The organism is Pseudomonas brassicacearum (assembly GCF_918698105.1).
Lineage (GTDB): Bacteria > Pseudomonadota > Gammaproteobacteria > Pseudomonadales > Pseudomonadaceae > Aquipseudomonas > Aquipseudomonas brassicacearum_F.
Genome location: NZ_CAKKMI010000006.1, coordinates 1 through 56980, shown reverse-complemented (window position 1 = coordinate 56980; position 56980 = coordinate 1). Strand labels below are relative to the sequence as shown.

Genomic DNA, 56980 nt, shown 5'->3' with positions numbered 1-56980 from the left:
ACATGCACGGTCAGATCGGTCGGTGCCGAGCGCCAGCCGTACCAGAGTCCGGCACAGACCAGAGCAAGGATCACTACCGCCAGACGCAGGCTGAAGATATGGGCCTGTTGGGCATCCACCTTGTTCCGAAATCGGCTCATGGCTGCCACCGGGACAGGGCAGGGCGCAGTCGACGCGAACGGCGAACCGTCCAGGCGCCGGAATGCAGAATCAAACTTCCTCGCTTCAGGCGCCAACGGCTGACCAGTATCCATTCGAGTTTGCGGTACAACCAGGTCTCGGGACGGGCCCGTTTGGCCCGACGCAGTAGTGTGCCACCAGCCAATAACACCACCGCCATGCTTACGATCATGCTGGTCGGTGCTACGGCAATGGAGGCGGTAGCGATCGCTAGCGGAACGCCCAGTAGCAGGCCGACAAGTGCGCCGACACCGAGCGCCACCCACATCTCATCATTGGTCAAACCGCGCAGTACGGTAGGATCGCGATTGAGTCGCTCCGGCAGAAAGACCACGGTGCCGTCGGCAAGAAGTTCGATTGTGTCGTTCATGCCGACCTCACAGAATCGCGGCAGCCTTGGTCAGGAACCAGATGATGATCACCACCAGTAGGGCGCCGATACCAACCACGGCACCGAGGTCTTTCCAAGTCTTTCGCTGGTTCTGTACGTCGGCATAGACGGTCAGGGAGTGCCAGGCCACGCCTAGAAAAGCGAGCAAAGCGATCAGCAGGCCGAGCAGGATGCCGCCGTCGTAGGCGTAGTTTTTGATCGTCTCGATCAACCCAGAACCTTCGCCACGCGAAGGGGCTTCCATGGTCGGGAGTTCGGCAAAAGCCAAGCTTGGACCGAGCACCAGCAGCAGTCCGATCAAGCGTTGGCTGGCACGATCACTTAGGTTGTTTTTCAGGGGGACAAGGCACTTGAGCATGACGGCGATCTCCTGGTTTAGGAAAGGGTGAAGAACATCAGAACCAACAGCGCGAGCAACACGCGTGCAGTGCTGCCACCGAAGGCGCCGAAGCGCACACTGCCTGTCGCCCATCCCCGGTAAGCCGTCCAGATCACCCAGGCACACCACAGCAAAGCCAGAACGAGGACCATGGACAGCCACAGTGTCGAACTGCTCTGCGGTGAGAAACCGGATGCGTTTTGGAACGCTGAGTTCTGAGCGTCAGTCATCCTCATGGCGACGGCTTCGCGGACGGAGTGTCGAGGCGGTAATCACCTACCAATTCAATGGGGTCGCGGGGCTGAGCGCGCGAAGGGGACAGGTAGTCCTGTACTCCATGGCGGATGCGCTGGATGTCCTGAGTCAGCCGGGGATAGTCGAAACGATAGCGTTCGTCTGGTTCAGACCTGTTGGTTGTCTCGGCTCGTGCCGCTAGTCGTTCTATAGTGTCGAGTTGCTGCTGGACTAGGCTGAGCTGTTCCTGCTCATGAGCAGATGCGGCATAACTGCTGCCATCGACGATAGCAAGCGAGAACAGTAACAAGCAGCGAAAGGGGGTAGTTGGCATGATGCTGGCCCATATGGATCTGGGAACAGAATCAAGTCAGAGGTCGAATTGTTCATTAAGAAACTTGAGGTGTGATGAATCGTTTTTCTGAGGAAGGACTGGGGATATTTACTTCACAGCTGATGTGGACCTTCGATCGTCGGCGGCGAGTGTGTTGGCTGCCATCGGAGACGTTAAGACGGTGCAGAACTACTCTTGGGCGTGGCTGTATCGACCACTGCAGGCCGCTTCTAGATGGTGATTTGAGATTCCGGCGCGCTTTCGCACTTGAGATGGCATAGTGATGTCGGTGATCCTATTTATTTGTCTGCATTGATATGGCAAATCTGGAGTATATGGATGGCGCTTTTTTCACAGGATCAGCTTGAGGCAATTGCAGGAGCGTTAGGCGACACCAGCGCAGGACTTACCGGATCTGAAATTTAGTTTCTTCTAGCCACTGCTAAAATGATAGATCCGGGACCGATCACAAAACGCACGCGCATCTACAACGCTTTTGCCGATAGCCAAAATACCAAAAGGAATCGTACCCACGTTTTGGAGTTCATTCGCCAAGCGATGAAGCCTGCCCGCTATAGCCGCGATCCTGAGCGCTATGAGCCGATGCGTGCCCTGCTTAACCTGGTCCTAGCATTTTCAGGGCTTTTCGTCGATCAAGGAGGTAACCTCTCCAAGCCGAAACTGCACAGACGTTGCCTGAAGCTAGACGTCGGGCCATGGAACTGAGGGCAGATCTGGAAGGACGTGGCGTTCATCCAGACGTCCTCAGATTTTGCCGAGCAGAGTTATTGGCTGATAACTATTTCCATGCAGTCCAAGAAGCAGTCAAGAGTGTCGCCGATAAGATGAGGTCGCGCGCAGGCGTAAGAGATGATGGAGCAACCTTGGTCGATCGTGTCCTCGCGGGGCATCCCCCGCTTTTGTCCATAAATGCGCTCAAGACCGTGAGTGAGCGCAGCGAGCAAAGCGGGTTCGCCAACTTAATACGCGGGACATTCGGGATGTTTCGCAACCCCACCGCTCATGAAGCAAGAATTTCGTGGGAAATGTCGAAAGAAGATGCAGAAGATATCTTAACAATCGTTTCGCTGATTCATCGGAGGCTTGATAAAGCTCGCACTCTTTGACGGGGCAGGTACCTCCAAGCCTCGCCTTGAACGACGGGCTGACCTGCTCGATGCCCTGGCCTATGGCAATATCAAGCTCAAGACTCGCGGCGACATGCACGGTTTAGTGTTTTATTTGGGCAGCAAGTTGACGGAATCAAAGGAAAAAGGCATGAAAAATGTTCTGCTGGTCGGTTGCACCTACGGAGGGGACCCGATTCCTGACACGACGATTGATGTGCTGGGGTTATGCCGAGCAAGCATCGACAAGAGCCGTTCGGCCTACGCGCTATACGAATATGACGTGATCATAATCAACCCTCAGAGCTACTCACATTTTATGTTTGGAGTAGCTACGCCCCATTCGGAGTCGAATAGCGAGCTGTGGGACCTCAAGGCGGAGGATAACCGGTTCGACCTGGATACTGCTTACGACCAATATGATCGCACTCAGGAGTTGTCTGCCGCATTGGAACAAGGTACTCGTGTTATTTGGCTGATGGCCCGAGAAAAACATATTAAATTCTTTGGCCGGCGTAGTATTTACTCGGGCTATGCCAACGATGTAGCTAAAATGGTTGCTGACTCTAGTATTCTTTACGAGAAGAAGTCTCGGAGGCTTACAACCACAGACGAGGTTGGAGAGTTTCTACCTTATTTCGACAGGTTGAAAAGTGACGGATGGGGCATTTGCCTTGATACACATGGCTCCCACATTGATTCGTTCGCTAACACACCTGAAGGCTACACTTTAGGCGGGAAGGTGGTAGTCGGTTCGTCTCAAGCTTGGATGTTGACCCCACCCACAAGTCAAGAAGCTACGGATGTGTTGGTACGTTGCGCGCTCGGCCTCGACCCTACGTCCGTTCCGCGTAGCGCTTATCATGGGGTTTTTCTAAGTCATACCAGCGCGGACAAGCCCTTCGTGCGCAACTTGAAAGCACGGTTAGAGGCTCAAGGGGTTAGGGATGTTTGGCTGGATGAGGCCGAGATCCTGGTTGGAGATTCTTTAACCAAAAAAATTGACGAAGGCTTAAGAAAGACCAAATACATCTGTGTTGTGCTGTCTGCCAAATCGGTCAAGTCACCGTGGGTCGAGAGAGAGCTGGAGATAGCCATCCATCGAGAAATTTCGACTGGAGAGGTCGTAGTGCTTCCGCTTTTGTACGAACAGTGTGATCTCCCATTATTTCTAGTGGGAAAACTGTATGCCGATTTCACTTCTCCCGACTCTTACGATGAGGGCGTAGGAAAATTGTTGCGACGCCTTAAAGTTTCATAGTTGACGGCCAACCATGGAAGGTCGTCACGGGTAGTAACTGACTGTCGATGGAAATCTTGCAGCACCATAAACCCGCTAAGTGCTGGCTTGCACCAGTAGAGGCGCACCCGGGTTGGCCTTGGCGTTATGGAGGAACGACGGAAAGGAACCCCACCCATGAGCGCCGTGGATTCATGTGAACCGGCGCCGGAACTGTGATCGAACCGCTAGCAGTCACCCTGGATGCGTTCAACCTGGCGATCTCAATGCTTTCCGTCAGGCGGTGCATGCTGAGCAGTAAGCCTGAGGGTTGAGCGGGAATTCAGCCAGCGGAACACTGCGAGGCGCAGTGTAGCAAGGCCCTAAGGGCGGTGGTCGCCCTGGCTGAGTCTCTGAGCGAGCTGGCTGGCGCTGAGTCGCCAGTCCGATACTGCAACCTTGCGGCAAGTGCACACGATCAAATCAAACGACTGCTCAAAGACGCGGATCGCCTGAACTTCTGGTGGGCGCATTATTGGTATATGGGGGAGCGCACATCAGATGGACTATGGAGATTCTTGGATGCTGAAAAGTATCGGTAACGCCTGCACAGGGGCAAGTCTGCGTGAAGCTTTAAATGAGCTACAGGTAGGTCAGCCGGTTTTTCGCGGTGAAATGGACGATGCTGAGACCTGGGAAGGTTGAGTGTCATCACTACCAAATCAATCGCGGAAAAAGCTTAACTAGTACTAGAGATGCTTTTTGAACGTCGTCGCTGTGATCGCTACCGTTGTCCCAAGTATTACTGCGCAAGGCAATAGAATAGCCATAGGATTGAGCGTAAAGGGCAGGGACAGGTAAATGATCCAGGGTACGAACAGTAGCGGTACCACTGCACGTTTAGCACGATGATAGACAAAGCTGCTTTCTCGCCCTGCTCCAAATTTCCGTAGGTCGCGGCGCATCAAGCCATCGACAAAACCGGTGAACGAGGCCAACAAAAACAGTGGTGTGGCCAGGACGAGAATGGTCAGGCGCACCACAAAGGTAAAGGTCACATACACCGCCGCCAGCACGAAGTCCTCAATGCTCACGTAGAGCTGATTGGCCCAACTCCAGAAGCCGTTACTCTGGCTCGACGCGCGTGCCTGCTGGGCAAAATCCGCAAAGCCACTCTTGACCAGCAACCACTGATTGAGGATGTCCAGCCACCGGATAATCGTCTTTTCAGGTTGTCGAAGAATGAGTGAAGCTTTGAAGTGCTCGCTGAGCCATCCCAATTCGCTATTCAACATGGCTTGGCTGTGCCGCCAACCCTGATCGCCCCAGAACAGCAGCAAACCGGCGAACTCGATAAGGATTGAAAACAGCAACGAGGCGATCAGCATACCGATAATGCGTAAGACCAAGCCAATCGCCGAGACGATCAATCCCGGACGCTGGATCGGTTGTGGCGGCGTGTTCTGTACGGAAGTCGCCATCCTTTACTCCATTGTGCACCGTTAAGTTGATGCTGCCACGGCGCTCGCCGAATACGCGTTTGCTGAATCGAAACCTGTGGTGGGTCGGGCTAACCCACCTGATCCAGATCGAAGTTTGTTGTAGGGCCGCCACCGCTTGCGCTCCACCATTGCCCTGCCTGTTCGTTATAGGTGGCCCGCATCCGCTGGGTAAGCTCCTGCAGGTCCTTGGGCATCGCCTCGTCGTTGGAGGGTTTTGGCAACGGCATGCGGACTTTCCAGAGCTGGCCACCGGCCTGGAAGGAGAACATTTGCCCCTTCGGCAAACTGACGATATGCGCTGGCTCGATCAGCGGCACACTAGTGCTGCTGACGCGGTCCTGAGAGGAGGAAGTGAAGTCCGTATTGGCTTCAGGATCGGAGGTGTCGGTGGCACCCGATACCAGGGTTCTGGTCAGCACGTTGACCTTGGGCAACTGCTGGGTGAGCAGCTCCGCAGTGGCGGTCTCGCGTACGCGGAGCATCTGCAAGGTGTTGAAGTTGCCAATCACCTGGCCGGCCTTGGCGCGGTTTCCGATTCGCGCTTCGATATCGCTGAGTGTCTGGGTGTAGGCGGTTACCTGGATGCCGGCGCCACCGCCCTTGTTGATCAGCGGGATGAACTCATCGCCCATCAATTCGTTGAACTCATCAGCGTGCAGGTTGATCGGCAGCTTGCCAGCGTTGCTACCCGATGGCGGCAGGCCATGGTCAATGCCATGTTTGTAGATGTGTCCCGCCACCGAGACCAAGTCGGCGAACATGGAATTGCCCACAGCGGCGGCCACCTCGGCATCGGTCAGCGCATCGAGGCCGACATAAACGATGCCGCGCTTTCGGATGATCTGCATCCAGTCGAAGATCGGCCTCGGGTCATCTAAATCGGTGTAGTTGGGGGCCAGTAATTGGGCGGTCTTGCCGGTGGTGAGTTTCTCCAGCAGCGGCAGTAGCGAGGCAACGATTTTGTCGAAGTAAGTACGGTCGTAGCGTACCGCCGAACGCAGCCCGTCCATTACGGGATCAAATACCCGCTTCACCGCCAGGTACTGCTCGATGGCCACCACGCGCTTTTCGCGTCCGATCATATGCCGGGGGATGTTCTTCTCGGTGAGTTTGCCTTCGAGCTGGACGATCACCTCCCACGCCTTAGGGTCGGTCTTGGCGAAAAACTGCTGGGCGTACTCGATGAACAGCGCGTCGATGTTGACCACATGTCGCTGGATTTGCAGGTAGTCCGGACGTCGGCCCAACTCGATCAGGGCGCGGGCGATGATGTTGACGAAACGCCAGGCGAACTCGCGAAACGCCGCCGAGTTACCTTCACCACTGAGCTGCCCGGCGATGCGCGACGCTACTTCCGAGATGCGCCCGAAACGTCCCACGGCGTTGTAGCGGGCGGAGATCTCCGGCCAACCCAGATGGAACACATAAAACTCTTTCTCCCGACCGGCACGTTTGGCTTCGACGTACATGCGCTTGAGCAAATCGGCATCGCCCTTCGGATCGAAGACAATGACGACCTCGTGTTCGATACGATGAATGTCCTGGGTGATGTACACCTCCGCGAGCCGGGTTTTGCCGACACGGGTAGTACCAAGCACCAGCGTGTGACCCACCCGTTCGCCCAGCGGAAGGCCGACGTCTGTTTCATTTGGCTCGACCCCATGCAGCAGTGGCGAGCCTCCTACCGGAGGTAAAGGGCGCAACGGATTAAAGGCGCTGTCCCAGGCCGTGACGCGGGCCAGTGTCGAGAGCGGAAACGGTGCATGTTCTAGGCGACGTTCGAGCCCACGTGCCAGACGGTAACGGGTCGGTTGGTCGACGTAGTGAGCGACGGCCGGATCCTGGGCCTCGACCAAGCGCTGGGTGTGCAAGCGGGTCCAGCGAAAGCCGCGACCCATGAACAGACGTTTGCGGCTCACCGGAATCTGCCGGCTGGTCAGTTCGTAGCGAGGCAGCCGGCGGATATTGCGCCGATAGCGCAACACCTCCCAAGCTTGTCGGAGGCGGATCAAACCGAACAGGGCATAGGCCAGAGCCGCAATCAGACCGATATCGGGTGATAGGGCCACGGCCCAGGGCGAATACACGCATAACACCGCCGCGGCGACGCAGATCGCCACGGTATACAGCTCGACTGCGGGCCGGAGTTTGGACTCCACCGCATGCTCGGCCATGACCCAGACTCACTGTTCCAGTGAGGTGGCTGAGATTAAGACAGGGTAGTGCTCAATTTTCAGGCGAGAGGCGATGTCGTTGCCGTTGACCGGCAGGATGGTGATGCCCGGCGCGGCTGCTCGAATTCGGGCCAGGGCTTCAGTATCGGTCACTTCGACGGCGAGGCCGGCCGCCCCCATTTCTTGCAGTTCAGTCGCACGCTGATGCAGCCAAGCCAACGATTGGGGATCCTCCCCGATAAGGAAAAATGGCTGCAACCCCGGCATGTCCAGGGTGCGAGTTGTGATTTGGCCTGGGCTCAAGTGAGAGCTGCGCACGGGCAGTATCCAGGTTTCATCGGCAAATGCAGATAGGTCTGCATGTATGGCCCGAGCAGGCTGGGTCTTGTTGTTTATTGGCGGCCTGGAAGCTTCAAACTGGGGGCGGGTGAAACCGCCAGGCTGAACTTCTGCAAACGACAGTCCCGGCTGGGCGAGCGCAGCCAAGAGCACGGCGAAGTAATACGCACTGGGAATTCGCTTCATGGTGGTGTGCCCTGTTTAAAGGAAACCTGCAGTCGTTCGAGTTGTTGAGAAAAGCCGGCGCGGTAGCGCGCGGCCGGCGTTCCTCCTGCCGGGCGGTGATATCGGCCAGCAGCTGACACCCAATCACCGGTGACGGCGTGATGCTCTTGCAGCAGCGCGGCAGTTACGGCCAGATTGCGGTAGGGTTCGAGGGCTTCGCAGGGACTGGAAAAATGCTGTCCGTGATAACCCAGGTTGATTTGCCCAAGCCCGGCATCGACGCGCTTGGCGTCATACCGAGCAAGCGCCTGAAGCAAGGCGTGACAGGCGGTCTGACGATTGGCGAAACGGTAAGGGCTACCGGCAATATTCAGCGTCCAGGGCCAGGGCAGCAGTCGACCACGGAGGCGGGCGCCACTCTCCTGCAGGGCAATCGCGAACAACACCGTGGAAGGGACGTTGGCGTCATGCGCTGCCAGTTGATAAGCCGGAGGCGGGAGTTCGTCTGCCCGGACGGCGTGCACCGTCAGCAGGAGCGCAATAGCAATCAATCGAGACGTTGCCATTGTCCGTTCACCTGCTGAAATGTGACGGGTAACGGTCTCGGGGCTCCCAGGCTGAACCAGCGCCCGCGATCATGGTTCAGGGTGATTTGCCGGTGTTGAACCTTGCTCGCATCAATGCCTGCTTGCCGCGCCCAGCCACGGACATGTTCATCCTCACCTTGGCTGCCCACCAGGTAGATATCGAACGCTGTATCACTGCTTTGCAGACGCTGCGCTTCAGCGGTGCACGCAGGGCAATGGTCTTCGACAAACAGAGCACGGCGCGGCTCTACCGGTGAGCTAGCGGCGGGCGGGGATGCCATACCCTGAATCGGCAACAGCCCCGGAAACAGCTTGGCCCAAGCTGCGGTGTAGGCGTTTTGGTAAGCCAGCTCGCGCTCGGCACGTTTGGCTTCCAGCGCTACCTGCAATTCGGCATAGCGCTGACGCTCTTGGTCGTTCTCTGCTTCGACGCCGAGTGCAGTCAGCGGATCGAGATTCGGGCTCCAGTAACCACGCGGGCCGGCTTGGATCTGTATGAAGCGTGTCCACTCCTGCTCCGTCAGACCCCAGCTTGTCGCCTGTTCTGAGTGCGAACGCTCCAGCGGAGCAGACTGCGTGTCCTGGGTTCGTGACGGTGTCGTGCCGGGGTCGCCCAGCGCAGCGCCCGTGCTCAGCAATGAAACGAAACAGACGATGGGGCTCAGCAGCGCTCTGTTCATGATCGCTTCTCAAGGGAGTTGCACGGTTTGGTCTGGCTGAGCGGTCACCGCGAAGATGGCCGCGCTCTGCTCCAGCACCTTTAGCTGCCATGTGCCGAGCTGTTCGCCGTTGCGCAGCAACTGGATATCCTTGAGCGAGCGACTATCAGGAGGAGCTACTGCCAGAAAGCGCTCGCCACCGCGTGACTCGACACCGAGTACTGAGAAAGGCGGCGAGAGCAGGGCAGGCTTGGGCTGAGCAGTTTTTTTCGGCTTGGCCGAGGAAGGCATCGGTGGTGGGAGTGGTGGCTGGCTCTTGAGTTCCAGAAGTTGCTGCTCGACGTGCTCGAGTCGTGCGCGTAGCGCGATCATGTCGGCTTCGGTGGCACGGGCTGCCAGACCGTCACGTAGCTCCTGTAACTCTTGCGCCCATTGATCCAACATCGGATCGAGGGTATTTGCCTGTTGCTCACCGGTATCGACCATCTGCTTGAGATCTTTCAGTGCGTACTGCAGCTTCTCCTGTGCATCCATGAGGGTGCTTGAATCACGTTGCAGGGTATCCAGGGTCTGTAGGCGTTGGGCGTTCGCATTTTCCAGCTCGGTCACGCGTTGATACTGGTTATACAAACCACCACTCAGCCCGGAGACCGCCAGGCAAAGTGAGCCGACAATGAGGGTTTGAAATGTCGAGGCTTTCATGGGCGTGCCTCCGGCTGATGGGCCGCGCTGGGTGCGAGCCGCACGACGGCAGCATCATTTTTTAGCCGTTCGAAGCAGACCGAACGGCTAACCTCATCGATCGTGAGTTGCCAGGCGGGGCCAGCCAGTACTTGTAGCGCGTTGCGTAGTGAGATCGGGCCGAGCCGGTAATGGGCGGCAGGCAGAGGCCGGGTAAACAGTATCTTTACTGGTTCGGCAGCAGGGCAGAGCGAATAACCTGAGCGCTGCAGCACGTAGTGCATCGCTTCCTGTACCGAAGGATTCAGGTTGGACGGAATGCTCACGTCAACGATTTGAGCGAGAAGATTACGTTGTTCCGTGGTGGGCTCGGTGCTGACCAGCGTATAGCGGCCATAGCGGAGCTCTGTCGGATGACTCTCTTCGGCTGTACTCCTCGAAAGCTGGGCCCGATTGGAACCGTCGGCATTCTCTGGACTAGTCGGCAATGGGGTGGGGATCTGCGCCGTGCAGGCGCTCAATAAACCCAGCAGGCAGACAGGCGTGAAAAAACGCTCCATGGACAAAACCTCATGTCAGATTCAGTGCAGAACCTGACATGAGGTGAAGGAGCGATTCAGTGAGTAAGTTGATTCAAGGCGGGTCGTGTTAACGCTGAACGCGTTGCTATTCAAAAATCGCGAGCCCATCCAAGACGGCGGCGTCGGGGTCGAAGATCAACAATCGCACATCGGCCAGTGCAGCCAGATACAGCAGGTTGACCAGGGCTTCCGGTGTGCCAGCGTCGAGCTGCTCCTGCCTCAGCGATGCGTAAGGACGGCCCTCGATCTTCATCAGGTTCTCGTCGGTCCAGGGCGTGCCGATCAGCTTACACCCGAGGCCATTGCAGTCTCTCAGGGCGAAGGGTTCAAACAGCAGTCCGGTTGCTCCAGCGTTGAAACTGCCAGCCCGGTGTTCCAAGTAGCGCAATGCATCTTCAGTGAGGTGTGCGGTACTGATCTCCCAGGCTCGACTGTAGTGTCCTGTGTCGAAGCTCAAACGATGGACCAAGGCTTGGGCTTCTTCCAGGGAGTACAGGTCACCGACGTGATGTCGCTCATCGTGCATTTCGCCAGTCACGGCATAGACTACTTGCCGCACCAGCCCGGTGGACTGGAAACATTCTTCCAATTCATCCGGAATGGATTGGCCTTCGCTGATCAAGGCGGCGTCGTCATTGAACATGCAGGGAAACAGTTCTAACGCATCGTCGAGTAGATGAGCTTGTGAGTCGTGTATGGAGCGAAAGCAGGGAGGGCAGTCGTTTGCGTAGGTGATCAGTAGCAGCCGTTCGATAGATAGATTGTCATAGCCGCGAACGAATGGGTTTGAGGCCCCCAGCATGTCTGGGGTTTCGGTAGTGGAGTTCATGAGTATTCTCCAGGATGAAAAATGAACAAGGCGCCCGAAGGCGCCTGTAAGGGTTAAAGCCAACCGTATTCGGCAAGAGAAAGTGGGCGACCTTCACCTACGATGAAGTGATCCAGTACGTGAACCTCGATCAAGGCCAAGGCCTCCTTCAACCGTGCGGTCAAGACGCGGTCTGCCTGGCTGGGTTCCGTACAACCCGAGGGGTGGTTGTGGACAAAAATGGCGGCTGCTGCGTTATGTTCGAGGGAGCGCTTGACGACCTGGCGGGGATAAACACTGGCGCCATCGATGCTGCCGTGAAAGAGGATCTCGAACGCCAGAACGCGATGGCGGGCATCGAGAAAAATCACACCGAAAACTTCATGCTCTTGTTGCGCAAGATGAAGTTTCAGATATGAGGCCACGGCGTCAGGTGACGTCAGGTTGGGGCCGCGGGTGAACAGCCGACGATCCAGAATGTGCAGAGCTTCGTCGATTAGCTGGTTTTCCTGGGCGATACGATCAGCCTCGACATCCGAGGTTTCAATCAGGGTGAGTTGGGTGCTCATGGCGTACCTCCGAAGGGACCAATCCGGGGGTACACACCCGAGGGGAGCGGTGTCCCCGAGGTAGATATAGAGTCACGGGCATTGCCCGATGACGCGCTGTTTACAGCTGAGTGAATCGGTGGCGTTGCCCGTGCAGGTGTGAATCACAACCGTCGCAGGGCAATGGGGAGAAGGTTCTTATTCCACGGCCAGTTTCGGGATCGAAGTCGGCACTGATGGGCATAAGCCGAACCAGTCCACGATGGAGACCGGCGATGCGTTCCTCGACCTCATCCGTCGTGTAATAGAGCGATAACGTGCTGCAGTCCTCGTAAGCCGCAGCGAACAGGCAATCGTCGCAAAGCCAGAAGGATTCCATGATGGTTCTCCTGTGCTGATTGAAAAAAAGGCGCTCGATTGAGCGCCTTGAGGTAAACGATCGTGGATCGTTCAGGCGGACTGAACAGTACGTTTGGCAACACGGCGAGCCGTGCGGGAAGTGGGGGCAGATTCAGGTTCAATCCTGGACTCTGTTGGGTTGTCGGTATCCTCAGCTTCGGCATCAGCCGATGGTGGGGATGGCTCACTGTTTGGCGCTTGCTCAGCAGGTGCTGTTGCCTCCTGCCTGGCAGGCGCTTTGTACTCGAGTGTACCGTTGACCTTGATCCAGTCGATGAACAGCAGACGGCCTTTAAGGCTGGCGCCCGGTTGGCCTTGTTTATCGCCTTTCTCATAGAGAAATGGGTCAATCCACAGGTCGCCGATACGGAACGACAGCAAGACCTTTTTCTCGGCTTTGACGGCGTCCATATAGAGGCGAATCAAACGTTCAGCTTCGCCTCCCGCGACTTTGCAGTCGAAACGGGTGTATTCCACTGCATCAGTGGCACCATGCAGAGCGGCGATATCGCAGGCCATGAACGGCTGGCCGCGGCGGACTTGTACTTCACGGACACGGTTGAGGTAGCCGATACCGACGGTGTGCAGATTGAAGTAAGTGGTTGCTTCTTGGGATTGGTTGGCGTGGGCCATGGTGGTTCTCCTGTTTCAAGGGAAAACGGCGACGCACAGCCCCTGACGGGGAAGTGAGTCCCCGTCAGGATGGGTTAGGTGAAGGCGAACGATGAACGACTCGTCACCGGCAAGCCGATGACCATCAGATCGATGCGCCTGGAGAATAGGGGGGCAGCAGAGGAGAAATCCGCAGCATATCTGCGGACCTAGGGTAGTGGGCATTCATCACCGCTGAAGCGGTAATCGTGCGAGCCTCCGAATGCTGATCGCACTTGGGTAAACCACCACAAGCGTGGCGTAGCCTTGAAGGTTCAAGCTACCTGGGCTGGGCTGTCAACGACAGCGAACCACACCCTTTATATAAGCCTGTCACAGGGGAGCGTCAAGGCGCCGCAACCCGATTTTTTATGGCCGGAATTCAGTGGCAATCACTGGACGGACGAAAGTGAAGAGTAGGCCTGGCGGGGTGCCAGGCGAGGAACAGAAAAGCCACCTTAGGCGTTCTGACGCAGTCGACAAGCTCCTCGCAAAACTTGATTTAACTGCGCCATGATTCGCCAACCGACCCTTGTCGTGGCCTGGGTCGGAACATGCTGGCACGCATCCGCGCACAAAGGGTGCCCAGTATTTCCCCGGCGGGCTCCGGGACTGAATGCGATCGCCGTAGCGGATGACCGCTGATGCCTGGCAGAGGCAACAGTGGTCATCCGCCACATTGATCCGGTCGAGCACAAAGCGGGAATGAAATTCCGCAGAAGAGAAGGCTCCGAACTCAGGGAGTCCGACCGAGCTACCCGGAGCGAATCGGTCTTGGGTCGCCGTAGCGATGATCCTGAGGCACTACAGCAGAGTGGGTGTGACGACGTCAAGCCAGTGGGCGAGGAGGTTATTTGCTACTGAGATGAGCGGCCAGCTGTTCGACGGTCGTCAGGATAAAGGCACGGTCGCTTTCTTGAAGGCCGCTCAGCAGGCCCGCGATCATCTGGCCCTGGTCGTTGGGGCGACTGCTCGACTCCGTCAGCAGTTCATCCATCCGGCAGTCGAAGATGTCCGCCAGTTGCATCAGCTTGACCACGGAAAGCTCCACCACACCCCGCTCAAGGCGCGAAATGGCTTCGCTGCCGATCCCCAGGCGTTCAGCCACCTCTTCCTGGGTCAGATTACGCTGAGTGCGGTGCTTCGCGATCATGCGCCCAATTTGGGCTTGGGTTGGATGTTTATGTGCCAAGTGATGAGCTCTCCAATTCAACCCGAATGGTTGAGCAAAGACCCATTGACATGAACATCCTTAACGGTTGAGTATCAACTTATTAGGTTGTTATATTGACTGAAATAGCTGTTTGTCGCGACGTGACATCTACTCCTCCAGGAATTAGAGGCCGAAGTGACCAGCGAGACTGAGCGGTCTGATAGGGCCAAAGGGAGGAAGGTTGAGCATGGATGAGCAGCGCGAGAACGTCATGGACCTGATCTGGGATCGAACACTGGAGCTGTTCATCAAGATCCATGATTGCCCTGATAACCCCGCACACTTCGACAGCCTTGTTCATTGGCTTAACGAAGATCCTGCTCACCTGAAAGCGTTCAACGAACTGGGGCAGATATGGATAGCGACAGGCATCGCCTTGGCCCGTGAAATCGGACGACCTCTAGACGACTTGGAGAAGGACCAACCGCCGTTGATGATGCACTGACCCGCACATCGCTCCCAAGATTCATGTGATCACCCATGGCGCGTCATGGGTGTCGCGTACCTTTGCTGATCGGCACGGTGCCTTTGCAGTCCGGGTAGTGGGAGCAGGACCAGAACGGTCCTGATTGCCCCTTTCGCCTGAGCATTGAGGCGCTGCAATGGGGGCAGACCGGCCCGGCTTCGACCGGTCCCGACAAAGTGAGCGCTCCGCAGTTTGCGATCAGCTGCGTAATCCAGTTTGCCTGCTTGGCAACGAATGCATCCAAGGTCAGACGTCCTGCTTCGATTTCATCCAGAGCTTGCTCCCAGATTGCTGTCATACCCGGATCCGCGACTGCAGCGGGTACCGCTTCGATCAGGGTATGGGCCGCTGCGGAGGCCGTTAAGGCACGTTTTTTCTTCAGCAAGTAACCGCGATCAATCAACCCTTTGATAATGCCGGCTCGCGTGGCTTCTGTGCCGATACCGGTGGTGTCCCGAAGTTTCTGCTTCAGGCGTGGGTCGTTGACCAGCTTGGCGACGTTTTTCATCGCCTTAATCAGATCGCCCTCGGTGAGCGGTTTGGGCGCAGCGGTGCGCATGGACTTGAGTTCGACGTCGTCCACTGCGCACTGGCTACCCTGTTGTAGGGCGGGCAACACCTGGGTCTTTTGACCGGCTTCATCGTCTTCGGGGTTGTCGGAGAGTAAGCCTTTCCAGCCCAAAAACAGGATCTGTTTGCCAACAGCGGTTAACCGTTCTTCGCCACACTCCAGTTCGACCTGGGTTCGATCAAACTCGTGATGCGGCAGAAATTGCGCGAGGTAGTGGCTACGAATTAGCTCGTAGACTTGGCGCTCTTGTTCAGACATCCGCCCAAGGTTCGCCGGCTCGGTGGTGGGGATGATGGCGTGGTGCGCGGTGATCTTGGCATCGTTCCATGCTCGTGAGCGCAATGATTGATCGACGCTTGCGAGCGCTGGGCGCAATGCGGGATCCATTCTGAACAGGGCATCGAATACTGCGGCTACCTCGTTGAACATACTCTCTGGCAAATAACGGCAATCGCTGCGCGGATAGCTGGTGGCTTTGTGGGTTTCATACAAGGCTTGGGCGATGTTCAGGGTTTCCTGAGCGCCGAGTCCCAACTTGCGTGAACAGACTTCTTGCAGTGTGCTCAGGTCGAAGGGCAGGGGTGGCGCTTCGCGCAAATGCTCAGTCTGCAGCAAGACTACGGTGGCGGTCTTGCTGCCAGAAAGCGCTTGGACGGCTTGACTGGCGAGTGCCTGCTGCAGGCAGCGACCGGCTTCGTCACGTCTTGAGCTTGGCGGTATCCACGACGCGATGAAGGGTTGCCCCATTGAAGACAGGTGCACATCCACCACCCAGTACGGCACAGAGACGAAGCTGGCAATCGCGCGGTCTCGTTCAACCACCAAGCGCAAAGTGGGTGTTTGGACGCGTCCAACCGACAGCACGCCGTCATAGCCCGCCCGCCGTCCTAAGAGGGTAAACAAACGACTGAGGTTCATACCAATCAGCCAATCGGCGCGGCTGCGGGCGAGGGCTGAGTGATAGAGCGGAAAGGTCTCCTGACTAGACTTCAGCGAGGACAGTGCTTTGCGAATCGACGCCTCGTTGAGTGCGGATAACCAGAGGCGCTCAACAGAACCACGGTAGTTGCAGAGCTGCAGTAACTCGCGGGCAATCATTTCACCTTCGCGATCGGCGTCGGTGGCGATGACGACGGTGGTAGCTTCGCTGAGCAGCTGTTTGATGATTTTGAACTGCGCGACAGTCTTGGGTTTGACCTCAACCCTCCACTGCGCGGGAATGATCGGTAGATGATCCAACGACCAGGTTTTGTACTGATCGCCATAGGCTTCAGGGGGGGCTGTTTCCAGCAGGTGACCGATACACCAGGTGACGGTTGTCTCGCGTCCGATCAAGCAACCATCGCCACGTCGGCTGGCTCCGAGAACCTTGGCGATATCACGACCTTGGGAGGGTTTCTCGCAGAGAAAGAGACGCATAGAACTGCTCCGGGTTGAGTTCGGAGCAGCGTTGTTGGAAACAGCAGTGGCGAGCTATGAGAAACCTGAATGGCAGGTTCCTCATATTAGTCGGTGAGGGCAGTCTTGATTGGGGGCGAGGCTACTACCTTGTAGTCACGTGGACGACAGTGCTTCACGAGCAGCGAGTAATGACAGGCCAGGAACTTCGCGCAAAGGCGCAATTTTTATGCCTCAAGTCAATCATGCCGATGGTGGCTGCCCTCTGCGCTTTTTGGACTTCGACGCAGGCGAGCTGGCCTGGTCTGTAGCCTGCCCAACGGGAGCCGCAGATGAGGCTGATTCACTTGAGCGCTCCCGCATGACCACGTTCTGCACGCGATGAGGCAGGATGCCGACACGACGTGCCTCGATCTTGAAGGTGACCCGCGCATTGTCTTCACTGTCCTCCCACTCGTCGCGCACGGTGCGGCCTTCGACCAACACGCGCATACCTTTCTGGTACAGCATGCTCCAGTGTTCAGCCTCGCGGTGCCAGAGCTCGACCGGCGCCCAATAGCCGCCTCGATCCTCATAGTTGCCATCGCGTGGCACGGGGTTGTCGAAGTACACATTCAGGCGCAGCAAACGCCGTGGCTCGTCATTGCCTGACGGGAAAACCTGGAACTCTGGCGCACTACCGATGTTGCCTTCGCCGACGAAAAAAGTACTCATCGTGATATCTCCGCTGCTGGTGTGAACTGGCGCAGCAGCCGTTCGGCGCTCGCCATTTTGATCGCGCAGATTGAAGCCTGGCGGTAGAGCGAATGCACCACGCTCATCTGCAAATTCAGTGCGATACGCTCGCATTCGAAACGGTGCAATTCCTCACGTACGGCTTGGGGCAAGGCCTTGTTGGAGACTTGGCGTTCCCAGACCGCAACGCCCATACGGGCGAAGTCGCGGGTGCGCCATCGCAAAAAGGTGCTACCCGCACTGGTGTTCTGCAGCACCAGTCGAATATCCAGCAACGAGTAAGGCGGTTGTCCGGCCTGCTGCGCCACAGCCTCCATCAGGCGACATAACTGCGCCTCGATTTCCCTCGCCAACTGCGCCAGGTATTCCAGCTCCCCCTTACCCTTAAAAGGTTTTAAAAGGCCTTTTAGGGAGGTAGCGTGTTCAAGCTGTCGATAGGCATCCGGTGTGAGTGTTTCGAGGGACATTGGTTGAGTCGGGATCAGGGGCTTCATACTTCGTCCTCAGGCTCATCCACTGTCGCAGCCGGCTCTACCGCGTCCTCTGCCAACGCATCAGCGTCATCCACCGCCACAGCACCACGACGAATGATTGACGGCGCGAACTGGGAGCGGCGATGCCCCTCAAGGATGTCCGTAGGGGGCAAACCCATTCTCTCGATTGCCGCCAGAGCACGAGCGTTGTTCGCCGCCATGTCATCACGGGTGACGCCAGCATGCCGATAGCGCTGGGCCTGGCCGAACAGGCTACGCAGCAAATGGGCACCGTCGTCGATCCAGGCTTCCATGTCCCGGCGACCGATCAAGGCGGTGTGATGGGCCAACAGGGTATGTCGCACCAAGGTGTCGTAGTCAGTCAGCAGGTAAACGGCGAGGAAGCCCAGCTGGCTGCCGATGTACAAGGGTAAAGTGACGGGATGGATGTTGAGGTTGTCGCCCATGTCGATCTGCGTCGGCAGCTCTTGTCTGATCCGGTCCAACTGGTGGGTCAGTTCCAGCATCCCATCCTTGGCCTGCATCAATTTTTCTTCGAGCTGCACGATCGCCCAATCGGCATAGGGGTCGTCCTGCGCTGCGGCCTGTTTGATCAGGTTGGTGACGCTGATGTAGCCGGCCATACCCATGATCGAGTGGACGCCTTCGCGTGCGGTTCGACCTTGCCAGATTCGGGCGGCGTGGTGGGTGTGCAGTGTCAGGGTGATGCTGCTGCGCAGTGAGCCAAGGTTGAGCTGATAGTGATCGGCCATGGTGTCGTCCTCGCATAGGCTTGGACGGGAACGTTGCGGCAGACGAAGGTAAAGGACATCCGAAAAGCTGAATGCGGTGTGTTCGATTTGGTTCGAGACGGTTGATTTTCGAGACGCTCGTCAGTGATGCCAGTGGCATCAAATCTACTGACGTCCAGGGCGTTTGCTACGCAGCTGGCGTAGTTCATCCAGGCACGCTTGGGCGAGGGCAGAGGCGGGTTCGCCCTTTTTCCTAAGTTGGCGCGGGGGAGCGGGTGGCGGTTCTGCAATGGGTAACGATTCAGCCTGACCTGCCCAAGGGTGGAAATCGCCTTTCAGCGCCCGCTGGATCAGGCCCATTAGATACGCCGCGGGTTTGCGGACGCGTCCTGCCGCACAGCGTGCGCCCGCTTCGTTGAGCACCGCCTGCCGATCTGCTGGTTTCAGCTTGTTCAGCGTTACGGTGACGGCTTGCCGCTCGCTCGGACTCAGGTGCAGCGGATCAGGCCAGTGCAGGTTATCTACCGCCGGGGTCGCGCGCGGTACCGTACAAATACTTTCTTTTGATACAGTACAGGCGGCATTCGGATTCCGAACGCTGCCGGAAACATGGGCGTTCAGACCCGGTTCGGATTCCGAACTAGGCCCCGCACGATTCCGAACGCGGTGGGCGCCACCCAGTTCGGAATCGTGTAACGCTTCATCGGTTGCGAGATCCAATCCTTGCTGCGTCCAATGGTCGCCCCAACTGTCGAGCCGGGTGGGGAGTCGACCCAAATCGATATCGGTGTCCTGACGAATTTCTTCCAAAACATGCCGAGCGACAATTCGCACCGCCTTGGTTGCATGATCGAGGGCGTGTCCGGCGAGCTCCAGGTAATCCTGGTCCAGCTCCATGGCTTCGGCGGGGGTTAACGGTTCATCGTGCAGGACGTACAGAGAACCTTGTAGGCGCCCGCTGAGCTGATCGCGGCCACGACTTACCAAGCTTAGCCAGCGAGTCAGCCTGAGCATCGTCAAGACGCGAGCGATGGTTTCGCGGGAGGCTGACGCACCGTAGGGCACGCTCGACAAGTAAGGTTGCAGATCTTCATAGCGCGGCGTGACCACGCCCTGGCCTTGCAGCATGAGTCGAAACACCTGCCAGGCATTCCGTTCCAATGGCGTTAACCGACTATCCAGCAGCAAGCGACGCGGCACGACTTCGTGAGATTGGCCACTGAACAAAAAGCCCGCCTGCATGGCCTGGTTGGAATGATGTTCAGTGGTAGGGCGTGCGGGCCAACGTTCACTCAGCTGCCGGGTGCATTGCTGCAGGACAAGCTGCCAGCGACTGGAAGGGGCAGTGCTCATGTTCCGTTGCTGTAATGGTCGATCTGCTGCCAAACGATGGTCAAGCTGATCTGTTGCTCTTCCGCCAACATCATCATGGCGTCGAGCTGATCCTCAGCACCGTCCTCAGCGCGTAGTTGGCACCAACGCTGCCAGAGCGCATGTTCCTGTGCCTCGCTCAAGTTCTGGGGGCGGCCCTTACGGGTTTCTATCTTGAGCAGACGTCGGCGCAGGGCGGTTTCCGAATGCGCCAAACCGAAGTACTGGTACATGATGGTACTGCTGGCACCGAGCTTGAGCGCTCGGTTGATCAGGCGCTCGTTCTGTTCGTCACGTTCGGCCTGGTCGATCAACCGATGCAATACCGGCGAATCAATCTTGACCTCAACCCAGGGGACGGTGGCATGGGCCAGGCGTGACAGTGTGGTCGGCGGTAGTGATTGCAACAGGTAGATGTCCTCTTCACCCAGTCCGAGGGCCTTGCAGCGTTGCAGATTACCCAGGCGCAACTCGTGAAGGACCTGGGTCAGCATGGCCTGGTTGAGCACATTGAAGGACAGGTTCATGGCAACTCCCTTGGTGAGCCGTCTTCATGGGTAAGCGTTAAGTCGATCAGGCGCCGGGCTAAGCGAATGAGGCGATACAGTTTAATTAACAGACCATCGGGCAGTCGCTCCAGTCCTACGTCCACGGCGGGACGATCTGTCAGCGGGAGTTGATAGACCCCCAGCAGCAACTGGCCGAACAGGGCTGAGGGCAGTTGCTTGCGATCCTCCCAACTTACGTCGTCTTGAGCGCGCAATAAGGCCAGGAGCATCAGGTGAACGCCGGTCGCACGAGGCGCTGCAAGATCAGGTTGCTCGATGCTGAGGGCGAAGCCCAGGCCATGTTTCTGGTCGATGATGCTCTCGGGATGTCCGGCGTAGGCCGCCATTTCCCGAGCCAGGCCGGCAATGGCTGAACGCAGTTGTTCGGGGGTATCCAGTGTTGGTGCGATGATCCAGATGTCGTCGATCGGGCAGGTTTCGACGATCTGTGATGGTTCGGTGGCAGTGGCGCGATCAATCTGTTCGCGGATCTGCTGGACGCGTGACGGAGGGCTGGGTGCTGGTACCAGGGTCGTTTCGGGCAGCGTGAGCTGCTCCTCTCGCTCTGTTTCGGTCTGCGTCCAGGTTTCAGCTGATTTGGAATGCGGCTCGGTGGGGTGAGGCTCGGCCGCGGGCTCATCGACGCTCGGCAGAGAGTTGTTCTCCGGAGGCGTGACGACCATGTCGGGCGTCTGGATAACCCGTTGGGTATCGCCCAGCTCCAGGGCCAACATGCGGTAGGACTGTCCGAGTAAGCGACTCATGCGTTCGAGCAGTTCATCCTGGATTTGCTCAAGGTCGAAGGACTCTGGGTCGGCATCGAATTGCCCTAGGGTGTCGAGCCAAAACTCGGGAAAAGCGATGGCGTCGGTTGGATAACGATTCCAGGTTCGTTCAGCCTGGCTACGCAGACCAATTAAGCGTTCAATTTTTGGTTTTCCCAACCCGGCATACAGGGTTTGTGGAATGGCGGGCAGTAAATGTTCAAGGGTGTCCAGCATCCGGCTAATGTGCGACTGCGAAATCGGATAGCCTCCAGCGGCAAGACGTCGTGCCAGCTCACGTTGCGAGAGTGTTACGCCATCTGATTCAAGCATGGTCTTGAGTTTGGCCACTGCCTGAGCACGCTCGATGAAGGTGAGTTGACCGTGCAGATCGCTTTCGGCCAGATGGCCGAGTAAGGCACTGATTTCATCGGTCCAGGGTCGGAACAGGCAATGGATGCGGAAGAAACGCTCGTCGCGGGTTTCCTGCCACAGCTCGCCGAGAATCGCCAAGCGCGTATTGCCGCCGTTGCGGATGATGAAGTGGGTTTCACCCGGGCGGCGGGTAATCGGCGGCGGTTGGTCCAGCCCGCGTTCACGGATGGAGGCCTTTATGTCGTCATAAAACGGATTACGGATGAAGCGCGGGTTGTGTTCGTAGGGCCGTAACTGCTCCAGAGTGATCAGCATAGGCGTATCAGTGAGTGGATCGGACAGCCGCTCCATTTCTGGACCGCGAGGGAAATGGTCTTGGTGCAGTTTTTCGGTGATTTCCTCCTGAGTGAGCTTCTTCATTGGAGCAACCTCAGTTAACGCCGGGTGCGCAAATGGTCACCGACCTCGAACTTGACGATTGCGGCAGTGCCCGAGCCTTCGAAATAACGAGACAGTTTCGCGAGGAACCAACCCATGGCTGAGCGCCCGCTTTGTAGACGAAAGACCACTGTGCAGTATTCCTCGCTAGGTGGGCGGCAGAGGTGGATGGATGGTTGAGCAATAGTAGGAAGCTGGTCCGACATCAAAAGACTCCTTGCCAAACGCAGTTGGCCTCAGCGTTGGTCAGACGAAAATTTTGTTAAGAGAACTACAGCTTGGCGATTCACTTCATCGAACCTCCGCGCACTTGCTTAAAGTAGCTATCGCTGTGCGCCATTCCGGGAACAATTCGATGGCCATCGCTTGCATGGTTTCCAGTGCCGATGGCGAGCGTCGATTACGGGACCGGCGCGTCTCGATCCGGTGGACTGGCAGACCGAGGGAGGCAGCATTGAGATACGCCACTGCGTCTGGAACTACGGTGTCTAGTACCGAGATACTGGTAGCCCCGGCGAAGGTCTCGCGCAGGCCACGGATGATCATACGTGTGTCTACTCGGATGCTATTTATCTGGTTCAGCAGCAGTCGCAACGGTGGCAGCGTAATACCCAGGTGACGAAATGGTTCGAGTTCACTGAATAGCCTCAAAGTGCCGCGGCGTAGTTCGCGGGCAGCGAGCATTTCCGGTGTGATGGGAGAGAGGGCGATATCGCAGGCGAGGATGGCCATCTCCAACAGCACGCTACGTGCGCCTTGGGTGTCGATCAACAACAGGTCGTAACGGGGACGGAAATGGTCGAGCAGATTACGCAGCCGCAATCGCCCGTCAGGGGCGTGCAGCAGCAAAGTGCTTAGCCGACCTTGATCGTCGTTGGAGAGGATCAGGTCGAGACCGACGACCACCGTTGTGGAAATTATCCGCGCAGGATCTGTCTGGTTGAGCGCAATGAGTTCGTACGCACCGGCGATGGCCTCGTGGTTCAAGGCGTAATAGCTGGAGAGGGTCGGTTGGCTATCCAGATCGAGCAGCAGGACGCGTAAGCCCGCATCCGCCAGCAGACCGCCGAGATTGGCCGCTACTGTGGTTTTGCCTACCCCACCTTTGGTGGACACCACCGAGACTACACGCATGGCATCAGGCCTGCTGCGCCAAACGCTCAGTGATCCACTGTTCGATCTCCAGCGAGTCCCAGCCGACGGCGCGCAGCCCAATGCGTTTGGCTTGAGGGAATTTACCTTCCTTCATCAAGTTGTAGATGTGCGCGCGCTTGAAGCCGGTTTTTCGTTCCACTTCATCACGGCGCATAATGTAGCGCTCAGCATTTGGGCGGCTGGCGGGCTCGGTAGCTGATAACTGATCTCTCATGACGAATACTCCGTAGCACATATCGGCTTGGCGAGGATGTGTGTGGCATTCAAAATCATGACGCGGAAAAAAACACCGCATAATGCGATATTCGTGGCCGCGATTTTCGGTACTAGTCTGAACAGTCGTTACTGCGTTTGGCTGCGGCGAATTTCTCCTCAAGTGTACGCTGAGTAAAGCCTGGCCTGCCGCGGTTGTTCGCCATAAGGACACTAATGATTGATGCTTGGCTGGTGAAGCTTGAGTAAGGGACGCCGCTGGGTGTCTTGCCAAGTAGCAGCCTGATAAACGCTTCGATTAGCTGCAAATACGCTCGTTCAGATCGCTGATTAGGTTTGCTAGCATTGCGCATACGGACGAGTAACTTGGCATTTTCCTGTCGCAGATCATTTCGATCTTCGGTAAGCTCAAGAATAGTTTTTTGGGCGCGTTCGCGCTCCGCTTTGTACATCCCGAGTTCCACCAACAACGTCTTGTAAATATCTAGGGTATGAGGTGAGATGGCCTGTCTTTCGCACTGATCAAACAGGAAGTCGGGTTTCTCCATTGGGTGGTACTGGGTAAACCAGTGTTTTAAGTGCGCATGCCGAATGGTCAGAAAGGGAGGGTCCACAATTTCACTTGTATTCACGGTAACTCCCATGTACCCATATGGCAACTCTTTATGACGAATCGCATCCCATAGCAGTCCCATTCTGTGACGAAGACACGGCCACTGTTTCAGTTTTCCTTCAAATAGGACCGAATACTCAGTCTCTTGTAAAATTCTGGTTTCAAACGGCATCAGCTGGCAGCAGCGAATAGCAATTTCAAGGGGGCGATAAAAAAGTTTTGCGTGAGGGTGGTTGCGATAATCTTCCATAAAGAGTTCCTGTCCGTCGATCAAGGTCGGGACTGAGTATCGGGGACCCAGCACCCATATCATCATTCCTTCGTCGGTAGAGCTGGATGTGATTCTTTAATGGCAATGTTTATCTATTGCTCGCCGTTTGTCGAAGATTCTGGGGCGAATGACCCTCCGTAACGAAATCTTTCATGTTATCGAAAAGCGGCTTGCCTGCCAGTTCTCACGTCCTCGAAGCTTTAATTGGCCGAAGCACCAAAAATGAATTGATCATAACCTCTTTTTCATGGTCTATTCAGACTAAGACTCCCTCTTTTTTACCTCTAGGATCACGCCCGAAAAATATCGTTATCCAACTGGCGTAAGCAGCTCAGTTCTGAGGGAGCAGCATGGTCCAAAAATAAGTCACCTACCGAGAGTTAGTCCAGCCGAATCACGTCTGCTGACGCCCTTGACGCGGCCGGGTTGTCTTAAATCGAGCGAGGCGAGTATTGCTCGCACGGGCCTTTACCAAGAGCAAATCACTGCCATGGGCCACAAAGTGACGACTCGCGGCGAAAAAAATCTGCTCTTTCGCAATTCTTGTAGGTCCTAAATGGACCTGTGTGGTCGCGGTCGAGAGTTTGCCCGACCGAGAGAGCTTACACCCTCTCTCGGACGGCTCGTCATTGCTCTACCAATTCAAAGGATATTCCGTTATTAAGCGCACCTCATCCAATGATGTGCCGAAGTCATTGCGATACGTTGCCTGGCGAATCTTGAAACTCAGTTTTTTTGCCGGACCACTTTGTACAACATAAGCGAGCTGCACGTTTCGTTCCCATTCGGTGGCGTCGGTGACTCCGGAGGGTAGAGTGATGTTATCGCCATGTACATAGCGAACCATAAAGGCAAGACCCGGTATCCCAAGAGATGCGAAATTATAATCGTAGCGTGCCTGCCAAGATACTTCGTCTTCTCTTACGAAATCACCAAATTGGATGTAGTTGGCCAGATAGTTGCTGTCACCGCCATCAACGCCGTATGAGTAGGCGCCCTTGCCGTGAACTTGCTGGTTCGCTACAGCAAAGGTATGCGGCCCATACAGATAGGTTGCTTTCAAACTGAACGCACGATTATCCAACTCGCCTCCACGTTGTTGACCGCTGCTTTTGAGGTCATAACCTCGAAAGTCAAATGTTAGCGTCTGTCCTGTATTGACAGGCAACGTCCAACTGGCACCCACATAGGTTTTGTCCCAGTAGTCTTCAACATGTGACCCGTAAAGCGATGCGCTAAGCGACGGGGTGAACTTATAAGTGGCGCCGAGGAAGTCAGCCTTAGTCAAAGGCGATGAGTCGTGAGAGGTCCGCTCCTTGAGCGTCATGGAGGTGATATGTCCGGCCTCAATGGTCAGATTGGCAATCTCCTGGCTATTCAAATAGAAGCCGCGTGCGGTTTCGGGAAGCAAGCGCGAATCGCTGTTGGTGAAGACGGGAGTGTTTAAAATCTGATCACCATACTTCAATACGGTCTGCGACATTTTTATTTTGATTGCTCCCCCAGCCTTAGAGTAATCATCCTGCGCATGGTCGACACCGGCCTGACGGTTGCCGCTGCTCGGTAATAGCCCGGTATTAATGCGATCAGAGCTGCTGTCCAGTTTCATCCCGTACATGCCGATTAGGTCCAGACCGAAACCCAAGGTGCCGGAGGTGAAGCCCGAGTTGAAAGTGCCGATAAAGCCCTGTGCCCATTCCTCACGGTAGTTCTGAGGGGCGTTAGCCTGGTGATAATCACGGTTGAAATAAAAGTTACGACTCAGCAACTGGGTCTTGCTGTCCTTGAAAAATGGCGATTCGGTCAAATCCTCTGCGCAACTCCACTGGGAGGTGGTGGCGGCGAGTACCGCTGTGCACAACGCTGGTAATTTGTTCATGGTGGGTTATGTCCGTAGTGGTAAGGGCAGTCTTCAATCGATTGCTTTCTGGTTATGGGTACAGCTTTTTTTGGCCGCAGAAGTCCTCACGGCGGTACTAGCGCCGCAGCGGGGACTTTGCGTCAAAGGGTCAGGCGTGCAGCGAGATCAGCAACTAGCCAGTGGTGGGTACAGCGGCTGCGGCGAATCGGGAGATGTCGAACTCGTTTATCGGCGTGCTGCTGGCTCCGGTGGCAATGAGTTCGGCCATGACGTCGCCCACTCCCGGACCCAACTGAAAACCGTGGCCGCAGAAACCGAAGGCGTAAAACAATCCATCGACCTGGCTGCTGGCACTTATGATGGGCCGGTCATCGGCGGTATAGCCTTCGACCCCGCTCCAAGTTCGGATCACATTGACATTCGACAAGCTGGGGGCAAGGCGGCGTAAACGACCCAGTTGCTCCACAACGGCCTTCGGATCAGGTGGTGACAGAAGCGCGGAGGCGTCCAGATGAGTGTGATAGCCGCCTCCGAATACGATGTTTCCGCGCGTCACTTGACGGAAATAGACGATTTCGCTTTTGATTTCAGAAAAAACCCCAACCACTTCCTTAAATCGATAGGGCAGGGGCTCGGTCACAGCCATATGGGGCCCCCGTAGTTCGATAGGTACCGTTTCCCCGAACTGCGAAGACAAGCGGCTGCCCCAGCCGCCTGCTGTAATCAGTACCTTGGCGGCATTGAAGGTTTCACCTGCGCAGCTCGTCAACGTGAAATGATCACCGTTTTTTTCGACTCGGTTGATTTCGACTTGCTCGCGCAGCACCGCGCCCTCACGGACTGCCGCACGGGCAAACGACGGCGCTGCAAGCCTGGGATTGGCGTGCCCGTCATACGGGGCATGGGACGCGGCGAGTACATCAGGACCAAGATAGGGAAAGCGCTGACGCATTTCTTGACCCTGATAGATCGTCAGCCCAAGTTCGCTCAGTTGTGGATTACTGTTGTACGTACGCAGCAATTCGAGTTCCGACTCTCTGTAGCACGCACGCACATGGCCGGTAGGAATGAACTCCAGGTCCTCGCCGATCAGCTCGGGCAAGCGCCCCCAAAGCGCTCTGGACCGATTGGCCAACGGGATCTGGGACAGAATGCGGCCCTGACGGCGCACATTGCCAAAATTAGTACCGCTGGCGTGCTGGCCCACCAGGCCACGCTCAAGCATGAGGACTTTAAGACCACGTCGTCCCAGAAAGAAGGCGCTCGTCGCGCCCATGAGACCAGCGCCTACAATGATTACGTCGGGGTGCCGGCTATTCATTTAACGGACTCCTTGGATGCCTCAGTCGCTGGACTGACTTGCAATGGTCGAACGGGAGCCTGGCCTCGCAAGCGGCCGACTGTTTCTACCGGTACGTGGGCGGCGCTGGCAATGATCTGGGCTCCAGCCTCCGCACAATAACGGCCTTGGCAACGGCCCATGCCGACACGGCTGAACGCCTTAGCGCGATTAGCTTCGCAGGCATGTCTTTCCCGTACCACGGCACGTAAATCGCCGGCGGTTATACATTCACAGCGGCAAACAATCGCCTCGTTCGGCAACTGCGCCGCGTGGTCTGCGGGCCACGGAAACGCTTGAGCCAGGCCCATGCGGAAGCGGTCAAGAGCCTTGAGCAAGGTGCGCTGCTGGAGTACAAATTCCGCATCGATCGCAAATCCAAGGTCTGACAGCACTGAGGTCGCCATCAATCGCCCCGCGGCTTCAGCCGCATCGGCTCCACGGACACGTGCGCAGTCGCCGGCGGCATAGACGTTGGGGCGGGAAGTGCGGTAATCATCGTCAAGCTGCATGACCCATTGGCCTGTCTCGCGCTCGAAACCGAAGGCGCATTTGGCCAGGTCGGCTAACTGGGTCTCAGGCCGCAAGTGATAGCCAACTCCGACGGCGTCGCAAGCCAAACGCTGGTATCGGCCTGCACGATCAAACCAGGAAACCGCGCAAACGCCCGACGCCTGGTCGCCTTGAATTTCGTCCGGGCGTATGCCGGTATGGATAGGGACCCGGGCCCTCCATAAGCGCCACATCAATTGCAAACCGGTAAGCATTACCATGGGGCGTGCAAGCATCATCGGCAATGCCTTGAGGCGTTGAGATAGCGCTGAGGTGTCAAGCACCGCGGCCACTTTGGCGCCCGCCTTGACGTACTGCGCAGCGACCAGATACAGCAACGGCCCTGTGCCCATGAAGACTACGCAATGGCCGATGGATACAGCTTGAGCCTTGAGTGCGATCTGCGCTCCACCGAGACTGAATGTTCCTGCGTGATGCCAACCTTTGACCGGCAACAATCTGTCCGTGGCCCCGGTGCAAAGAATCAGCCGATCAAATTCGACTTCGCGGTGTTCGCCCTTGCATGAGGCATACAAGGTTTTCCCGGAGATTCCCCAGACGCAGGTTTCCGGCCAGTAATCGATATGATCAAGCAGACTGTCGAAACATTCATGCAAGGCCTTGGCTTTGCTTGCTTCGGTGCCATAGAGTTGACTGTATCCACGGGTGAATCCCGAAGGCTGGCGTCGATAGATCTGTCCGCCGTCTCGGTTGTTTTCGTCGATGACCAGAGGACGGATCCCGTAGCTCACCAGCACTTGGGCACAACGGGTACCGGCGGGGCCCGCACCTACGATGACTACACGAGGTTCCATGCCGCCTCCGGGGAGCGAGTGATTATCGACAATCCTTCCCGAACAATGGTGCTACATGCACGTAGTCGCTCGCCGTCAGTAGTCCAAATCCAACAATCCTGGCATGCACCCATCAGGCAGAAGCCTGCTCTGCTACCCTTATCGAATTCAGACTCCCGCAAGCTATTGGTATGGGAAAGAATCGCAACCATGAGGGTATCGCCCTGCAAAACTTCCACGTGTTGACCATCTATCTGGATACTGATCTGCGGCCGCGCATGCTCGGCCAAACGCTTGAATCTGCCGGTCATACGGTCTCTCCTTGACTTACCCACGGTTGATGATGCTGCAGACGCGCAAGGTCCTCGGCGCTGCGATGGCAAAGAACAAGATTGCCCTGGGGAAAGCGCTTGAGTGGCGGTGCGATGGTGTCACAGACGCCCTTGATATGGGCTGGGCAGCGGTTGCGGAAGGTACACAGAACCGCTGGGTCGCTACCAGGGGGTAGGGGAACTGTATTCCAAACCGGAACAGGCTGATCGTCGAGCCAGTGACGCCGCATTTGAGGTACCGAACGCGTCAGCAGATCGGTGTAGGGATGCAAGGGGCCACGGCTCAATGTCTGGCGACTGCCTACTTCGACTTGGTGACCTGCATAGAGTACGACGACTTCATCACAAAGTTCTTTGACCGTCGAGATATCATGACTGATGAACAGGTACGACAAACCTAGTTCGCGACGCAATTCGATCAACAGCGCAACGATAGCGGCACCGACCACTGTATCGAGCGCTGACGTCACCTCATCGCAAAGGATTACCGACGGTTCGGCAGCCAGCGCCCTAGCTAAGTTAACGCGCTGTTTTTGACCTCCGGATAACTCACTGGGGTAGCGGCTTATTACGCTAGCTGGAAGTTGCACCAGATCGAGCAACTCCATAACGCGCTTCTGTTGCTGTACGCGGCTCATACGACGGTAGATTTGCAGCGGACGACTAAGAATTTGCGCGATACTTTGAGAAGGATTCAAAGCGGTGTCGGCGTTCTGATGAACCAGTTGGATTTGACGAAACTGCTCGGGAGTACGTTTGGACAGAATGCCTGGCAACCGTTGGCCGTCAAATATCAACTCCCCTCGCGCAGCGGGAAGAAGCCCGGCGATAGAGCGTGCCAGGGTCGACTTGCCTGAGCCGGACTCGCCAATGATGCCGATGGATTGCCCACGGTGGAGATCGATATTGATGTCATACAACACTTTGATAGCGGGCAGGCCTTGTGAGTCCTTGTCGCCATAGCCGGCAGTCAGTCCGGATACCTGCAACAGGGCGTTCTGCATCGGCTTTACAAAGAGTGATTGTGTGACGTTCGGAGGCTGGGCGGCTTGCATCAGCTCGCGCGTGTAGATGTCGGTGGGAGCCAGAAGCACCTGGTCGATAGTGCTCGCTTCTCGCACACTGCCGGATTTGAGCACCAGAATCTGGTCGGCCATCTGCGCCACGACAGCCAGGTCGTGGGAAACATAAACTGCGCTGATGCCGCGCTCGCGCATGACTTTTTTGAAGGTGCGCAATACTTCAATCTGGGTCGTTACATCCAGCGCCGTGGTGGGCTCGTCAAGGATAATCAGCACCGGGTCGGTGATTAACGCCATTGCCGCCATCACGCGCTGGAGCTGCCCACCGGATACTTGGTGGGGATAGCGTTCACCAATGGTTTTTGGGTTGGGCAGCGCTAGTGCTTCGAACAGTTCAATGGCCCGCTCGCGCGCCTGAGCGCGGTTCATCAAGCCGTGTATCAGTGCCGCCTCAATGACCTGTTCCATCAACCGTTTGGATGGGTTGAATGCCGCTGCCGCGCACTGCGCAATGTAAGCGACAGTGCGGCCACGCAGCTTATGCAGTTGTGCGTTGTTGAGAGAGAGGACCTGAATGTCGTCTACCCGCACCGTTCCGCCGCTCAGGCGACAACCCTCGCGAGCGTAGCCCAGCAAGGACAGGGCGATGGTGGTCTTGCCGGAGCCAGACTCACCGATCAACGCCATGACTTCGCCCTTGCGTAGCGTGAAGCTTACTCCTCTGACGATTTCGGTTTCGCTACCATCTACACCGTCAGCGGTCACTCGCAGGTCGATCACTTCTACCAGATCGGTCATGTCAGAATCCTCCCCGGTGCCGCGCCGACAAACTGTCGATGAGCAAATTGACGCCGATGGTCAACGTACCAAGGCTGATAGCCGGCCAGAGCACAGCAGGTACGCCCTGGCTCAGCCCCGAAATATTCTCCCTGACAAGGGAGCCAAGGTCTGCGGCCGGTAGTTGTACGCCAAGCCCTAGAAAGCTCATACCACTTAGCAGCAGCACGGAAAATACGAACCGCATGCCGAAGTCGCTCAGGATTGGCCCCATCATGTTGGGCAGCATTTCCCTGGCGGCGATGTAAAAACGGCTCTCGCCGCGACTGCGCGCAACCAGCACGTACTCCATCTGTGCAATGTTTAACGCCAGGCTCCGGCAGATTCGAAAGCAACCGGGACTATAGGCGAGCACGGCCATGATGATTAGCAGCGGTACCGAGGAGCCGAACACCGATACCAATACCAGCGCAAGCATCTTGCTGGGCATTGATATCAACGCATCCATAATCCGGCTAACAGCTTCATCCACCCAGGTATTGGAAAGCACTGCCAACAGTCCTAACGTCACTCCGGTCAAGCAGGCCAGTACGGTAGAAATGAGTGCCAGGCCGACTGAATAACGAGCACCGTCCAGGATGCGGCTGAGCATATCGCGACCCAGGAAGTCGGTGCCCAGCATGTGTGTCCCGCTGTAACTGGCGAAAATATCCTGGGACACCATATCGCTGGGATCGAAAGGCGCCAGAAAATTGCCGAACGCCGCGACGAACAACCAGAACAGCACCAGAAAGGCGCCGATCATTGCGCTCACGGGGCGCCGTACGGATTTTTTCTTGGGCTGGCGCAGGGTATCCTCGGCGGGACGCTGCGAAGTAGCATTGTCTTGGCTCATAGGCTTCTCAATTTCGGATTGGTGATAACACCGAGCACGTCAGCGATGATCAAAAGCAGCAGATAGGCGCTGCAGAACATCATTGCGCACGCCTGTATCAGCGGCATATCGCGGTTGGCGACTCCGTCTACCATCAATTGCGCGAGCCCCGGATAGTTGAATATGGTCTCGATGATCACTGCTCCGCCTACCAAGTACGACAAACTGACAGCGATTGCATTGGCGATTGGACCGACCGTGTTCGGCAGAGCATGGCTAAGCACCACTCGCACCGGTCCAACGCCCTTCAATCGGGCCATTTCGATGTAGGGCTTGCTCATCTGATCGACCAGTGCGGCCCGAGTTAGCCGCGCCATCTGCGCGGTAATTACACAGCACAGGGTGGCTACCGGTAACGTGTATGCACGGATGAATTCCAGCGGACTATCAATGTCCTGAATAAATACCAAAGCTGGCACCCACTGAAGCTTAACTGCGAAGATCAGCACCGCCAGGGTTGCAATTAGAAACTCAGGTATCGCCACGGTGGTCATGGTCGCGGCGTTAAGACTGCGGTCGAGCGCGCTACCTCGGAACATTGCGGAGGTGATGCCGATCACCAATGCCAGTGGCACAGAGATGGCGGCCGTGACAGCCGCAAGAGTTGCGGAGCTACCCAGCCGGGCGCCAATCAGGTCAGTGATTGGTGCATGGCTGGCCAACGACATTCCCAAGTCGCCCTGTAGCAACCCATAAAGCCACGCAAAATAGCGAACCACTGCGGGGCGCTCCAAGCCCATTTCTTTGCGCAACGCTTCCAATTGATCTGGGGTGGCGAATTGTCCCAACGACTGCTGAGCGGCATCACCTGGCAAGAACGCAGTGACGAAAAAGACCATCAGTGACACGACGATCAGTGTCAGTACGATACCGCTCGCGCGTCGCGCGATATACAAAAAGGTCTTGAGGCTCATGGCCTTCTGCTCCCGGAAAAGTCTAACGCCCGCACATCAGGCCTCTAGCCACACATACTCTGCGAATTGATAGCCCATAAGACCGCCCACGGGGATCGAATCGAAACCTTGGAGCTTTTTCGAGACTCCATCCAACGTGCTAACGAACATCGGTAAGCCGATACCGCTATGCTGATGGATCAGAGTCTGCATGTCGGCATACATTTGCTTGCGTTTGATGTCGTCGGTTTCCGCGCGTGCGAGCACTAGCAACTGATCGAATTGCTCGTTTTTCCAACCTGATTCATTCCAGGCTGCATCTGATTTGAAAAACTGTGTCAGCTGGATATTTGCAGTTGGGCGTGAATTGATGGCCCCGAAGCCAAAGGGGTCCTTCATCCAGTGCGCATCCCAATAACCATCTGCGGAAACACGGTTGACCGTAATATTGAGTCCGGCTAGTTTCGCTGACTGTTGTAGTACCACGGCCATTTCATTAGCGCCTTCTGGTGCGGCGGATGTCACCAGAGGCAAGCGCGCACCACTTAGCCCCGCCTTGGCAAGCAGGAACTTGGCTTTTTCCGGATCGTATGGGCGTTGCGGCAGATCGGCGAAATGATAGGGAGTGCCAGGCATTATCGGCTGGTCATTACCTATCACACCGTAGCCTAGGAAGACCGCTTTTTTGATCTGCTCACGGTCAAGAAGGAGCTTGATCGCCTCAACGACATTGGGGTCGTTGAAGGGCGGCTGCGGTAAGCGCATGACTAGATCAGTATAAGTACCTGTGTTGGTTGTCTTTATCACCGCATTAGCACTTTGCTGTACACGGCTGGCTGAGCGGGGGTTGACTGACGCGATCAGGTGCACGTCGCCGGCCAGTAATGCATTGACTCGCGATGGCTCATCGGTAATGCCAATCAGTTCGATTTCGTCGAGGTAGGGTTTGCCGGGTTTCCAATAATTCTCATTGCGCACCGCCTGCGTGCGCACGCCAGGCAGAAATTGCGCACACTTGAAGGGTCCTGTGCCGTTGGCGGTCGTGAAAGCGGTGGTGCCGTCGGCGATGATCAGAAAATGCGATATCGCCAGGACTGCCGGTAACTCCGTGTTTGGATAGGTGAGGGTGATCTGGACTTCGTTATCGCTGATCGCTTTAACATCGGCAAATTGTTCTGCCAACGATTTGACTTTAGATCCTATCAGCGGCTCCTTGTGACGCATCAACGAATAAACTACGTCGGCCGCAGAGAAGCTCTTGCCGTTGTGAAAGGTCACTCCTTTGCGCAGCTTGATCGTCCAGGTCTTCGCATCGTTAGTTTCAAATGTTTCGGCCAGCCCCATTTGCGGGGTAAGCTTGCTATCGAAGAATGTCAGGCCGTTGTAGAAAAGATTATGTCGGGTGTAGTCCGAAGAGAACGCGCCACGGGCCGGGTCAAGAGTATCGGCCGCAGATGAGGCCGAGGCAGCGACGCGAATTTTGCCTCCTCGCTTGGGAGTAGCATGTTTGCCCGTCGGGGCGTCGGCGGCCCATATGGAACCACTGGTGCCGAGCAAGGCCCCAACACCGGTGGCCATCAGACCAGCGCCACCAAGCAGACGCAGCGAGTCTCGCCGTGACATACCTCGATTCAAGGCTTCGAACACCGTCGTGCTTTGTTGAGCACTGATCAGTGGGCTGCCTAGTTCTTTATCACTCATGCCAACGTCCTCTTATTATATGGAACTACTATGGATGCGCTTTGGATGTGCGTGCGGGTGTTTGGGCTTGTCTCAGTATCCGTGTGGGCGGGCGATTCACGCCCATCTGTCCTGGAGTTTGTAATACGCTCCCACCAACGGTAGGAACCAGGGTTTGCCGAAGTGGCCCGGAATGGCTGGCCAGTCCAACGCACGCCATGGGTTGCTTTCGACCTTGCCCTCTAGCACATCGGCCATGATCTGCCCCATGTGTACGGACATTTGCACGCCATGCCCGCTATACCCCATGGCATAGAACAAGCCGTCATGCTCACCGGCTCGCGGCAGCCGGTCAGCCGTCATGTCAACGATACCGCCCCAGCAGTAGTCGATACCGACTGTATTAAGGGCGGGGAACATCCCCGCCAATGCCGATTCGAGGATCTTGCCGCTCTTGATATCGGAGCGAGGAGTCGACATCGCGAAGCGCGCCCTACCACCGAACACAAGACGGTTGTCAACCGTAGTACGAAAGTAATTGCCGACGATGCGACTGGTTACATAAGTTCGGCGTTTAGGCAGTAATTGGTCGAGCAACTCATCGGGTAACGGCTTGGTGGCAATGACAAAGCTGCCCACAGGTGCAATACGTCGACGAAACCACTGAAAAGGACCTTTCATCGAGCCCCCGGTGGCTACCAGCACTTGGCGTGCCTCTATTACCCCTCGCGTGCTAGTTAGGAGGTGATTACCGTTAGGTAGGCGCTCAATTCCGGTGACCGCGGCCTGCTCGAATACTCGGGCTCCGTTACGCACGGCGGCTTCGCCGAGGCCAACGCCGAATTTGCCCATGTGCATCTGCGCGCCGTTGGCCTGTAGCATGCCACCAAAAAAACCGTCGGCATCCACTTCGTCACGGATCTTGTGAGCAGATATCATGCACACCTCGGGATCCACATCACGCTGAATCAGTTCACAGGAGCGCGCGATTGCATCGTAGTGTTTGGGTTTTGCCGCGAGCTTGAGCTTGCCTGTAATGCGCAACTCACAGTCGATGCCTTCACGCTCGATGAGCGTACGCACGGTTTTCACCGCGTCCGCGTAGGCTTGATAGAACCCCTTGGCAACTTCCCTGCCGCGTTGCTGAACCAGGCCGGCGTAGTCTTGAGACACCCCGGTGTTGCAATGCCCACCGTTGCGTCCGGACGCTTCCCCAACAATCCGGCCAGCCTCCAGCACCACGACGCTGGCGTCACGTTTTGCCAGGGCAAGGGCAGCGGACAGCCCAGTGAAGCCGGCGCCTACCACTACCACATCCACAATCCCTTCCACTGGGCCTTGGGCTGCGCCTATAAAAGGGGGCGCGGTGTCGAGCCAGAATGATTCAGAGGCCATGCCATGTTCCTCGTTAAGCAGCGCTGTTAGAGACCGACGATGGCAGCGAGTCCGCCAATGTCTTTGATTTCAATGTTTTTATAAAAGGGCGCGCTTGGCTCATGGCCGCGGTTGACAAACACCTTATTGGTAATGTTCATGAAGTCGGCCGGCATCAAGTCGTATCGGAAACTTGAAGAAACATGCAGGATGTCTTCAGGCCCGCAACCAAGGTTATCCAGCATGTACTCGAACGCAGCCAGACGAGGTTTATAGGCTTGACCTTGTTGTGCAGTGAAAACACGGTGGAAAGGAACGCCCAGCTTGTCTACGTTCGACATGATTTGCTCATCACTGGCATTTGAATAGATCACCAATGGAATTTCGTTGGCAATCTTTGCCAGCCCGGCTGTCACGTCGGCGTGTGGACCCCAGGTCGGAACCGCGTCATAGCACTGCTGACCTTCCTCGTCCTTGTAAGCAATGCCCCACCGTTTGCATGTGCGTTCCAGAGCAGCTTTGAGAACCTGATCGAACGGTTGCCATGGTCCCAACACTTCGTCGAAGCGAAACCCGGCGAAGTCCTTGACGAATCTGTCCATCTGTTCGGCGGGGATACGGTACGCGAACATTTGACGCGCGAGGGGCCCCATCTGAAAGTCGGTGAGCGTGCCATAGCAGTCAAATGTAATGTATTTAGGGCGAACGACGGGCATAGCGTTTTTCCTTCATCGGGTTGTTGTTTTGAAAGAGAAAGCGGCGTGGCGCTTGGGTACATGACGATTACACCATTGCTAACAACGCAGATGCCGTTTAAAGAGGCTTTAACAAAACATAAAGCACCGTTTTTACGGTGCTGCCCGGCATACTTTGCTGATTGCTTGAATAGGGTGCCCAAATCGCCTTTCGCGGCTTGATTGCAAGTTTTAGAGCCGGTTGTACCGGCCAATATCTGTACGCATAAAAAAACCCGAGACCTCGCGGGCTCGGGCTTGAGGGTGCGTTTGTAGCATTCGCTTCAGGCGTTGAGTGCTATTGTCGCGGCGATTTCTGGAAACGCAGCACATTGTGTGTCAAACAGGGTTTTGATCAATTCACTTCCTGTAGTATCCGCCGGATGCTCGGTCAAATGCGCGTCCAAAGCATCGAATAGCCGATGTTTCAGGAAGTAGCGCCAGTTGACCGGCACACTGGAGAGACATTGAGTCAATGCGCTGTACCGTTCACGGGTCCATTTTTGCTCGAACGCCGTGCGGAACGGGCCGAAGTTAAAATGCCCCTCCATGACAGGACGGGCAGGTTGTCTCAACGCAGCAGTAGCCTCTGCATCGACGACACCATCGACAATCACGACCCCATACTCTTCGCGGGCTTGCTTCAGGGAAACGTATCCGCACTGTACGTCTTTCAGAACGCGTGCGATAGGTCGCTCGAAAGGATCGCCATAGCCGCCTGCGCCGGCACCCACCAGGCGAATGACATCGCCAGGTGCGCAATGCACCAAATCGCTGTTACCCAGTACTTCTTCTTCTGCAGTGCCTGGATTGCGAGTGAACACCGAGTTGCCCCCGGCAGTGCCGCCCAGCACGCCCCAGGAGGCGAAGTGGCTGCGGTCGCGGTTACGCGCAGTGACCAGAGATCCTGGAGAAAAGACCTGGAACTCCATGACTAGTCCCAGTCCTCCTCGGTATTTGCCAGCGCCTCCAGAGCCAGGAGCCAGGCAATACTTGCGAATCAGGATTGGCACTTCTGCTTCGTTGATTTCCACCGGTGTATTTCGCAAGAATGCGTTGTTGGCACCCGAGGCATCCGGGCCATCACCGTGCGGCATGCCGCCTGCGCCGCCCCCTACAGGGCCGATTGAGGCCATCACCTGGCGACCATCGCGACCCAGCGTCTTGACGTTCATGATAGCCAGTCCGCCAGCGGAACACGCAGGCAGACGGTCAGGAAGCGCCTGGGAAAATGCGCCAAAAGTGAGCATGTGGGTCAGCTTGCAAGTCAAGCTGCGCATGCCTACCGCGGCCGGTGCGGTGGCATTGACCACCGTGCCCTCAGGCAAGATGCAGCGCACCATGCGATACACGCCAGAGTTGAGAAGGATGTCCGGCGACAATGTGTAGAGTACGTAATTGAGGCCCACCAGCATGAGCGCATGCCGCTCATGGCCACCAGTAGGAATGTTGAGGGAGGAGGCGAGTTGCGGATCGCTACCGCTGTAGTCCATCGTCATCGAGTCGCCGTGAATCCCCAGCGTTAACGCTACGCGCAGAGGCTTGCCATTGACGCTGTCCTCGTCTGCGTACTCGGCGAAGAAGTATTCTCCATCAGGCATTGCCCGAACCAATGTGCGGGCTTGCTGCTCGGCATAGTCCAGCAGCGCGTACATTCCGGATTCGTAAGTTTCGATTCCAAAATGCTCGATCATTTCAAGCACCCGACGCTCACCGGTCATAAGCATGCCGATCTGGGCCTTGAGGTCGCCGTGGTTCTGTTCTGGCGCACGTACGTTAATCGCCATAAGACGCAATAGACTTTCATCCAGCACGCCTTCGCGTACCAGCTTGCAGGGTGGGAAGCGGATGCCCTCCTGATGGATCTCGGTCAGGCTACGCGACAGCGATGCCGGCACCGCGCCGCCCATATCAGTGTTATGAATATGTCCGCCGACAAAGCAGATCAGGCGTTCTTTATAGAACACCGGCTTCCACATGACGATGTCCGGCGAGTGGGTGGCAACATAACCACTGTAGGGATCGTTGGTGATACAGATATCGCCGGGACGATAGTCGTCAATCAGATCCAGTACACCCTTGTAGTCCAGGCCGGTGTACCAAGTGGCACCAAGTGTTTTGGGCGAAGCGAAGGTCTGGCCGTCAGGTGTAATCATCGAACAGGAAAAGTCTTCAGTTTCCTTGACGAAAGTCGAATGCGCCGTGCGAACCAAGGTGTACGCCATGCTTTCGGCGGCGGCGCTGCAGTAATTGGCGAAAATCTGCAGGGTAGTGTTATCGATTGCCATTGGCTCAGTCCCCGACGTGCGCGTTGGTAAGAATAAGGGTGCCGTATACGTCCACTCGGCCGGTGAAGCCGGGCAGTACGCAGGTCGTCGTGTCGTCTTGGGCGATCACAGCAGGCCCTTCGAAGGTATGGCCGGCCAGCAGGTCATGACGCAGGTATAGCGGCGCTTGATGGTATGCCCCGTCGAGCCAGACCTTGATATGTCGGGTTATGGTCGGTTCACCTTGGCCTTCAGCTATGAGTTGCAGTCGCGGCTTGGGCGTGTCAGCGCTGATCACCAATCGTAATGACACAACCTGCACCGCAGCGTCGACGTCACAGTGGCCATATACACGAGTATGCTCATTGTGGAACGCTGCATTGAACCCGGCGACATCACCGCGTTGCAGTGCTTCAATGTTTACAGGAGTATCGAGTTCAAAGGACTGGCCCTTGTAGCGCATATCGGCCGAGACCTGAACCTTGGAGTTCTCGGCGCTGCCGGTCTCATTGATAATCCACTCTCGAGCCTGAACTTGCAGAGCTTCGAGATCATCGGCGAGGCGCTTGATGTTACTAGCCGAGACGTCGTAATAGGTGGTTTTGACGAAATCGTTGCGAGTGTCTGCAATCAAGCCGCCCAAAGCGCTTAGTACCCCGGGAGTCGTTGGAACTACGACTTCACGCATGTTGAGCGCACGGGCAAGATGGCACGCGAGCATCGGTCCGGCGCCGCCGAAGGGCAGCAGGGCGAAGGTCCGCGGGTCGATACCAAAGCGCGAGACAATGCGACTGACACCGCTATACATACCTGACACTGACACGTTGATGATCGCTTCGGCAGTGCTCAATACATCGCCACCCAGCGCTTTTGCAAGGGGAGCGATCGCCGCGCTAGCGGCTGCCACGTCGACGGTAACGGCGTTGTAACCCAACTCAGCCTGGCCCAACACCCCGAGTACGGCGAAAGCATCTGTAATGGTCGGTTGGGTACCACCACGCCCATAGCACACAGGCCCAGGGGTAGAGCCGGCGCTCATGGGGCCCACTTTGAGTACACCAAAATCATCTACCCAGGCGATTGAGCCACCGCCGTCGCCGATCGACGAAACCGATACCGAAGGAATGTGAATTTGGTAGTCGCCGATGTACTCACCGGTTGCGTATTGTGGCTGACCGTCTACGATCAGGGCTACGTCAGCGGTGGTACCACCGATGTCCAGGCTCATGCAGTTCTTTAGGGAACAGAGTTGTGCGATATAGGCAGCGCCAATGACCCCCGATGCAGTACCGGACAGGATCATCTGCACGCATTCAGACTTTCCGCTTTCGGCGCTCATAATGCCGCCGTTGGATTTGGTAACTTTCAATTCAGCCGGTATGCCGGCCTCGCGCAGGGCTTCTTGAAGGGAGCCGAGATAGTGGGCTACCTTGGGTTGTACATACCCACCGATAACCGCAGTCAGTGTCCGCTCGTATTCTCGGATAATGGGCCAGACGTCGGCAGAGCAAGACACGAAGAAGCCCGGCATTTGCTCTTCAATGACGGCTTTAACCTGTTGCTCATGCGCGGGGTTTCGATAGCTGTGCAATAGTGAAATCACCACCCCTTCGCAGCCCGTGGCGCGCAAGCCTGCAACAGCTTCCAGTACGCTGTTTCGATCAATGGCGAGCTGTTCCTGGCCTTGCGCGTCAAGCCGACCGTCTATGCCGAACACTCGATCACGAGGTACCAGCGACGGCGCGCGCGTAGACATCAAGTGGTACATGTCGGGCATCTTCAAGCGCGCGATGTCCAATACATCCTCGAAGTGTCGAGTTGTAATCAGACCCAGTTTAACGCCTTTTCTCATGACCACTGCGTTGACGCCTACAGTCGTGCCATGAGTGAAATGCACTACGTCGCGAGGGTCTATATCGTAGCGTTCGGCCAGCCCTTTCATCCCCTGCAGCACTTCACTGCCAGGACTATCAGGACGAGAAAAAACCTTCAACGTGCGCAAGGTTCCTTGCACATCATCTAGGACGGCGAAATCAGTGAACGAGCCGCCTATGTCCACACCAATGCGTAGCCCCATCGTAATGCCCTCTATCGCTGCGGTGGTGATCAGTCAGGCGCGGGCAGCATAGCCGCGCCGAAATGTGATTAGATCATCGCCCCAACGGCACATGCGCTGTGTTAAGGGCGGTTGTAAGCGATAAGTTGCTGTATTGAGCAAGCCTCTCAGCAGTGCCTGCTGGAGGGCGAAGTTTCAAGACTGACCGATGTCGATCAGTACACTTTTGAAGCGCAGATTGGCCTCATAGGCGGCGCGTCCCAGATCCTTACCGATGCCTGAGCGCTTGTAGCCTCCGGTGGGAATGATCCAGTCTGCGCTGCGTCCATAGCGATTGATCCACACAGTGCCAACTTCCAGTTTTCGTACAGCACGCAAGGCTCTACCAAGATCCGCGGTATGAACGCCTGCGGCGAGGCCGTAGGTAGGATGGTCGGCAAGCGCCATGCCTTCCTCTTCATCGTCGAACACCTGGACGGTGAGTACGGGACCGAAGATTTCTTCCATGACGGCGGGATTGCCAGCGGTCGCTCCAGTCAACAGGGTAGGAAGGTAGAAGCTACCGCCCAGCCCGGTGTCGGCTAATCTGCCGCCAATCAATGCTTGCGCTCCCCCGTCTAGCGCTCGATTGACGATGCCGGCAATACGATCAGCCTGACCTGCTGAGATAATTGGGGCAAGGGTCGTATGCTCATCCCAGGTTCGTCCAGGTTTGAGTGCCTGGAAAACGCGGACGATTTCCTCAACCAGCGGCTGGTAAGCGGCACGCTGAACGATCAATCGAGAGCCGGAAACGCATACCTGTCCCGCATTGCCAGTAATACCCTTGGCGATGCTGCGAGCAGTGCGCGCCAGATCCGGGGCATCAGCGAAAACCAACTGCGGACTCTTGCCGCCAAGTTCCAGTGTGACTGGTTTTGGTCCGGTCTCGGCGCAAGCCTTCATAATCGAAATGCCAGTGGCGGTCGAGCCGGTAAAGGTAACTTTGCTGATTCTGTGATGGCGGCAAAGTGAGGTGCCGGTGGTGCGGCCGTCGCCCTGGACGATGTTGAAAATGCCAGGTGGCATGCCCGCTTCAATAGCAAGCTCAGCCATGCGCAAGCACGAGAAGGGCGTCATTTCCGAAGGTTTGAGAACCACCGCATTACCCGCGGCCAGCGCGGGCGCGATTTTCCAGCAGGCCATAGTCAACGGAAAATTCCACGGTGCGATAGCGGCTATCACGCCATAGGGCTCGCTGATCTGCATACCCAGATGATCAGTGGCCGTGCAAGCGACCTCGCCGCCTACCTTGTCCGCAAACTCGGCAAAAAAACGCAGACCTTCTGCGGCGAACGGTAAGTCAAAGGCTACAACTTCGGAATAGGGACGTGTCGATCCGACCGCTTCGAGAGGGGCGAGGGTGGCTATGTCGGCATCGATCAGGTCAGCCCAGCGGCGCATCACGCGAGCCCGTTCACGTGGTGGGCGTGAAGCCCAGTCTGAGGTCTTGAAGGCATGCCAGCTGTTCTCGACGACCTCGTCTACCATAGTCGTGTTTGCGATGGGGAGATCGGCATAGTGCTCACCGTCCGACGGCCGGATAACCTCCAGTTGAGCCTGATCCTGGCGGTAAACACCACCAATAAAATGCGCACAGCGGCTTTCTACACGTTTTGGGTCAAAGGAAGACATGCTGCGCTCCAGAAAGAAAAAACCAGAGCCCATCCTAAGAATAATCCGTCCGCACGTGCTGCTGAGTCGATGCTAACGGGTAGCAGTAAAGTTCATTTTTCGCGCTGATCCGGTGCTTTGTGCTGAAATCCAGATTCAGCCATTTATAGGCGCAATGCGTTCTGGTGGGCCAATACGAGATCGGCCATGCTGGCAAATTCACAATGCTGGGATTTGGTGCATGGATTTGTATCGTTCCAAGGGTGACGCGTGTCGCGCCGTAAAGTGCACACAGGTTGATCAATCAAGTCGCGCCAAGGGTCATCCTCTTCTTCGCTGCGGACAGGTAGCAGTTCATAGCGGTCTAAGTTTGCCGCGAGCAGGGCGTCCAGTAGTGCCTGGTGTCCGGTCTCGGGCTGATGAACAATCTGAATATCAGTTGTCAGGAGCAAGCGTTCGCTAAGCGCATCGCTGATACTCGGGTCGGTGGGGATCACGACGACCAATCTATAAAACTTGCTCAGGTACTGCAGAGCGCCGCGTACATCTTCATAAAGCGGCCATTGGTCCACGCGTTTGGCGAAGGTCATGGCCTGCTCCCAATCAACGGTTTCATCCACCGCAATGCCCAAAGATCGGGCGATTGCGTCATGCACAAGGCATTGCAGTTTGAGTTGGCCAATGGTCGGCGATGCGCGACGCTCCTCCGTAATCAACGCATGATAAAGTTGTAACAACGCGTCGGGTTGTACGTTCTGTGCTGTTCGCTCCAGCAGAGGTCGTAAAGCGTGGAGTACGCCACGATTGCGATCTACCAAAGTGCCATAGTAGGAAAATCCAAGTGCTTTATATTGAGTAATCTTCATCGGCTGACTCATAAGGTGCTGGATGATGGGCTGGGCAGGAACGGTGGCCCGTCTCGCCCAGCCTGCGACCGGCGCAGGAATATGGAAAAGTCTCAGGCGCCTGCGTCGGCGAGTGCTCGATCAAGCATTTTCAGGGCTTCAGTCAGCTGATCTGCAGTGGTTACCAGCGGCGCCAAAAAGCGAATCACGTTTCGATGTACGCCACATTTGATCACTAGCAGTCCATGCTCTCGGGCTCGATCGATGATCGTTTGGGTTAGGTCTGAGTTGGCGCTCAACGCGGTATCAGCATGGGTTATTTCGATCGCTTGCATGAAGCCGAGGCCACGTACCTGAGCGATGCTCGTGTAGCGCTTCTGTAGCTCGAGCAGCCCGTCACGCAGTTGTGCCGCCAGTTTTTCGCCCTGAGCGAGCAGATCTTCTTCTACGAACAGATCCATCACCGCCAATGCAGCGGCGCAGGCAACGGGGTTGCCACCGTATGTCCCACCCAGACCGCCAGGAGCTGGCGCGTCCATGATATGCGCACGTCCGGTTACTGCTGACAGAGGCATACCGCCGGCGAGACTTTTAGCGGTGGTCACCAAATCTGGCTGAATATCAGCATGCTGGAATCCGAACATTTTTCCGGTGCGACCGAAGCCGGTTTGAATCTCATCGACGATCAATACGATGCCATGGTGGGTGCATAACTTGCGCAGCGACTGCATGAACTCAACAGGAGCAGGGAGGAAGCCGCCATCGCCCTGGACCGGCTCCAAGATAATCGCTGCCACACGCTCGGGTGCGATGTCGGTAGCAAAAACTTCCTCCAGCGCAGCCAGCGCCACGTCGCTAGTGATGCCGCGTAGCGCGTTAGGATAGGGCGTGTGAAACACATCCGACGGGAATGGTCCGAAGTTTTGTTTGTACGGTTGGCTCATGCCCGTGAGGGTAACGCCTAACAACGTGCGCCCGTGAAACCCTCCGCGAAAGGAGATCACGCCGGGACGATTAGTGTGGCTGCGCGCTATTTTTATGGCATTTTCTACCGCCTCAGCACCTGAGGTGAAAAGTACGCTTTTGAAATGTTCCTCGCCACCGATCAGATGGTTCAGGCGTGCAACCACTTCAAGATATGGCTCGTAAGCGGCGACCTGAAAGCTGGCGTGGGAAATTTCCCCTACCTGTCGGCGTACCGCTTCGACCAGGCGACGATGGCAATGACCAGTATTGAGAACGCCAATGCCCCCTACGAAATCTAGAAAGCGTTTACCGTCCACATCCCATAACTGCGCGCCTTCGCCGCGTGCGGCTACCACCGGATGCGCAGTGATTATGCCCCGAGGGACGTGCTGATCACGCAGGGCCAGCAAGCGTTGGGTGTTGTGGGTGGCGATGTTCATATGAAACTCCAGAGCAGGGTCAAAGGCAGCCGGCAGGACACGAGCGCTGCGTCTTGCAAGTGGGCTTGGGTGCGTCTCCCAAGAGGGAGACGGTGTGACCAATATCTGAACATAGTAGAGTTTGTTGATCGTGCTGTTTTGCCGCGCTTTGAAGGTATATGTGCTTTTTTAAGCGGCCTTTACAACGGGATCGCCTGTGGGCGTCTGATCTCGTCAGATACGACACCCACCGTTCGGAATCGTCTGGTGTGGGTTTTAGTTCCTGCGTAATGGCATCACAAGATGCTGCCAGAAGCGGGGATAAAAACAGCATGTTGTGCGCCAGAGTTCCTTCAATCAGCACTAAACGTGGCGCTAGCGTGTAGATAATGGTGGGCACTCATTCGGATCTTTCCCTCGATTGGCCATAGGCCTAAGGTTGACCATGTCCTCTATGTTGCATTACCGCAGTCCAGCAAGTGCTCGTCAGCTACCTGTCGTGGAATTGGCTTTGGTAGGTGATCCATTTGCCGCAAATCGCGCGGTCAATTTTTGCGAAGCCGACCATCGTTATATCGTCGGCACTGTTCGTGCAGATGCAGAAAATTTGCACATTGAACATTTTCCTTGGGTTGAGCTGACGTTGATAGAGACAGGCCAGGTATGGGTCGAAGGTAACGGTTTCAATATTTTGGCTAAAGCCGGCGATGTGCTCCTCATTCCGCGCGGTCTGGCGTTGCGCTGGCATCATGATAGTGAGCTGCAACGCATGTACATGGCCTTTCCGGGAAAGGCGAGCGAGGGTGACATGCCTGCGGCACCGATCAAGTTTGATCTGACAGTAAAGCTTGAATCTGATGACCCGCCTGCAGCCAACGTCCTGATGACCGAGGCGCCGGTTACAGCTGGATTAACCCTTTTCAGTAGTGGCAATGGCGCGCTTCGAATCGGGATATGGGAGAGCACACCTTATACCCGCTCCACTATTGATCCTGGCTATTGCGAGTTGATGCACGTACTGGCTGGAAAAATCATTTTGCAGCCAGTGGCAGGTGAAGTGTGTGAAGTCGTGCCGGGCGAAACCGTTGTGGTTCCAGCCAGAGTCCGCAATGCCTGGACCAATGAGGTGCCAGTGCGCAAACTATGGTGCAAGCTAACTTGATCCGGCACGCATTGCTGGCGGTGATTTCGGTCGTGACGGTGGTTCAGATGGCCTTGAGCAGGATGCGGAGTGGCACAGCATTCTTAACCACCGGCGACTTGATGACAATGTAGCTAAAGTACTTCTCGATACCGATATTTCGATCCAGAATCGACTCCATCAACTCTTGGTAATGCTGAATGCTGCTTGTCATGAACCGCAACAAATAATCATAGCCGCCACTGATCAAGTGGCACTCCAAAACCTCGTCTATTCCACGTATGTAGGACTCGAACTTCACAAAGTCTGCCCGCTTGTGGTCAGACAGTGTTACCTCCGTAAACACAGTCACCGAGTCGGCGAATTTGGTCATGTCCACGCGGGCCTCGTAGCCGCTGATATAACCCGCTGACTCCAAGCGTTTGACCCTCTGTAGACAAGGGCTGGGAGACAGCCCGACGGCCTCGGCAAGACTGACGTTTGTCATGCGTCCGTCCTTTTGCAATTGCACCAGAATATTGATGTCGAGCCGATCGAGTCTGGTCGCCGCGTCCATTGAATAGCACCCCCGTGATAGAAATGATTTGAAAGCTTCTGATGATTTTGCAATTACCGCGCCATCATTGGCATGTGGTAGTTGAACTGCCGCCTGGCCCCGGGTTTGCTCCAGGGGCCAGGCTTCTGGAAGTTGCGTTAATGTTGGCTATCGTTCATGTGCGGCAGTGGGCCAAAAATAGTCGTCGCATGCTGACAGTGGACAACCACAGGCGAGAAGTGAGGATTCAACCTAGCCCTCCGATATGCCAAGCTTTAATTTCAAGGAACTCCTCAATACCGTATTTGGACCCCTCACGTCCCAGTCCTGATTGCTTGACCCCGCCAAAAGGGGCAACCTCCATTGATATGCTGCCGGTATTGAGGCCGACCATTCCGAATTCCAGACGCTCGCCGACCCGCCAGGCGCGACGCATATCTTGCGTAAAGTAATATGCACCCAGGCCGAACGGCGTTGAGTTGGCAAGATTCAGTGCCTCGTCTTCATCGTTGAAACGAAACAAAGGTGCTACTGGCCCGAACGTTTCTTCGCTGGCGATCAGCATTTGTGCCGTAGCGTTCAGCAATATGGCAGGCTGGACGAACAAATCTTCGGCGTCCGCGATGTTACCCATCAGTAGGGTCGCGCCTTTATCCAGCGCATCACTGATGTGCCGGTTGACCTTCTCGACAGCTGCACGGTTGATGAGTGGCCCTATAGTCACATCATCCTCGGTGCCGTTGCCGACTTTGAGTTGTCCTACTGCTTCGCTCAGGCGTGCCGCAAACGTGTCGAAAATGCCGTCCTGTACAAGAATACGATTCGCGCATACGCAGGTTTGACCAGCGTTGCGAAACTTGCTCTGCATGATTCCGGCGATAGCGAGATCCAGATCAGCATCGTCAAAGACAATGAAGGGCGCATTGCCACCCAGCTCCAAGGCCACTCGTTTGATCGTCGCGGCGCATTGGCTCATTAACAACTGGCCGACACGAGTGGAACCGGTGAAAGAGAGTTTTCGCACGTCCGGGTTTGAGGTCATTTCGCCACCGATCCCTGCGGGTAATCCTGTAAGCACGTTAAAGACGCCGGCCGGAATACCTGCTCGTTCGGCCAAAACCGCCAAGGCCAGTGCTGACAACGGGGTCATTTCTGAAGGTTTGACCAGTACCGTACAACCTGCCGCCAGTGCCGGTGCGCACTTGCGAGTGATCATTGCATTAGGAAAGTTCCATGGAGTAATAGCTGCGACCACGCCAATTGGTTGCTTTAGCACCAGGATACGTCGATCGTTGGTAGGGGCCGGGATGGTGTCACCGTAAATTCGTCTTGCTTCTTCAGCGAACCATTTAACAAAGCTTGCACCGTACAGGATCTCCCCTCTGGATTCCGCCAAGGGTTTACCCTGCTCGGCAGTCATGATCTGCGCCAGGTCTTCCTGGTTTTCGAGAATCAGACGGTGCCAGACTTCCAATAGCCGAGCGCGCTCGGCGGCTGGTACTTCTCGCCAGTTTGTCCAACTGCTCTGTGCATCGACTATTGCTCGGCGTGTTTCTTCAGCTCCAAGCGCTGGCACCTGAGCGATTTCACTGCCATCGGCGGGGTTAATTACGGGCAATGTCCGGCCGTCGTCGGCATCAATCCAGATTCCGTTGACATAAGCTTTATGAACAAGAAGGGAGGGATCACGCAAACGGGTATTCAACATGGTTCAAGCCTTTAAGCAAATGGTTGACCTCATTTTAGGAACCTTGGTACATAGAGGTATGCCGAGATGCGGGCTTGTGGGCGCGGAAGATGCTGAAGATCGAGGCTTTACGGCACGCTGTGTTGTAATGATTGAGACTATTGCTCGTACACTGCGTTCTAAACAGTCAGGCATACGCCCCTCGCCTCAGGAGCGCATCCAGGGAGCTAATGGAAACTATCTCAGGACCTTGGCCAGAAATTCCGCTAGATGCAGGGGCTCATGTCCACTAACGGTTCTGATTTGCCCACGGCAGCTGAATCCGTCAGCAACCACCTGCGTCCCAAGCGGAAGGGTGTCCAAATGTGGTTTGAACTCCTGAAGTCCTATCGTCCTGGCCACAGATGCACTTTTACTATGGTAGCCGTACGCCCCGGCAACTCCGCAACAGCCTGCAGGGATCACCTTTCCGGAGCCACCCAGTTGTTTCAATAGTTCTTGCTCTGCGTCCATCCCGCCGCACGACTTTTGATGGCAATGGCCGTGAATTCGAACATCTTGAGACAGGGCCGGTAGCGTAAGACCCTGGTGGTGAATGAACTCGCTGAGGGTCTCAATAGACGCCGTGAGCTTCGCTGCACGAGGATCATCTGGGAACAATCCGGGCATTTCATCTCGAAAAACCGAGAGGCAACTGGGTTCCAGCACTACAATCGGCGTATCGTCTGCCAGGATGGGTTCGAGTTGGTTTAGAATTGCGGACAGATTGGTTTTGGCCTGATCCAATAATCCGACATCATAATAGGGACGCCCGCAGCAGATATGGCGCTCCATTAATTTGACAGCAAAACCAAGTTTTTCCAGAACTTCTACGCCGGCCTCCAGCACGTTGGGCGTGAAACCGTTGTTGAACGTGTCCACCCAAAGAAGTACGTTGCGCGCGGCCGACTTATCATTACTGCCTAGTAACCTGCGGGCCGTTACATCGGTTCGGAAGCTGCGCGCGGCAATGGTCGGGAATCGCACATCCGAAGCAAGACCCAAGAGGCTGGCCAGGGCCCGTATGGGACGAGCCCTCATGGCGAGGTTTATCAATGAAGATACCGGCGCTGCCAATGGCAGCCACTCACCGATGCGACCAATCATGGCATCCATAAACGATCGTCTGCGGTTGGCATAATACCGGTACAAGAACTCGGCTTTGTACCTGGCGATATCAACATTGGTAGGACAATCTGCCTTGCAGCCCTTGCAGCCTAAGCAGAGGTCAAGGGAGTCCTTTATGTCAGTATTGTTCCAGTCGTTTTGAATCACGTCCCCCTTCAATAATTCGAAGAATAAACGTGCTCGTCCACGGGTGGAATAACGTTCATCACGGGTCGCTCGAAAGCTCGGACACATTGTGCCCCCTTCAAGAGAACGGCATTTGCCCATTCCGATGCAACGTTCTGTTTCCCTGGCAAATCCTTGATCACCCAGATCCTTGTGATAGCTGAATAGGCTTTTAACGTTGCGTCGGACATAGTCGGGTCCCAGGCGCAAGTTGGCATCCACCGGCATTGCATCAATCAATTTGCCGGGGTTCATCTTATTACGCGGATCCCAGATGCGCTTGAATGTGCCAAACGCTTCCATCACTTGCGCTGAATACATGATGTGCAGGTATTCGCCCTTGGCTTGGCCATCGCCATGTTCACCCGACAGCGATCCACCATATTTGACTACCAGGCGCGCTGCTTCATCCAAAAAGGCGCGCCATTGATCAATGCCTCGTTGAGATTTGAGGTTGAATGTAATTCTCGAATGTATGCATCCGTCGCCAAAGTGGCCATAGAGATTGGTTTTGTAGCCATAGCGTTCAACCAGTGCGATGAAATCGCGCAAGTAGGCGCCCAATTGTTCAGGTTCGACAGCTGCGTCCTCCCAGCCCACAATTGGATCGGGCTCGTGCGGATCTAGTCCGAGCGAGGTCGCCGATGCACCGGTTTCACGAATGGTCCAAATACGGTTCATCAGGACTTTATCGCCGATCAATCTAACGCTTGGCGCCCCGGGCAGACTCATACAAATATCCACGGCGTTTTGCGCCGCCTGCATTGCGCCTTCCATCGAGTCTGATCCAAACTCAACCATCAACCAAGCATTACCCTCCGGCAGTTCGGCGATGTCCTCCAGTTTCATACCTCGCACACGCAGTCCGCCGATAATTCCCTCGTCCAGCCCTTCCATCGCAATAGGATTCAGGGGTAACAACTGGGGCACCGAGTCAGCGGCTAAAACAATGTCAGCGAAGCCAAACACCACCAATACCCGATGGCCAGGATTCTTAACCAGCGTCGTTTCTGCCTGTAGTACCGTGATGCAGGTACCCTCAACTCCAACTAAGGCACGCGCAATATTAAAAGCGTTTTCAGGCAGCAGTTGATCCAGGTTATAGCCTGATACCCGACGCTTCAATTTTGGAAAACCAGTGCGAATAGCTTCAAGGTTTTCATCCACCAACGTCTTAAGCGCTTGGACGATTTCTGCCCGTCGCCCACCGGCGTCCAGATGCGCTTGATAGGTTGCTTCGTCGGTCGGCCCTACCCAAAACCTTTCACCATCGTAAGTCAGTACTTCCAACCGCTCGATGTTCTCCACAGTCTTGCCAGCCATGACCGAATGGGCGCCGCAGGAATTGTTACCGATCATTCCGCCCAGCGTACATCGACTGTGAGTCGCCGGATCGGGTCCGAAGGTCAAGCCATATCCTGCTGCCGCTGACTTCAATTGATCGCAAATGACTCCCGGTTCGACACGAGCGAGCTTACCCAGCGGATCAACGTCATGAATGCGTGTGAGGTGCTTGGATGTGTCAATAATGACTGCGGCATTGACCGATTGTCCGCACATGGACGTACCTGCGCCTCGGGGCAAAATAGGCAAATCCGCAGCGGCGCATAGGGCTACCGTTTTGATCAGATCGTCGATGGTTCGAGGGATCACTACGCCAATGGGCAATTGACGATAGTTTGATGCTTCGGAGGCATAAACTGCCCTTGTGGCCGCGTCAAACCGAATCTCGGCAGTGGTCTGGGTCCCCAACTGCTCGCGAAATGCCAACAGCTTATTGAGTTCAATGCTCGGTCCACCCTGTTGTTCGGTTTGCGTGTCTTTACGCTGGGCCTGATGTTCAGCATTGTGGCGGATCGTTGGGTTCATGGGGCACCTGATGATTGCTCTTCTGACGCCTCAGTCTATTGAATTGCCGCGATCTGGTAATTGGTCTGGAAAGAAAGCCAATATTGAATTTAAGTTAATAATGATTACAGGTGCGTTTGAGCGCCCTGGATACAGGTTCATTGGGCATCAAACGCTGTGAAGTGATATCAACGGAGGCGCTCTGTGAGTTTTTGTGCAAGGAAGCGGGTAAATTCGCGAATACGTTGAGGTACATGACGCCGTTGTTGGTACACGGCGAAGATGTCGGCTTGCGGAGCTTCGTAGTCAGACAACAATGCCACCAGTTTGCCCGAAGCCAAGTGCTCTTGGACATCCCAGTGCGAACGAAGGATCAACCCATGGCCATCCAACGCTAGTCGCATCGCCACTTCACCGTCATTGCTGGAAAGGGTGCCATGCACTTTTTGACTGTAGTCATTTCCGGCGCGTGAAAATCTCCAGATGGCATAATCGCTCTCATATTGCCTGAGCACGATGCAGTTGTGCTGTGCGAGATCCGACACTGCACGGGGAGCTCCGAAGCGCTTCAAGTAAGCGGGTGATGCGCAAAGTATGCGCGGGTTGGCCACAAGATGATGTGCGATGAGGCGCGAGTCAGGGGGGGCGCCGATTCGAATATCGATGTCGATAGTTTCATCCAGCGAATTGAGAGGCTGACTGGATAGCTGCAATGATAATTCCAGATCCGGATGCTCTGCGGCGAATGCGGACAATAAGGGGGCTACGTGGCGCCGACCAAAACCAAAGGAAGCGTTGATATTCAGCTTTCCCCTTAGCAGGGGTTGGCGATTTCCCAACGCACTCTCGAGTTCTTCCAATTGGCGCAGGATCGGTCTAGCTCCTTCCAGATAAAGCAATCCCTCAGGTGTGAGATCCAGCCTTCGCGTGGTCCGTCTGATCAACTGCACGCCCAAGCGCTGCTCAAGCAGCGTAAGGCGCTTGCTCACAGCCGGTAGCGACAGGCCCAGTTCTCGAGCGACGGCGGTCAAGGTGCCGTGATTGGCAACACGATTAAAAAAACTCAGATCGTCCGTGCTAGAGATCGATTCTTTACTAATTTTCAAGTTTGGGCGCCCCGATTGAGTCGAATCGTTGGATTCTGTTAGTTAATACCTGAACAGCCCTATCTGACAACCTCTGTAAGGCCAGCCCTGCGTGATATCGTTTTGCCCGAGACCCGAGTAACTTTTTTTGAAGCAACAAGAGGCGATACAGACTTTTATAGCTTTTTACTCGTAAAGTTAGATGTCGCCCAGGACACTTACATGCTGATCTTTGATACGGGGGCAACTGTGATGATATGTGGCGGCAATACGTCGGCGCGTTGACGGCTGCGAAGGGCCGTTCAATGAAGTTTTCCCTTATATGCATGCAATAACGCCGGCCCAGTATGACTTTTCGCCCACATTCATGGGCGTTTCGGCTTTGATTGATACCGCCACACCCGTGCTCTATGGTCATGTAGTGATGCCGTCGGGGTTGCAGGCACTTAGGTGTCAAAGATGTGGAAAGGACCCAGCTTTTGGAGCGCTCCTGTGACAACAACCGGCCAGCGCATGGTTGGTTTCGCCATTTCTCATGGCCTGAATGAAATCGCCGCCAACGGAGCATCACTGCTACGCTTTTTTCTAAGGAGGACTCGCCGTGTCAAACTCGTACCTACCCCTTCCTTTCTTTATAACGTTCAGCGAGGACCAGTAGGAGGCATCCGTTAAATGTACAAAACAGCCGCGGCACGCTGTCTAAACCTGAAAAACTGGCAAAGCGATACGTCTCAAACCGAACGATTGGCGTAGCAACGATTCCATTACTGGCTAGCATACCTACTCCGAGCGATAAGCGTTCAAATGGGTGCATAATGCGGAGCAGAACATGCGCTTGGCTGATTTCATTATACAAAACATGGAACCGATCCTTCAGCAGTGGAAGGACTTCGCCAGGAGGCTGAGGCCTGCGGCTGAGGGGATGGACATGCTGGCGTTGCAATATCATGCGGAGCACATGCTGCGCACCATCGCCGCTGATCTTCAGACCTTCCAAAACCCTAAAGCGAGGATCTTGAGATCCCACGGCAATGCGCCTCGTTCGTACATTGCTACCTCAGCAGAAACGGGAGTAGCATTCCCGTTCGGCGGCTATACCAGAAATTTCTGCACTGTTCGCCGTCGCGCTATTACCTCAAGCTGCGGCTGATTCGTGCGCGACAATTACTCAAGCAGACGCCGATCTCAATCATCGAAGTTGCTTCAATTTGCGGTTTCGTCTCCACGCCGCACTTCTCCAAGTGCTATCGCGAATACTACGGCATTCCGCCGCGAGACGAACGCGTAGGCTCTAATACCGCTCAACAGATCGCTTTGATTCCGATATCGCAAGATTTGGTTTCATCACCCTTTGGAGCACTGTCGATTTTGAGTCAGGCAAGCGAGGAGTCAACGTTTGCTAGCGCTCGTTTATGAACTGCGGCATCGTTTGGCGGGTTTGGACTTGCCGAGGAAGCGTGCTAGGGCCGAGTGCTGATCTGTTTTTGCGTTAACGCGAAGTGTTAACATCTTGGTGAGACTTCAATGATAGAATCGATGCCCACGCAGGAGGTGTCGTGAAAAGCAAGTCTAACCATGCAGCAAGAACCCCTAATTTGTTGAACCCCGAAACCCTCGGGGTGCGCCTGCGGACCGCCCGTAAGCAGCGAGGCTGGACGCTGGTTCAGCTTTCGGAGCGTTCGAACGTTTCGATCACCACTATCTCCCGAGCGGAGCGAGGGCAACTTGCATTAGGCTATGAAAATGTCGCCGCCCTGGCTCAGGCTTTACAGTTGGATATAGGCACGCTGTTCTCCCAGGACTATGAGTCGTTGCCACCTGATCAGGGGCCGGTTGTAACTCGGGCCGGGGAAGGCGTGGCCTACAGGGGACTCTCGTTCACCTATGAGTTTCTCGCCACCGCCGTGAGTGGCAAGCCCATCAACCCTGTCTTGGGTACGATCCACGCCCGCAAAATCAATAGCCCAGAAGACTTCGCCAGGCACTCTGGGGTGGAATTCATCTATGTGCTCGCTGGGGCAGTTGAGGTGCATTTCGAAACAGGTGAAGTGACTCGCCTGGGGAAAGGCGACTCACTATATTTTGACAGTCGTGTTGGTCATGTCTACATCAGTGTCAGCAAGCAGTTGGCCAAAATAATCGGTGTGATCACAGCGGAAAGCGACCACATGCTCCTTGCGCGAAAAGGGCATGATGAGCCTCCCATTGAGTGATCACGGCTACCGACCTTTCCCCAATCGTTAGTTCTCGCCGTTACGCACACAGTTTGCAGCGGCGCTGTTCCAGGCATGTCCATGTGGGACTGTGACGGCGTCGTCACGTCCTTCTCTTGACCCGTGAACAGAGCTAAATCTGTTTCGCGAGGTCAGTTGCCCACGAGACCGGCCACCGGGCTCGGCATGCAGCCGTTCCGCACAAGGAACTGTGCAGGGTCGAGAATGGGCAGCCATTTCGCACCTCTGACTTTCGCTAAATTTGCGTATTAGCAAAAAAAGCTTGATAAAAATCTTCTCCAGTAGTTTTATATGGTTTTCGCGTATACGCAAATTTTAGGCTTGGGTGGACCTTGTCGAGAATGGTGTATTCAGTCGAGGAGATGGTGGGGCTGCGTGTTTTTCACGGCAGCAGTGCATCGGTTTCGGTGGCCATGGGAGAAGCGGAAAACAGGCAGAGCAGAGTAGGGTGCAAACAGGCAGTCAGGCATTGGTGCCGCTTCGGCTGGTGAGGAGGCTCAGCGTGCAGCCAGCCGGCGAAAATGGCATCCAAGTCGTTTCGGCGGAAAAAGCTAATTTCAATAACAATTAGGCTATCGGTAGGTGTTCACAACATGGCAAATAAACTTCTCAGCTCTCGCCAGATATCTTTTATGGCGTTGGGCATGTCCATTGGTGTCGGCCTCTTTCTGGGGTCAGCATCAGCGATTAAGTCCGCTGGACCCTCTGTCCTTTTGGCCTACATCATCAGTGGCGGTGTGATATTCCTGATTATGCGCGCGCTGGGTGAAATGACCGTTCATAACCCGGTTTCCGGCTCATTTGCCGCCTATGCACACGAATACCTCGGACCGTATGCGGGTTTTTTATCCAGTTGGAACTATTGGATTTTGATGGTTGGGGTAGGGGTCGCTGAATCGACTGCGGTCGGTATTTACATGAAGGCTTGGTTCCCTGATGTGCCGCAGTGGACTTGGGTTTGTTTTTCCATCGCATCAATTTGTGCGCTGAATCTCCTTGCGGTTCGCGCCTTCGGTGAAGCCGAGTTCTGGTTCGCACTCATCAAGGTCGCGACGATCCTGGCCCTTATTGCTGGGGGCGGAATGATGATTGTTACCGGCTGGGGCAACAATGGCGTACCGCTGGGGCTCTCCAATCTTTGGCAGCATGGTGGTTGGTTTCCCAATGGCATCAGCGGCATGTTGATTTCGTTGCCCATCGTAGCGTATGCCTTCGCTGGCGTGGAAATGATCGGTATTGCGGCATCGGAGTCGGAAGATCCAAAGAAAACCATCCCGCGGGCTATCAACTCTGTGCTGTGGCGAATTCTGCTGTTCTACGTAGCAGCGATTGCAGTGATTCTGGCCATTTATCCCTGGGATCAGATCGGAACGCAGGGCAGCCCGTTTGTTACAACATTTGAACGCCTGGGCATTAAAGAAGCCGCGGGCATTATAAACTTCGTAGTGATAACCGCTGCCCTTTCCAGTTTCAACTGCATTCTGTTTAGTGGTGGGCGCATACTCAAAAGATTGGCCGACGAAGGTCAAGCACCCAAAATGCTCCAAAAAGTTCGTAGCAATGGAATCCCTGCGCGTGCGGTGTTCGCAACGGTCGCCTGTATGGCTTTTGGGGTGGTTCTGAATTACGCGGTTCCAGATCGTGCGTTTGGCTACATGATGTCCTTGTTAGCCTTCAACGTAGCTTGGACGTGGGGAATGATTACGTTGACCTACATATTTTTCCAGCGTCGAATCAGGAAGTCCGGTGTCATCAATGATTATCCGATGCCGTTGCGAAAAATCTCCCCGGCGATTTGTTTGTTATTTGTGGCGTTTGTATTGTTCATGCTGGGTTATGAGTCAGAGACTCGGGTTTCACTTTATGCGGGCGGTATCTGGACAGTCGTTATATCCGTGCTGTATTTCTTGAACCGGCAGCCCTCAAAAGTCGATATCGGTGGCGTGTCAGTACCATAAGAAAATAAAAACGTTATAAGTCTGCTTCCTGATAAATATTTATAAATTATAAGGTGAAAAAAGCATGGGGAGTTATCGCTCGGGCTTAACCCTGCTCGGATGTCTGGCTGCGGGACACGTCATGGCCGCCGATCAATCAGCATCAGCTGGATTCGTTGAAGATAGCCATTTCAATATATTGCTTCGAAATGCTTACATCAGCCGAGACTATGATGATCGGCGAGAGGACAAAGCCGAATGGGGCCAAGCTGTAATCGGAAAGTTTTCCTCCGGGTTTACTCAGGGCACCGTAGGTATAGGGGTCGACGCGTTCGGGCTCTATGGCGCTCGTTTGGATGGGGGCAAGGG

55 protein-coding genes and 1 pseudogene (1 of these 56 cut by a window edge) are annotated in these 56980 nt (G+C 55.7%); 10 read left to right on the top strand and 46 right to left on the bottom strand.

Going from position 1 to position 56980, the window contains the following annotated elements; translation table 11 throughout:
• The 5 genes in view from LQ215_RS04140 to LQ215_RS04120 are tightly spaced (at most 17 nt apart) and all read right to left on the bottom strand, a layout consistent with a single transcriptional unit that may run on beyond the window.
• On the bottom strand, window positions 1–140 hold the 5' end (the start) of the coding sequence (locus LQ215_RS04140; protein ID WP_169850772.1) for a PFL_4703 family integrating conjugative element protein. 502 nt of this gene lie to the left of the window's left edge; 140 of the gene's 642 nt are visible here — the first part of the coding sequence; it begins with the start codon at window positions 138–140; the stop codon falls past the left edge of the window.
• Complete coding sequence (locus LQ215_RS04135; protein ID WP_169864938.1) at window positions 137–550, bottom strand: TIGR03750 family conjugal transfer protein; 414 nt, start codon at window positions 548–550, stop codon at window positions 137–139. Before LQ215_RS04135 ends, LQ215_RS04140 begins: the two co-directional genes overlap by 4 nt.
• A 7-nt stretch (window positions 551–557) precedes the next feature.
• Window positions 558–929 (bottom strand): TIGR03745 family integrating conjugative element membrane protein, encoded by a 372-nt coding sequence (locus LQ215_RS04130; protein ID WP_081360913.1) that lies wholly within the window; start codon window positions 927–929, stop codon window positions 558–560.
• 17 nt (window positions 930–946) lie between these two features.
• Window positions 947–1186, bottom strand: coding sequence for a TIGR03758 family integrating conjugative element protein (locus LQ215_RS04125; protein WP_034113434.1), 240 nt, complete (start codon window positions 1184–1186; stop codon window positions 947–949).
• Window positions 1183–1518, bottom strand: coding sequence for an RAQPRD family integrative conjugative element protein (locus tag LQ215_RS04120; protein ID WP_034113432.1), 336 nt, complete (start codon window positions 1516–1518; stop codon window positions 1183–1185). The genes LQ215_RS04125 and LQ215_RS04120 overlap by 4 nt, the downstream gene beginning before the upstream one ends.
• A 716-nt stretch (window positions 1519–2234) precedes the next feature.
• Here LQ215_RS04120 and LQ215_RS04115 point away from each other — a divergent pair.
• The 3 genes from LQ215_RS04115 to LQ215_RS29485 all read left to right on the top strand — a co-directional run bounded on the left by LQ215_RS04115 (window position 2235) and on the right by LQ215_RS29485 (window position 4569).
• Window positions 2235–2645: a TIGR02391 family protein gene (locus tag LQ215_RS04115; RefSeq protein ID WP_201022113.1), complete on the top strand. Its 411-nt coding sequence runs from the start codon at window positions 2235–2237 to the stop codon at window positions 2643–2645.
• A complete protein-coding gene (locus LQ215_RS04110; protein WP_201022114.1) occupies window positions 2623–3906 on the top strand; it encodes a toll/interleukin-1 receptor domain-containing protein in 1284 nt (427 codons plus the stop codon). The genes LQ215_RS04115 and LQ215_RS04110 overlap by 23 nt, the downstream gene beginning before the upstream one ends.
• 540 nt (window positions 3907–4446) lie before the next feature.
• Window positions 4447–4569 carry a hypothetical protein gene (locus LQ215_RS29485; protein WP_262375565.1) on the top strand — a complete coding sequence of 41 codons (123 nt, stop codon included), beginning with the start codon at window positions 4447–4449 and terminating at the stop codon, window positions 4567–4569.
• A gap of 44 nt (window positions 4570–4613) precedes the next feature.
• Here LQ215_RS29485 and LQ215_RS04105 read toward each other — a convergent pair whose 3' ends face one another.
• From LQ215_RS04105 to LQ215_RS04050, 12 genes are all read right to left on the bottom strand, one after another.
• Window positions 4614–5345: a TIGR03747 family integrating conjugative element membrane protein gene (locus tag LQ215_RS04105; RefSeq protein ID WP_034113424.1), complete on the bottom strand. Its 732-nt coding sequence runs from the start codon at window positions 5343–5345 to the stop codon at window positions 4614–4616.
• 89 nt (window positions 5346–5434) lie between these two features.
• On the bottom strand, window positions 5435–7540 hold the full coding sequence (gene traD, locus LQ215_RS04100; protein WP_230147502.1) for a type IV conjugative transfer system coupling protein TraD: 2106 nt from the start codon (window positions 7538–7540) through the stop codon (window positions 5435–5437).
• Between the two features lie 9 nt (window positions 7541–7549).
• Window positions 7550–8065, bottom strand: coding sequence for an integrating conjugative element protein (locus LQ215_RS04095; protein WP_230147501.1), 516 nt, complete (start codon window positions 8063–8065; stop codon window positions 7550–7552).
• Entirely contained in the window at window positions 8062–8610 is a 549-nt protein-coding gene (locus LQ215_RS04090) for a lytic transglycosylase (protein WP_230147500.1), read from the bottom strand. The genes LQ215_RS04095 and LQ215_RS04090 overlap by 4 nt, the downstream gene beginning before the upstream one ends.
• Window positions 8592–9311 carry a TIGR03759 family integrating conjugative element protein gene (locus LQ215_RS04085; RefSeq protein WP_068934408.1) on the bottom strand — a complete coding sequence of 240 codons (720 nt, stop codon included), beginning with the start codon at window positions 9309–9311 and terminating at the stop codon, window positions 8592–8594. Before LQ215_RS04085 ends, LQ215_RS04090 begins: the two co-directional genes overlap by 19 nt.
• Window positions 9312–9320: 9 nt before the next feature.
• Window positions 9321–9992 carry a chemotaxis protein gene (locus tag LQ215_RS04080; protein ID WP_068934410.1) on the bottom strand — a complete coding sequence of 224 codons (672 nt, stop codon included), beginning with the start codon at window positions 9990–9992 and terminating at the stop codon, window positions 9321–9323.
• Window positions 9989–10531 (bottom strand): PilL N-terminal domain-containing protein, encoded by a 543-nt coding sequence (locus LQ215_RS04075; protein ID WP_068934412.1) that lies wholly within the window; start codon window positions 10529–10531, stop codon window positions 9989–9991. Before LQ215_RS04075 ends, LQ215_RS04080 begins: the two co-directional genes overlap by 4 nt.
• Window positions 10532–10637: 106 nt before the next feature.
• Window positions 10638–11381 (bottom strand): ABC transporter substrate-binding protein, encoded by a 744-nt coding sequence (locus LQ215_RS04070; RefSeq protein ID WP_068934414.1) that lies wholly within the window; start codon window positions 11379–11381, stop codon window positions 10638–10640.
• Between the two features lie 53 nt (window positions 11382–11434).
• Window positions 11435–11929, bottom strand: coding sequence for a RadC family protein (gene radC / locus LQ215_RS04065; RefSeq protein ID WP_027912508.1), 495 nt, complete (start codon window positions 11927–11929; stop codon window positions 11435–11437).
• 100 nt (window positions 11930–12029) lie between these two features.
• Complete coding sequence (locus LQ215_RS04060; RefSeq protein ID WP_068934417.1) at window positions 12030–12287, bottom strand: hypothetical protein; 258 nt, start codon at window positions 12285–12287, stop codon at window positions 12030–12032.
• Between the two features lie 71 nt (window positions 12288–12358).
• On the bottom strand, window positions 12359–12940 hold the full coding sequence (locus LQ215_RS04055) for an STY4534 family ICE replication protein (protein WP_068934419.1): 582 nt from the start codon (window positions 12938–12940) through the stop codon (window positions 12359–12361).
• A gap of 868 nt (window positions 12941–13808) precedes the next feature.
• Entirely contained in the window at window positions 13809–14150 is a 342-nt protein-coding gene (locus LQ215_RS04050; protein ID WP_027912505.1) for a helix-turn-helix domain-containing protein, read from the bottom strand.
• A gap of 208 nt (window positions 14151–14358) precedes the next feature.
• Here LQ215_RS04050 and LQ215_RS04045 point away from each other — a divergent pair, with 208 nt between their 5' ends.
• Window positions 14359–14616 carry a hypothetical protein gene (locus tag LQ215_RS04045; RefSeq protein ID WP_027912504.1) on the top strand — a complete coding sequence of 86 codons (258 nt, stop codon included), beginning with the start codon at window positions 14359–14361 and terminating at the stop codon, window positions 14614–14616.
• Window positions 14617–14659: 43 nt separating this feature from the next.
• On the opposite strand, the gene LQ215_RS04040 is transcribed toward LQ215_RS04045, so the two are convergent.
• From LQ215_RS04040 to gabT, 25 genes are all read right to left on the bottom strand, one after another.
• Window positions 14660–16627 carry a DNA topoisomerase III gene (locus LQ215_RS04040; protein WP_230147499.1) on the bottom strand — a complete coding sequence of 656 codons (1968 nt, stop codon included), beginning with the start codon at window positions 16625–16627 and terminating at the stop codon, window positions 14660–14662.
• A 222-nt stretch (window positions 16628–16849) separates the two neighbouring features.
• Window positions 16850–17320, bottom strand: coding sequence for a single-stranded DNA-binding protein (locus tag LQ215_RS04035; protein ID WP_068934423.1), 471 nt, complete (start codon window positions 17318–17320; stop codon window positions 16850–16852).
• Complete coding sequence (locus tag LQ215_RS04030; protein WP_068934425.1) at window positions 17317–17835, bottom strand: DUF3158 family protein; 519 nt, start codon at window positions 17833–17835, stop codon at window positions 17317–17319. The genes LQ215_RS04035 and LQ215_RS04030 overlap by 4 nt, the downstream gene beginning before the upstream one ends.
• Window positions 17832–18587 (bottom strand): PFL_4669 family integrating conjugative element protein, encoded by a 756-nt coding sequence (locus LQ215_RS04025; protein WP_068934427.1) that lies wholly within the window; start codon window positions 18585–18587, stop codon window positions 17832–17834. The genes LQ215_RS04030 and LQ215_RS04025 overlap by 4 nt, the downstream gene beginning before the upstream one ends.
• A 144-nt stretch (window positions 18588–18731) precedes the next feature.
• The gene (locus LQ215_RS04020) at window positions 18732–19919 is read right to left on the bottom strand and encodes an STY4528 family pathogenicity island replication protein (protein WP_068934429.1); all 1188 of its coding nucleotides are present in this window, start codon (window positions 19917–19919) and stop codon (window positions 18732–18734) included.
• Window positions 19916–20464: a DUF2857 domain-containing protein gene (locus tag LQ215_RS04015; protein ID WP_068934431.1), complete on the bottom strand. Its 549-nt coding sequence runs from the start codon at window positions 20462–20464 to the stop codon at window positions 19916–19918. The genes LQ215_RS04020 and LQ215_RS04015 overlap by 4 nt, the downstream gene beginning before the upstream one ends.
• Entirely contained in the window at window positions 20461–22044 is a 1584-nt protein-coding gene (locus LQ215_RS04010; protein ID WP_230147498.1) for a ParB family protein, read from the bottom strand. The genes LQ215_RS04015 and LQ215_RS04010 overlap by 4 nt, the downstream gene beginning before the upstream one ends.
• 309 nt (window positions 22045–22353) lie before the next feature.
• Entirely contained in the window at window positions 22354–23196 is an 843-nt protein-coding gene (locus tag LQ215_RS04005; RefSeq protein ID WP_068934437.1) for a ParA family protein, read from the bottom strand.
• A 4-nt stretch (window positions 23197–23200) separates the two neighbouring features.
• The gene (locus tag LQ215_RS04000) at window positions 23201–23431 is read right to left on the bottom strand and encodes an AlpA family transcriptional regulator (protein WP_068934439.1); all 231 of its coding nucleotides are present in this window, start codon (window positions 23429–23431) and stop codon (window positions 23201–23203) included.
• A 112-nt stretch (window positions 23432–23543) separates the two neighbouring features.
• Window positions 23544–24293 (bottom strand): hypothetical protein, encoded by a 750-nt coding sequence (locus tag LQ215_RS03995; protein ID WP_068934545.1) that lies wholly within the window; start codon window positions 24291–24293, stop codon window positions 23544–23546.
• Window positions 24294–24948: 655 nt separating this feature from the next.
• The gene (locus LQ215_RS03990) at window positions 24949–26193 is read right to left on the bottom strand and encodes an OprD family porin (protein ID WP_068934441.1); all 1245 of its coding nucleotides are present in this window, start codon (window positions 26191–26193) and stop codon (window positions 24949–24951) included.
• A 154-nt stretch (window positions 26194–26347) separates the two neighbouring features.
• Entirely contained in the window at window positions 26348–27496 is a 1149-nt protein-coding gene (locus tag LQ215_RS03985) for an NAD(P)/FAD-dependent oxidoreductase (RefSeq protein ID WP_068934443.1), read from the bottom strand.
• Window positions 27493–28881: an NAD(P)/FAD-dependent oxidoreductase gene (locus LQ215_RS03980; RefSeq protein ID WP_068934444.1), complete on the bottom strand. Its 1389-nt coding sequence runs from the start codon at window positions 28879–28881 to the stop codon at window positions 27493–27495. Before LQ215_RS03980 ends, LQ215_RS03985 begins: the two co-directional genes overlap by 4 nt.
• The gene (locus LQ215_RS03975) at window positions 28866–29171 is read right to left on the bottom strand and encodes a (2Fe-2S)-binding protein (RefSeq protein ID WP_068934446.1); all 306 of its coding nucleotides are present in this window, start codon (window positions 29169–29171) and stop codon (window positions 28866–28868) included. Before LQ215_RS03975 ends, LQ215_RS03980 begins: the two co-directional genes overlap by 16 nt.
• The gene (locus LQ215_RS03970) at window positions 29168–31012 is read right to left on the bottom strand and encodes an ABC transporter ATP-binding protein (RefSeq protein WP_068934448.1); all 1845 of its coding nucleotides are present in this window, start codon (window positions 31010–31012) and stop codon (window positions 29168–29170) included. Before LQ215_RS03970 ends, LQ215_RS03975 begins: the two co-directional genes overlap by 4 nt.
• Window position 31013: 1 nt before the next feature.
• Window positions 31014–31886, bottom strand: a complete 873-nt coding sequence (locus LQ215_RS03965) for an ABC transporter permease (RefSeq protein ID WP_068934450.1) — start codon at window positions 31884–31886, stop codon at window positions 31014–31016.
• Complete coding sequence (locus tag LQ215_RS03960) at window positions 31883–32839, bottom strand: ABC transporter permease (RefSeq protein WP_068934452.1); 957 nt, start codon at window positions 32837–32839, stop codon at window positions 31883–31885. The genes LQ215_RS03965 and LQ215_RS03960 overlap by 4 nt, the downstream gene beginning before the upstream one ends.
• A 36-nt stretch (window positions 32840–32875) precedes the next feature.
• Window positions 32876–34519, bottom strand: a complete 1644-nt coding sequence (locus tag LQ215_RS03955) for an ABC transporter substrate-binding protein (protein ID WP_068934454.1) — start codon at window positions 34517–34519, stop codon at window positions 32876–32878.
• Between the two features lie 96 nt (window positions 34520–34615).
• Complete coding sequence (locus LQ215_RS03950; RefSeq protein WP_068934456.1) at window positions 34616–35893, bottom strand: NAD(P)/FAD-dependent oxidoreductase; 1278 nt, start codon at window positions 35891–35893, stop codon at window positions 34616–34618.
• Between the two features lie 26 nt (window positions 35894–35919).
• Window positions 35920–36588: a haloacid dehalogenase type II gene (locus LQ215_RS03945; protein WP_068934458.1), complete on the bottom strand. Its 669-nt coding sequence runs from the start codon at window positions 36586–36588 to the stop codon at window positions 35920–35922.
• Window positions 36589–36890: 302 nt separating this feature from the next.
• A complete protein-coding gene (locus LQ215_RS03940; protein ID WP_068934460.1) occupies window positions 36891–38894 on the bottom strand; it encodes a hydantoinase B/oxoprolinase family protein in 2004 nt (667 codons plus the stop codon).
• Between the two features lie 4 nt (window positions 38895–38898).
• Complete coding sequence (locus LQ215_RS03935) at window positions 38899–40950, bottom strand: hydantoinase/oxoprolinase family protein (RefSeq protein ID WP_068934462.1); 2052 nt, start codon at window positions 40948–40950, stop codon at window positions 38899–38901.
• Between the two features lie 174 nt (window positions 40951–41124).
• Window positions 41125–42603: an aldehyde dehydrogenase family protein gene (locus LQ215_RS03930; RefSeq protein WP_068934464.1), complete on the bottom strand. Its 1479-nt coding sequence runs from the start codon at window positions 42601–42603 to the stop codon at window positions 41125–41127.
• Between the two features lie 143 nt (window positions 42604–42746).
• A complete protein-coding gene (locus LQ215_RS03925) occupies window positions 42747–43448 on the bottom strand; it encodes a hypothetical protein (RefSeq protein WP_068934466.1) in 702 nt (233 codons plus the stop codon).
• A gap of 92 nt (window positions 43449–43540) precedes the next feature.
• Entirely contained in the window at window positions 43541–44833 is a 1293-nt protein-coding gene (gabT, locus tag LQ215_RS03920) for a 4-aminobutyrate--2-oxoglutarate transaminase (RefSeq protein ID WP_230147497.1), read from the bottom strand.
• Between the two features lie 424 nt (window positions 44834–45257).
• Between gabT and LQ215_RS03915 the strand changes: the two genes are divergently transcribed.
• Window positions 45258–45974, top strand: a complete 717-nt coding sequence (locus tag LQ215_RS03915) for a cupin domain-containing protein (RefSeq protein ID WP_230147496.1) — start codon at window positions 45258–45260, stop codon at window positions 45972–45974.
• A gap of 43 nt (window positions 45975–46017) precedes the next feature.
• Here LQ215_RS03915 and LQ215_RS03910 read toward each other — a convergent pair whose 3' ends face one another.
• From LQ215_RS03910 to LQ215_RS03895, 4 genes are all read right to left on the bottom strand, one after another.
• Window positions 46018–46509 carry an Lrp/AsnC family transcriptional regulator gene (locus tag LQ215_RS03910; protein ID WP_068934470.1) on the bottom strand — a complete coding sequence of 164 codons (492 nt, stop codon included), beginning with the start codon at window positions 46507–46509 and terminating at the stop codon, window positions 46018–46020.
• A gap of 226 nt (window positions 46510–46735) precedes the next feature.
• The gene (locus tag LQ215_RS03905) at window positions 46736–48196 is read right to left on the bottom strand and encodes an NAD-dependent succinate-semialdehyde dehydrogenase (protein ID WP_068934472.1); all 1461 of its coding nucleotides are present in this window, start codon (window positions 48194–48196) and stop codon (window positions 46736–46738) included.
• A gap of 216 nt (window positions 48197–48412) precedes the next feature.
• Window positions 48413–51376, bottom strand: a complete 2964-nt coding sequence (locus LQ215_RS03900; protein WP_230147495.1) for an FAD-binding and (Fe-S)-binding domain-containing protein — start codon at window positions 51374–51376, stop codon at window positions 48413–48415.
• Between the two features lie 167 nt (window positions 51377–51543).
• Window positions 51544–52440 carry a LysR substrate-binding domain-containing protein gene (locus LQ215_RS03895; protein ID WP_068934551.1) on the bottom strand — a complete coding sequence of 299 codons (897 nt, stop codon included), beginning with the start codon at window positions 52438–52440 and terminating at the stop codon, window positions 51544–51546.
• Window positions 52441–53269: 829 nt separating this feature from the next.
• On the opposite strand from LQ215_RS03895, the gene LQ215_RS03890 reads away from it, so the two are divergent.
• From LQ215_RS03890 to LQ215_RS03870, 5 genes and pseudogenes are all read left to right on the top strand, one after another.
• Complete coding sequence (locus LQ215_RS03890) at window positions 53270–53590, top strand: hypothetical protein (protein ID WP_068934474.1); 321 nt, start codon at window positions 53270–53272, stop codon at window positions 53588–53590.
• Window positions 53530–53856, top strand: a pseudogene (locus LQ215_RS03885) (helix-turn-helix domain-containing protein); the annotation flags it as partial. The gene LQ215_RS03890 and the pseudogene LQ215_RS03885, both read left to right, overlap by 61 nt.
• A 140-nt stretch (window positions 53857–53996) precedes the next feature.
• A complete protein-coding gene (locus tag LQ215_RS03880; protein ID WP_068934476.1) occupies window positions 53997–54653 on the top strand; it encodes a helix-turn-helix domain-containing protein in 657 nt (218 codons plus the stop codon).
• Window positions 54654–55267: 614 nt separating this feature from the next.
• Window positions 55268–56632 (top strand): amino acid permease, encoded by a 1365-nt coding sequence (locus tag LQ215_RS03875; RefSeq protein ID WP_068934478.1) that lies wholly within the window; start codon window positions 55268–55270, stop codon window positions 56630–56632.
• Window positions 56633–56696: 64 nt separating this feature from the next.
• Window positions 56697–56980: OprD family outer membrane porin (locus tag LQ215_RS03870; protein WP_230147493.1), on the top strand; the 284-nt coding region annotated here is incomplete at its 3' end.

Excerpts from the sequence above, each read along its gene's own strand:
- LQ215_RS04135 (WP_169864938.1), bottom strand. The coding sequence starts at position 550 with ATGAACGACACAATCGAACTTCTTGCCGACGGCACCGTGGTCTTTCTG.
- LQ215_RS29485 (WP_262375565.1), top strand. The coding sequence starts at position 4,447 with ATGCTGAAAAGTATCGGTAACGCCTGCACAGGGGCAAGTCTGCGTGAA.
- LQ215_RS03875 (WP_068934478.1), top strand. The coding sequence starts at position 55,268 with ATGGCAAATAAACTTCTCAGCTCTCGCCAGATATCTTTTATGGCGTTG.
- LQ215_RS04105 (WP_034113424.1), bottom strand. The coding sequence starts at position 5,345 with ATGGCGACTTCCGTACAGAACACGCCGCCACAACCGATCCAGCGTCCG.
- traD (WP_230147502.1), bottom strand. The coding sequence starts at position 7,540 with ATGGCCGAGCATGCGGTGGAGTCCAAACTCCGGCCCGCAGTCGAGCTG.
- LQ215_RS04075 (WP_068934412.1), bottom strand. The coding sequence starts at position 10,531 with ATGGAGCGTTTTTTCACGCCTGTCTGCCTGCTGGGTTTATTGAGCGCC.
- LQ215_RS03900 (WP_230147495.1), bottom strand. The coding sequence starts at position 51,376 with ATGAACCCAACGATCCGCCACAATGCTGAACATCAGGCCCAGCGTAAA.
- LQ215_RS04000 (WP_068934439.1), bottom strand. The coding sequence starts at position 23,431 with ATGAGAGATCAGTTATCAGCTACCGAGCCCGCCAGCCGCCCAAATGCT.
- LQ215_RS04125 (WP_034113434.1), bottom strand. The coding sequence starts at position 1,186 with ATGAGGATGACTGACGCTCAGAACTCAGCGTTCCAAAACGCATCCGGT.
- LQ215_RS03960 (WP_068934452.1), bottom strand. The coding sequence starts at position 32,839 with ATGAGCCTCAAGACCTTTTTGTATATCGCGCGACGCGCGAGCGGTATC.
- LQ215_RS04035 (WP_068934423.1), bottom strand. The coding sequence starts at position 17,320 with ATGAGTACTTTTTTCGTCGGCGAAGGCAACATCGGTAGTGCGCCAGAG.
- LQ215_RS03940 (WP_068934460.1), bottom strand. The coding sequence starts at position 38,894 with ATGGCAATCGATAACACTACCCTGCAGATTTTCGCCAATTACTGCAGC.
- LQ215_RS03950 (WP_068934456.1), bottom strand. The coding sequence starts at position 35,893 with ATGGCCTCTGAATCATTCTGGCTCGACACCGCGCCCCCTTTTATAGGC.
- LQ215_RS04020 (WP_068934429.1), bottom strand. The coding sequence starts at position 19,919 with ATGAGCACTGCCCCTTCCAGTCGCTGGCAGCTTGTCCTGCAGCAATGC.
- LQ215_RS03890 (WP_068934474.1), top strand. The coding sequence starts at position 53,270 with ATGCGCTTGGCTGATTTCATTATACAAAACATGGAACCGATCCTTCAG.
- LQ215_RS04025 (WP_068934427.1), bottom strand. The coding sequence starts at position 18,587 with ATGGCCGATCACTATCAGCTCAACCTTGGCTCACTGCGCAGCAGCATC.
- LQ215_RS03935 (WP_068934462.1), bottom strand. The coding sequence starts at position 40,950 with ATGGGGCTACGCATTGGTGTGGACATAGGCGGCTCGTTCACTGATTTC.
- LQ215_RS03975 (WP_068934446.1), bottom strand. The coding sequence starts at position 29,171 with ATGACCGGCAGATTCAAGCGTTTGGCCGAGCATGCGCGGCCGCAGATC.
- LQ215_RS04090 (WP_230147500.1), bottom strand. The coding sequence starts at position 8,610 with ATGGCAACGTCTCGATTGATTGCTATTGCGCTCCTGCTGACGGTGCAC.
- LQ215_RS03970 (WP_068934448.1), bottom strand. The coding sequence starts at position 31,012 with ATGACCGATCTGGTAGAAGTGATCGACCTGCGAGTGACCGCTGACGGT.
- LQ215_RS04005 (WP_068934437.1), bottom strand. The coding sequence starts at position 23,196 with ATGCGTGTAGTCTCGGTGGTGTCCACCAAAGGTGGGGTAGGCAAAACC.
- LQ215_RS04040 (WP_230147499.1), bottom strand. The coding sequence starts at position 16,627 with ATGCGTCTCTTTCTCTGCGAGAAACCCTCCCAAGGTCGTGATATCGCC.
- LQ215_RS04055 (WP_068934419.1), bottom strand. The coding sequence starts at position 12,940 with ATGGCCCACGCCAACCAATCCCAAGAAGCAACCACTTACTTCAATCTG.
- LQ215_RS04120 (WP_034113432.1), bottom strand. The coding sequence starts at position 1,518 with ATGCCAACTACCCCCTTTCGCTGCTTGTTACTGTTCTCGCTTGCTATC.
- LQ215_RS03995 (WP_068934545.1), bottom strand. The coding sequence starts at position 24,293 with ATGGAAGATTATCGCAACCACCCTCACGCAAAACTTTTTTATCGCCCC.
- LQ215_RS03905 (WP_068934472.1), bottom strand. The coding sequence starts at position 48,196 with ATGTTGAATACCCGTTTGCGTGATCCCTCCCTTCTTGTTCATAAAGCT.
- LQ215_RS03985 (WP_068934443.1), bottom strand. The coding sequence starts at position 27,496 with ATGAATAGCCGGCACCCCGACGTAATCATTGTAGGCGCTGGTCTCATG.
- LQ215_RS04130 (WP_081360913.1), bottom strand. The coding sequence starts at position 929 with ATGCTCAAGTGCCTTGTCCCCCTGAAAAACAACCTAAGTGATCGTGCC.
- LQ215_RS03925 (WP_068934466.1), bottom strand. The coding sequence starts at position 43,448 with ATGAAGATTACTCAATATAAAGCACTTGGATTTTCCTACTATGGCACT.
- LQ215_RS04070 (WP_068934414.1), bottom strand. The coding sequence starts at position 11,381 with ATGAACTCCACTACCGAAACCCCAGACATGCTGGGGGCCTCAAACCCA.
- LQ215_RS04015 (WP_068934431.1), bottom strand. The coding sequence starts at position 20,464 with ATGAACCTGTCCTTCAATGTGCTCAACCAGGCCATGCTGACCCAGGTC.
- LQ215_RS03945 (WP_068934458.1), bottom strand. The coding sequence starts at position 36,588 with ATGCCCGTCGTTCGCCCTAAATACATTACATTTGACTGCTATGGCACG.
- radC (WP_027912508.1), bottom strand. The coding sequence starts at position 11,929 with ATGAGCACCCAACTCACCCTGATTGAAACCTCGGATGTCGAGGCTGAT.
- LQ215_RS04045 (WP_027912504.1), top strand. The coding sequence starts at position 14,359 with ATGGATGAGCAGCGCGAGAACGTCATGGACCTGATCTGGGATCGAACA.
- LQ215_RS04060 (WP_068934417.1), bottom strand. The coding sequence starts at position 12,287 with ATGGAATCCTTCTGGCTTTGCGACGATTGCCTGTTCGCTGCGGCTTAC.
- LQ215_RS03980 (WP_068934444.1), bottom strand. The coding sequence starts at position 28,881 with ATGGAACCTCGTGTAGTCATCGTAGGTGCGGGCCCCGCCGGTACCCGT.
- LQ215_RS03930 (WP_068934464.1), bottom strand. The coding sequence starts at position 42,603 with ATGTCTTCCTTTGACCCAAAACGTGTAGAAAGCCGCTGTGCGCATTTT.
- LQ215_RS03915 (WP_230147496.1), top strand. The coding sequence starts at position 45,258 with ATGTCCTCTATGTTGCATTACCGCAGTCCAGCAAGTGCTCGTCAGCTA.
- gabT (WP_230147497.1), bottom strand. The coding sequence starts at position 44,833 with ATGAACATCGCCACCCACAACACCCAACGCTTGCTGGCCCTGCGTGAT.
- LQ215_RS03955 (WP_068934454.1), bottom strand. The coding sequence starts at position 34,519 with ATGAGTGATAAAGAACTAGGCAGCCCACTGATCAGTGCTCAACAAAGC.
- LQ215_RS04095 (WP_230147501.1), bottom strand. The coding sequence starts at position 8,065 with ATGAAGCGAATTCCCAGTGCGTATTACTTCGCCGTGCTCTTGGCTGCG.
- LQ215_RS04080 (WP_068934410.1), bottom strand. The coding sequence starts at position 9,992 with ATGAAAGCCTCGACATTTCAAACCCTCATTGTCGGCTCACTTTGCCTG.
- LQ215_RS04030 (WP_068934425.1), bottom strand. The coding sequence starts at position 17,835 with ATGAAGCCCCTGATCCCGACTCAACCAATGTCCCTCGAAACACTCACA.
- LQ215_RS03990 (WP_068934441.1), bottom strand. The coding sequence starts at position 26,193 with ATGAACAAATTACCAGCGTTGTGCACAGCGGTACTCGCCGCCACCACC.
- LQ215_RS04115 (WP_201022113.1), top strand. The coding sequence starts at position 2,235 with ATGGAACTGAGGGCAGATCTGGAAGGACGTGGCGTTCATCCAGACGTC.
- LQ215_RS04010 (WP_230147498.1), bottom strand. The coding sequence starts at position 22,044 with ATGAAGAAGCTCACTCAGGAGGAAATCACCGAAAAACTGCACCAAGAC.
- LQ215_RS03965 (WP_068934450.1), bottom strand. The coding sequence starts at position 31,886 with ATGAGCCAAGACAATGCTACTTCGCAGCGTCCCGCCGAGGATACCCTG.
- LQ215_RS04085 (WP_068934408.1), bottom strand. The coding sequence starts at position 9,311 with ATGAACAGAGCGCTGCTGAGCCCCATCGTCTGTTTCGTTTCATTGCTG.
- LQ215_RS03910 (WP_068934470.1), bottom strand. The coding sequence starts at position 46,509 with ATGGACGCGGCGACCAGACTCGATCGGCTCGACATCAATATTCTGGTG.